A 57,671-nucleotide genomic window follows, 5' to 3' on the forward strand; every position below is an offset into this window, starting at 1 on the left:
GAAGCCATTTTATCGCCTCATAATCTCCATCGAAGGTTTTCATAAAAGCCATGCCATCAAGTGTGCACTCTCTAAGGTTATACCTCACAGGCGTTGCCGCCATGGGATAAACGAGGCTAACTACAAGGACTAAAACGACTACATATTTCCTGACATCCCCAAATTCAAGCTTCGTTGCTGGGGCTATCATCAGCGAGAGCCAAGCTACGATGTAGAACTTAAATACAGTGTTCAGTCGCGATTCAACAGCCACAAACTCTGGCAGGATGAAAGCCATAAGACCCGTGAGAACTATTGCTGAAGCAACATCCTTCTTGTAGATACCATAGACCGACGATATCGCAAGAGGTGCCGTTAAAGCTAAAACCGGAGAGATAAAATAGAGCGGAATGGACAGGGGTAAAGAGTAAAGGGTGTATCTGTTCCCGGTGAAAAGGTAGGAGAAAAACAATGGTGTGAGGGCATACATCAGGAACTCAATGGCATTAGTCTTATCCTCAACAAGAAAAATCTTTGCTGCGGGAGTGTTCATGCTTGAGTAAAGCAAGATGACGAAGGGGATTGAAAGGATTAAGGCAATGACGATTTCTTTTTTCTTCAGTGATAGAGCCGCAAGAAGGCAAGCTAAAGCAGCTAAGGGATAATCCCACGAATTTGTGGCGAAAATAGCAAAGAGCGCTAAGGCGAGTGCAAGTGTTGTTCTTCTGCCATACTCTTTACCTTCAACTTCCTCCCAGCTCCTGAGGATTAGAGAAATTATGAGGGTAAAAATGGGGATTGCGACAACGTGAGCATGCAGGTCAGCATGTATGAAGCTGAAATACGGAAACTCGTTAATTGTGTCGGCTATCACCCTCGTTGCGTTCCAATAATAACCACCATCAATGACCTTTCCCGCAAAAACTCTTCTAAGGAAATCTACGAAGGAGTAAGCGTTTCCAGAAAAGATTGAAAGAGCAATTCCACTTAATGCAACCTTCATCCCCTTCCTTCTCAAAATTCCGTAGATTATGACTGCAGTGTAGGCAGGTATTGCAGACATGGCAATGTTATAACCCACTTCTGGAGGAGAGAAGGACATCAGGGTTATGCAGGCTGAAATCACGTGGCCAAAGTAGTAGTAGAAGTCAAGCTTTCCGCCAGCAAAGAATGGATCATCCGGAGGGAAAGCTGAGGACTTCAACACTGCGTTCATGAAGGCTGAATCCATGAACTTCTCTGCATCTTGAATGTAGGGATTTAGGAAGCGAAGAAATATGAAGAAGGCAAAAACGAGAGCGAAAACAGTTTCAGTATTTTCAACCTTTACTTTGTCGGAATAGATCGTGTAAAGGGATACACCAATTGTGACTGCGAATACAATATAGAAGGAAATTTTAAAGGGAAACACAAATCCGATGGCAAAGGAGATAGCTGAGATTGTTAAAAGGGAAAGAAATCTCGCTTCACTGAACTTAAAAAACTTCAGAAATGGGATAGTTACAAGCAGAGAGGACAGGTAAAAGCAGAGGGCGTAGATCAGGGTGTACAATTCTATCCCTCCACCTCTCTGAGACTGAGATTAAGAGATGCAAGAGCCAGAATGCCAAGAACCATGGTTGAAACGTTCTTTACAGCGTGATCAACCAGAGCAATTGTGAAGGCAGCTCCAGTGCTGTAGCCAGAGGAGAGAATTGCTGTGAGAGCTGCCTCATAAGTGCCAATCCCACCGGGCGTTATCGGCAAGGCCTTAACTATGTTCCCCAATGCAACCGCGAGGGCAACAAGGACGAAATCTGGATTACCGAAACTCAAAGCAATTATGTAGCACACGAAAATATCGGAAAACCAGAGAAGGAGGGAGAGGGATACTACAACAATGCTCTCCTTTATCCCCATAGCCTTTCTGGCGTTTCTGAAAATTTTTCCAACAATATTTTCCATCCTTGAAAGAGCAAAGATTCCCGTAAATATCAAGACGGAGAAGAGGAGCGCGTAGACAGGCTCCCTAATTCCAGAACCGATGATCAATGCGGAAACCATGGCAATTATAGCCACAGAAATGAGATCAAAAAACCTCTCGGCAGCAATACCCCCGATCGAAGATGAATAGGGAACATCCCTCCGCTTAAAAACGTACGCCCTTGCCATGTCTCCTATTCTGACAGGCGTGATAACATTCACAGTCTGACTTATGCTCACGGCAGCTGTTGAGAAGGCAGTACTGCGATTATACCCAAGCTTTGATAAGATATACCTAAATCTGTAGCCTCTAAGGACGTAGGAGAGAGCGTATAAGGCTGAGGAAGCAACTATATAGTAGAGATTTATGGACAGCAAGCTTTGGTAAACGTTCTGCAATCCGGCTCTGTAGGCTATAAAAGTGAGGATCACAACTGCAATAACTGTCGTCAGAAACAAATACTTCCTGCTCCTCTTCCTCTCATTGAGCCACATTCTGAGAACTTGAGAAAACATGTAGACCACATCTTTCCCAAAATCTACCTTCGTCTCCCCTCCATGTCTCCACTCAACCGGAATTTCCTTGACTTTGTAACCTCTCTTCTGAGCCAGAACCAAAACTTCGGTGTCCCAGAACCAGTGATTGTCCTTTACATACTTTGCAATCTCAAGAATCACCTGCTTCCTGAAAGCTTTGAAACCGCACTGATGATCGTGGATTTTTGAGCCGAGAAATAGGCGAACGAGAAAATTGTATCCACGAGAGGCAATTTCTCTTTTTGCTGGTCTGTCTGTCCTGCTCTCCTTCATCAGCCTTGATCCGGTTGCAATATCGTAGCCATCAACCACTATTGCATCAACAAGCTCCTTGAGGTGCTTCAAATCTGTGGCAAGATCAACGTCCATATAAACTACCACATCGCCTGTCGCCTTGTCAAAGGCGTTCATAAGGGCTCTTCCCCGCCCAAGTCTTTCATCTGAATGCAGATGGACTATTTTTGAGTTTTCAGAGGAAAGCTCAGCCGCTATTTTGTCTGTCCCATCCGTCGAACCGTCTTCGGCTATGATGATCTCATAGTCGTATCCAGTTTTCTCAGCAGCCTCTCGAACTTTTTCAACAGTCTCTCTTAACCTCTTTGCCTCGTTGTACGCTGGCAGAACGATGCTGATCTTCATTACTCTAAGCTGAACTGGATGTAATATTTGCTTTTCCCTACAGATTGAATTCAGCGATTAAAGGTGTGTGATCTGACGGTTTTTCGGTAAGTCTTGGCTGGATGTCAACATAGCAATCTATGCATTTCTCAGCGAGAGGTGGAGAAGCATTGATTGCATCAACTCTCCAGCCTAAGCCCCTTTCTATAGCTCCCCTAACTCTGTAGTCGTAGAAAGTGTAAATTTTCTCTCCAGGATGGAATTTTCTTAGCAAGTCCACGAAACCCATATCCACTATTTTCTTGTAGGCTTTTCTTGCATCCTCATGAAAGCAGACGTGGTTTTTGAGCCTTTCAGGGCTGTGAACGTCTATTGGTTGAGAAGCAACATTCATATCCCCGCACCATGCAACATAATTCGTGAGATCAACAGTTTTTTCAAAATAATTCTTGAGCCTTTTCAGCCATTCGAGCTTGTACTGATACTTGTCGCTATCAATTCTGAACCCCTGCGGAACGTAGGTGTTTATGACATCAATACCAGCTATTTCGGCCCTTATAAGCCTGTCTTCGTCTCTCGGCTCACTGTCGAAGCCGAAGCTGACGTTTTTCGGTTCTTCAATTGACGCAATGGCGACTCCATTCCTGCCCTTGCTCCCGCTGAAGACTACATGGTAACCGATACGGTGGAAATTTGACTCCGGAAACCTTCGATTTTCAACCTTCGTCTCCTGCATGCATAGCACGTCTGGCCTGTTCTTCTCAAGCCAGGGTATAACGATGTGCAGCCTGCTTCTTATCGAGTTCACGTTGAAGGTGGCTATTTTAAACATGTCATTAGTTCTGGATACAAAATTAAATTAATTTCCAAAAGTCATCAATTTTATAAGTCATCCCGAGTTTTGCCATTTAATGTTCCCGAGGGAAACGAAAGATTACATAAACATAGACCCGCTTCAAACGGGTGGGAGGCTTACTGATAAGGCCAGAAAAGCTCTGGTTGAATGGGGGGATGGTTACAGTGTATGTGATTTCTGCATTACGGGTAGACTGGATGAGATAAAGAAGCCCGCAATATACAACTTCGTTCACGAGCAGCTCCCGAGATTCCTCGGCTGCGATGTGGCAAGGGTTACGAATGGGGCGAGAGAGGCAAAATTCGCTGTGATGCACTCTCTGGCAAAAAAGGATGGCTGGATTGTGATGGACTCAAACGCACATTATTCAAGCTATGTGGCGGCAGAGAGAGCCGGACTTAATGTGGCGATGGTGCCCAACACCGACTATCCTGATTTCAGAATCTTGCCAGAAAAATTCGCTGAAACAATCGAAGACACAAAGCGTAAGGGTGATGTCGTGCTTGCTCTGATAACATACCCGGACGGGAACTATGGAAACTTGCCAGAAGTGAAGAGAATTGCAGAAATCTGCTCTGAGTATGATGTTCCGCTCCTTGTGAATGGTGCTTACGCTGTCGGAAGGATGCAGGTAAATTTGAAAGAATTGAAGGCCGATTTTATCGTCGGTAGTGGGCATAAGTCTATGGCTGCAAGCGGTCCGGTGGGAGTTCTCGGTATGAAGGAAGATTGGGAGGAGATAATTCTCAGAAAATCAAAAAAGTACAGAAACAAGGAGATTGAAATGCTGGGATGCACCGCAAGAGGTGCTACAATTATCACGCTCATGGCTTCCTTCCCTCACGTGAAGGAGAGGGTTAAGAACTGGGACAGGGAGGTGGAAAAGGCGAGATACTTTGCCAGTAAAATGGAAGAACTTGGTATCAGGCAGCTCGGCGATAAACCACACAACCACGATCTGATGTTCTTCCATGCGGAGAACCTCTATGAGATTTCAAAAAGAGTTAAAAAGGGAAGATTTTTCCTTTATCATGAACTTAAAGGAAGAAAAATACACGGAATAAAGCCCGGACTTACGAGATACTTTAAGCTGTCAACCTACGGGCTCAGTTACGAGGAGATAGACTATGTCATCAACGCGTTCGCTGAAATTCTGGAGAAATACGCTTGAGCAAACTATTTTAATTTCCATTTCAACTATTGGGCGATGGAGACAATTGAGGAGATAACCGAAGAGATTTTGAACTGCAGGAAATGCGATTTACACAAAACGAAGACGAATTACGTTCCCGGTGTAGGCAACGAGAATGCAGAGGTCGTATTTGTGGGAGAGGCTCCGGGGAGAGAAGAAGATTTGAAAGGCGAACCTTTTGTCGGTGCTGCAGGAAAATTGCTCACAGAAATGCTCTCAAAGATTGGTTTGAGAAGAGAAGACGTTTTCATCTGCAATGTTCTCAAATGCAGACCTCCCAACAACCGTGATCCCCTGCTTGAAGAGATTGAAACTTGTGGAGAGTACTTAAAGAGGCAGCTTGACGCAATAAAGCCAAACATTATCGTCTGTCTCGGCAGATTTGCTGCTCAGTTTATCTTTGATCATTTCTGCCTTGATTTCACCTCCATATCAAGGGTTAAGGGGAAAGTGTTTGAGGTTGAGAAATGGAATAAAAAAGTCAAAATCATACCAATTTACCACCCTGCAGCAATCCTCTACCGTCCTCAGTTGAGAGAAGAATACGAGCAGCAGTTCAGAAAGATTAGCGAGTTACTGAACAGGAAACAGCCAACTCTGTTTGATTATCTATGATCGAAAAAGCAGCGTATTCCACAGCTATTTTTCTGCTAAAAACCCTTCCAATTGTTGTCATTGCAATATATCTCGTTTCCTATTCAATAAGAAAGGGATACATGGAAAGATTTGCCAAATTACTTCATCCCATGCTGAAAAAGTTTGGTGTGAGTGAAATAGCTTCTGCAAGTGTTGCAGCGTGCTTTATCAGCCCAACCGCGAGCTACTCTATACTTTCTCAGGCATGGAGAGAGGGAAGAGTTGACAAAGGAGAAGTAATCGCGATATCCTTCCTCAACTCTTTTCCCAGCGTATTCAGCCACCTCTACACCTACTTCATCCCTTTCGTTATACCAGTCCTCGGATTTGCCGGGATTGTTTACACCGCAATTCGTTTTGCGTCAGCCATTATAAAGTCGGCGTTCGGTCTGATTCTCTCAAGAAGGTGGAGAAATGGAGAGATAAAGGCTGATTTAGATATCAAGCCAATCTCTCCACAGGAAAACATAATTAGGATTGCCGTCATTATGGCGGTATCATACTTTGCCGTCTCAGTGGCGAGCGAGTATGGCTTGTTCGACTTATTGGCCGAAAGTCTGACTTTTGTGCCCTTGAATCCGAGCGTAATCACAATTGCCGGAGTTGAGTTCTTCAATATCAGGGCTGCAGTTGTTCTTGCGGCAGGATTTATTGATGGAGGATTGCACTGGAGATGGGCAGTCGTAGGCCTTATACTTGGCAACGTCGTTAGTTTTTCAACGAGGGCTGTTAAGCACTCACTACCGATGCATGTAGCCATGTTCGGGAAGTTTGGTGTAAAAATTGTGCTACTTAATTCCATCGCAACCCTGCTTCTTGATATTATTTTTCTCGCAATATTATTAATTGTGTAGTCATTCATGGTAATAATTACAATTTATCACAATATATAACGAAAAATTAAAAAAATGATTGTTAATTGTATGTTTTGGTGATAGAGTATGCAGTTTGATTTCAGTCAGGAACACAGGTTGTTTAGAGATAGCTTGAGAGAGTTTCTGGCAAAGGAGATAGAGCCGATTGTAGATGAGAAGGAGAAGAAGGGGCCATTGACAAAGGAGGAAGTATTGGACCTTTACGCCAAATTCAGAAAACTCGGAATAGGCTATGATCCGGAAAGCCTTTCAGTATACTTTGAAGACCCGTTTTACTACGGAATAGCAAGTGAGGAGATAAGCAGGGTTTGGGCAAGCCTGAATGTTGTCCTTGGAATGTCCTTCCCAGTTGTTTTTGTAAACCTTGCCTCAGAGCAAACGAAAGAAGTGATGATGCCGAAGCTGGAGAAAAATCAGCTGATAGGATGCTTAGCAGCTACCGAGCCTGAAGCAGGGAGTGATACAACTACAATGAAAACAACGGCGGAGCTTGACGGGGATGAGTGGGTTCTGAATGGGACAAAGACATGGATTAGCAACGCCACAATCGCTGATATTGCATTAGTGGTGGCAACGAACAAGGAAACGGGAATGCAGGACATGTTTCTCGTTGATAGGGTCAACTCTCCCTTCGAGACGAGTGAGCTTCACAAAATCGGCTGGAGAGCATCACCAACAGGTGAGATATATCTCAAGAACTGCAGGGTGCCGAAGGAGAACGCTCTGAGTCACATGATACAGAAAGCCTTGAGTAAGGGAGAACTGACCGAGGCGTTGCCAATTCACAGTGGAATCACTAAGCTCTACGCCTACATGTCACCTCTGAGTGCTGTGTTCTGCATGATGAGGTCGGGGATGGCATTGATGGCTACCGGAATCTCACAAGCAGCTCTTGATGCCTCTATTGCCTATGCAAAGCAGAGAAAAGCCTTTGGAAAGCCAATTGGAAAATTCCAGCTCATCCAAGATATGCTCTATAAGATGGTAGCAATTACCGAATCATCAAGGCTACTGGGATACAAGGCTCTCTACTTAGTCAGCAAGGGAGACCCTCAGGCGAGGTTGATGTCGTCCTTAGCCAAGGGTTACGCATGTGAGGGATGTGTAAAGGTCACATACTACGGTATTCAGATACATGGCGGTCTTGGACTCAGCGATGAATATCCGCTGGAGAGATACTTCAGAGATGCGAGAGTTATGACAATCCCCGACGGGACGACGGAGATTCAGAAGCTCATAGTCGGCAGAGAGTTACTTGGAAAAGGATTCTCGGCATATTCCTGACCATGAAGCCCTGGTTTAAAGCCTACCAGATACTTGGTCTCAGGGAGTCCCTTGAGCCTTACCCGGAGGTCCCCCTATATCATTTTCTTGAGGAATCTGCGAGAAACTTTCCCAATTCAACGGCAGTTACATACCTCGAAAAGAAGATGACCTACTCAGAGATGCTTGATGCTGTCAACAGACTGGCAAATGGCTTCTCAGAGCATCTAAGCAAGGGGGACAGAGTTCTGATAACCCTCAGGAACTGCCCTCAGCTTCTCATCGCCGAGCTTGCAGCGCTAAAGTGTGGAGCTTCAGCCGTGCTCGTAAGTCCACTCCAGCCGGAAAAGGAGCTGAAGGATATAGCTGAGAAAACAGATCCAAAAATTGTAGTGGGAGAAAAGAACTTTTCTGAATCTGGAATTTTTGTTGAAACCAAGCCATCTAATTTTATGGAGAGTGATGACTTCTGGAACTTGATCTCATCAAGCCAACCTGATCCACCTGATATAGAAATAAATCCAAAAGAGGATGTTGCAGTTATTCTATTCACCGGTGGAGTTACAGGCGTGCCAAAGGGGGTTATGCTCACCCACTACAATCTGACAACCAATGTTCTTCAGGTTTTGCCATGGCTTCTTGGTGGTGCAGCTGAGGCTGTCAGGGGTTCTGGCTCGGTTCTACTTGCATCTCCAATCTTCCACTCCTATGGACACTGGGGTATGCATGTGGGAATTTACTGGGCATTCAACCTGCTGATAGTCTCTGATCCGAGAAACTACGATGAAATACTTGATTACATGAAGAAATACAGTCCATGGGTTACTGTTGGTGTTCCGGGGCAGTATATGAAGCTCATACAGAGGGAAATCGAAGGGCTCTGGACCATAAGTGTGTCAGGTTCGGCACCCCTGCCAAAGAGGACTGCAAAGGAGTATGAGAAAAAGGCTGGCATTCCAATAGTTGAAGGCTACGGCTTGACAGAAACTTCTCCAGTTACGCACATCAACATCGCAAGTATTGCAAGATTTCTTGGCTTGGACGCTCCAGACAAGACAGGCTCAATAGGTGTGCCAGTCCCAGATACCGATGTTAGGGTCGTAAGAGAGGATGGTAGCGAGGCAGAAGTGGGAGAGGAGGGAGAGCTGCAGATAAAAGGTCCCCAGGTCATGAAGGGATACTGGAACGCTGAAAATCCCTTCATTGACGGCTGGTTGCCAACGGGTGATATAGCCTACATGGACGAAGACGGGTTCTTCTACATCGTTGATAGAGTTAAGGACATGATAAACGTCTCTGGATACAAGGTGTATTCGAGGGTTGTTGAGGAAGTTCTGCACCAGCATCCTGCTGTTGAACTGGCTGCTGTCGTGGGAATTCCAGATAAGGAAAAAGAGGGATCAGAAAGGGTCAAGGCCTTTGTAAAGCTCTTTGATGGAGCGTCAGCAACGCCCGAAGAAATAAGGGAGTTCTGCAGGGAAAGACTTCCTCCTTACGCCGTTCCTGTTGAGGTTGAGATAAGGGAAAGACTGCCACAGGCAGAAACGCAGAAGATTCTAAAGAGACTACTCTTACAGTAATATTTTCAAAATTGGAATTAGTAATTTTTCACATTAAGGTTAAATTTTATTGGGTAATAGTGACTGTTTGATATGTTTGATTGGAAGGTTGCAGCAGATGAGTTTCCAGCAGCTTTAGTTGTGATTGATAAGTATGGGAGAATAGTTTACACTAACAAAGTACTCTCGGAAAGGGGTAAAATAGACTTTAGCGAAGTGAGAGAAAGGCCTTTCAGATTTTTCACACCTGAAGATTTTACAAAGCTTGTAAATTTGATTTTAAAAACATTCGAGGAGAAAAAGAAAAACCCTGACCCTCCCGTAATCTTAAAGGTTAACATAAAAGGCGGAGAGGAGTTGTGGCTTGAGGCGAGAACGAGATATGCAGAGATAGTAGGAGAACCTTACTGTCTGCTTGCATTGACGGACGTTACAAAGATGATCAGACTTCAGAGAGAAGTGAAATCGCTGAACGAATACCTCAAATTTCTAAACAGTATGCTGAGGCACGATATACTGAACATTTTTACGAGAATGTTACCATACGTTGAGGTTATAGAGGAAGAGTGCAAGAGTGATGCCGTGACAAAAATAAGGGAGAATATAGAGGCTGGAGTAAACCTTATCCGCAAGGTTAGAGAGCTTGAATCCGCTACAGATCAAAACAAGAAAATTTACAGCCTCAGAGAGGTTATTGATGAAGTTTCTAAGGGGTATAATGTAAATATCACAGTGAATGGGGATGCAAAGATTCTCGCCAATGAGGGAATATTCAGCATATTTGACAACATCATAGGCAATGCTGTGAAGCACGGTGAGGCGAGTGAAGTAAGAATAACGATAACTGAAAACCAAAAAGTCGTTGTCAGAGTAGAAGATAACGGAAAAGGTATCTCTGACAGAATTTTAGAAAAAATTTTCGAGAAGGGATTTACGACAGGGATGGGGAGTGGTCTTGGACTTTACATCGTTAAGAAGCTCATTGAAAGTTATGGAGGAAATATATGGGTTGAGAAGGCTGGAAATGGAGCTGTTTTTGTAATGGAATTACCTCGAATCAAAGTTCATCAGGAAAAGTAAAGGCCTTTGCAGCAAAGCGGAAGGATTTTATAAAGACCTGCTACCATGCCTCTATGCAGTATGATAAGGTCAAACCCCCGGAGAATGGAGAAAAGATAAAATACGAAGATGGAAGACTTATAGTTCCCGATAATCCGATTATACCATATTTTGAAGGGGATGGAACGGGTAAAGATGTTGTTCCTGCTGCGATTAGGGTGCTTGATGCGGCAGCCAGCAAGATTGGAAAGGAAGTAGTCTGGTTCAAGGTCTATGCAGGCGAGGACGCATACAAGCTCTATGGAACGCATTTGCCGGAGGATACGCTCAATGCGATAAAGGAGTTCAGAGTTGCCTTAAAAGGACCTCTAACCACTCCTGTTGGTGGGGGCTACAGAAGCCTCAACGTAACAATAAGGCAGGTTCTTGATCTCTACGCCAATGTGAGACCCGTTTACTACTTAAAGGGTGTTCCGAGTCCGATTAAGCACCCTGAAAAGGTAAACTTTGTAATTTTCAGAGAGAACACCGAAGACGTTTACGCAGGCGTTGAATGGCCTATGGGCAGTGAGGAGGCGCTGAAAATAATCAGATTCCTGAGAGACGAATTTGGAGTTGAAATCAGAGAAGATTCGGGGATAGGGATCAAGCCAATAAGCGAGTTCGCAACCAAGAGGCTCGTAAGGATGGCGATAAAATATGCCATCGAGAATAGCAGAGGAAGTGTGACGCTCGTTCACAAAGGCAACATAATGAAGTACACTGAGGGGGCCTTCAGAGATTGGGGATATGAGGTCGCCAAGGAGGAGTTTGGAGACTACTGCATAACCGAGAGCGAGTTATGGGATAAATACGGTGGAGAGCAGCCTGATGGCAAAATTGTGGTCAAGGACAGAATCGCGGACAACATGTTCCAGCAGATTCTGACGAGGACGGATGAGTACGATGTTATAGCTCTGCCAAATCTCAATGGCGATTATCTCAGCGATGCTGCAGCTGCATTGATAGGTGGACTTGGGATTGCTCCGGGCAGCAACATCGGTGACGGGATTGGTGTTTTCGAGCCAGTTCACGGTTCAGCACCTAAGTACGCGGGACAGAACAAGGTAAACCCAACAGCAGAGATTCTGACCGGAGCACTGATGTTCGAATATATCGGCTGGAAAAAGGCGAGTGAAATGATCAAGAAGGCTGTAGAGATGACAATAAGCAGCGGAACCGTAACCTACGACATTCACCGCCATGTTGGGGGAAATCTTGTAGGAACAAGGGAGTTTGCTGATGCTGTTATTGAGAATCTTGAGTCTCTATGAATATCCAGATTTATGGTGCGGGGATAGCGGGAACCTACCTCTTCCATCTTTTATCCGAGAATGGTTACAAGGTTAGTATATGGGATAAAAGAAAGGAGCCCGACTGCAGATGTGCTTGGGGAATCGTTTACAAGGAGGCAAAGAGATTTTATTCTGAGATTGGCTTGAATTTTGATGACTACGTTCTCTTAAAACCCAGATATGTTGTGGCAAACGGTTTATGGCTTAAAAACAGAGACATAGTGATTTTTGACAAAAAGAGACTGCTTTCTGACCTCTGGGTTGATTTGAGCGTTTCCGATAATCCGGAACTTATTATTGACGCAACAGGAGTTTCGAGAGCTTTTCTGCCTCCAATCCACGAGGACAGAGTTTTGCCCACCTCTCAGTGCATAGAAAAGCATGATGTGGAAGAAAATATCTACATCCAGATGGAAAAGACCGGCTACGCGTGGGCATTCCCACTTGGAGAGAGAAAGTGGCACGTAGGAGCGGGAAATGTTGAAAGAGAAAAAATACCTGTTTTTATCAACAAACTGAGAGAGAAGTATGGTTTTGAAGAAAGTGAACGGGCTTGTCAGTGCTCAGCCAAAGTCAGACTGCTGCAACCCTCCAAATGCCTGCCCTTCGTGTCGGGCAACATTGTGGGGGTTGGAGAGGCGATAGGTTGCGTGAGTGGAGCGGGCGAGGGTAACGCGCCTTCTTTGGCCTCGGCAATGATTCTCTTCGACTGCATTAACAGAGGTAATCTGTCAGAGTATGAAGGCAGGATTTTGAAGGAGCTTGAGTGGGTAGAGGTTGAGCAGAGATTCGTTGATGCCATGCTCAATAACAAATATCTCTCTGCAATCAGACTTTTGCCCAAGATCATAGCGATTGAAAACGGAAGGACTGTTCAACACTCGGTTAAGGACATAAGAAAGCTGATAAACATATGAAGCGCTTTAAGTTCAGATACAAGGAGACAATTGTTACGATTCTTTCGGAAAGTGAGGAATTCTTCGAGGTTGCCGTTGAGGCAATTCTTGAGGCGAGGAGTGAGATCGAGGAGTATATACTTCTCCATCCGGAGTTTCTCACGAGCTACGAACCAATTGATTGCCATGGTGGCGAGATAGTAAGCAGGATGTGCAAGGCTGCCAAAATCGCAAAGGTTGGCCCTATGGCATCTGTTGCTGGAACCATAGCTGGATTCGCAGTTGAAAGAATGGTTGACGCTGGAGCGGAAATTGCAATCGTTGATAATGGTGGTGATATTGCGATTCACACAAATCAAGAAATTCTTGTTGGAATCTACCCCACAGAATTTGCCTTTAAAGTTCCCCCAGTTGACTTCCTCGCCATCTGCACATCGAGCGGCAAGATTGGACATTCTGTCAGCTTTGGTCACGCCGATGCTGCTACGGTTATCTCAAAGGATTCGAGTGTTGCCGATGCTCTTGCCACAGCACTTGGCAATGAGATTGGAGATTTTGGGAAAGAAGAGCTTGAGAAGACGGTTTCAGATTTCTATAACAAGTATTCTGATTACATAGAGGGTGTTTTTGTTGTGAAGAACGATTTAATAGCTTACGCAGGAAGTAATCCAAAAATTGTAATCGCAAAAGGCAACGAAGATCTTATAACTAAAGGATAACAATTTATTTTTGTGAGAGAAGTGTTAATGATAATAATAGTAATAAGTAGTAACAGTTAAATACAAAGAGGTGTGAATATTGTTGATGATGGAAATAAGAATAATTGTAATGATGAGATGAGAAAAAGAGTAAAGGGGGTGAGGCAAGATGATGAAGGCAGAATTTCTGACAGCACTGAATGGGTTTGTAGCAAGTAGTGCAAAAGCTCAAATGGCTGCTGATAATGTTATCGCTGTAGCTAACGTTGATACTTCAAAAATTAGTGAAGGGGTCTACGTGATTTTTACATGGGCGATGAAGATTGTAGGAATGCTGCTGGAGGAAATAAACAGAAATCCAGCCTTGAAAGAAAGAATGATTGAGACTGGTAGGTTGCTTTCAGATAACAGCTCTTTGATCCTTGGGGACCTTATAAAAACCGGGATGTTGTCTTCTTTACTTGAAGTGGCCAACAACCTTGGCATAGCACCATTGCTCGGAAAAATTATAGTTGCAATGGTTGGAATGTAGCTGGAATGTAGCTACCCAAATTTTTCTATGATGTCCTTCAAGTAGATTTTGTGCTGCCCCAGCTTCCCTTCGTAATTGCCCGCAGATATCCTCACAACCCCATCAATTTTGCTCACAACGTCCATGCAGACATACATGGCCTTCTCAACCGCTTCCCTTGTTATTCCGTTGATTACAATCTCCGGAATGGATTTGACCCCATCCGGAACCTTTGAGTCCGGAATTTTGCCCTTGAGTGTGGGGCAGAAGTAGTGGTTGGTTGTTGGCCCTATTTCTGGATACTTCGTTTCGGGTTTGCTGCCCGCTGAGCAGATGTCGAAGGATGTTATGACTCCATCAACTTCCTTCAGAGCCTCTACTGCAGCCTCTCCCGCCTCTAAGGCAGCTTCCTCACTCTCACAGAAATACCAGATGTTTCCACCAGCTATACCTTCAGCATAGCCAATGTATCGCTCTATTATGAACTCTCCGAACATAATCGGTATTCTGATCACCTTTCTTCCCCACATCTCTTCCTCCCATTCATACCCGTCTCCGCACCTACCAACGTTTATCTCTGCATCAAACTTATTTTCGCTGTCAGTGGCGTTGAAGACTCTGGTTGTGGGGACAACGAGAATGCCCTGCCTTATCCTCTTGCCCATCTCCCTCATCAAAACATCAAGGAATTTTTTGGACTTTTGAACCCATATCTGACAGATAGCTCCCAGCCTTCCATCTGGAGTTTCCAGTGGTGAAAGCCAGCGCTCAACTCCACCTTCAGCCTCTCCAAAAACTGTTGATGGTAGGGCTGTTGCAGAGTAGGCAGCTCTCTTTAGCAGCCACTTGTGCTTTGCGGTCACAATAATTCTCGAATAGATGCCATCAAAAGCCTCGCAGTAGGTGTCATCAACCGGCACACCATTCAGCTCAAGCATGTTAAAAGGTTTCACAAAACTATAAAAAAGATTTGTTATGACTTCATAGCTTCAAGCATAACCTCAGATATGTCCCTCACCTCCAGCTCAACCCCCTCATCCCTCACAGCATTATCAAACATCATCAGGCATGCTGGACAGGATGTAACAAGGATGTCAGCAACCTCGCCTGCCTCCCTAACTCTAACTCTTGCTGGGCTCTCTTTACCACCCAGATAATCCGTGTAAAAGTTTCCACTCCCACCTCCGCAACAGAAGGAATTTTTGCGATTCCTCGGCATCTCGTAGAGGCTTGCAATCCTTGAAAGAATTTTCCTTGGCTCCTCGTAAACTCCATTCCACCTTCCGAGGAAACAGGGATCGTGGTATGTTACTTTACCCTCCACTCTACCAAGTTTAAGCTCGCCGTTCTTTACAAGCTCCCAGAGAAGCTGTGTGTGATGTTTCACATCAACCCCATAATAGTTTTTAAAGGCGTTGAAGGAATGTGGGTCAGGAGTGAGAACTCTCTTAACCCTCCTCTCCTCAAATTTCCGTTTGTTCTCCTCCATCAGGTGCTCAAAGAGTCCAAACTCACCCATAACCATGGCCTCATTCCCTTCACACCTCTCATCGCTGAACACGCCATAATCCACACCAGCAGCATCGAGGAGCTCAACCAAAGCCTTCAGCGCAACCTTGCCCCTCTCATCGTAGGCAGCTACGCAGCCTGCATGGAGTAGAAATTCGTTTCCTTCATACTCCTTCTCCACCCACTCCAGTCTTTTCCCAGAATATCCCCAGGGATTGCCGAACTTCGCCAAATTGTTGAAGAACTCTCCAACCTTCTTCGGAACCAATCCCTTCTCAACCATGTCGCTTCTCGCAGAAATAAACACATCAACAAGTTGCTCGTTGAACTTGAAAACGCAATGCTCAACGCAATTTCTGCAGGTTGAGCAGGAATACATGATTTCTCCAAAATGTTCGCTCCATTCCAGTTCCTCATTCATCCAAGCACGAATCAGCCACATTCTACCGCCTGAGAAGTAGGTTTCAAAGCGATACACAGCATAGCTCGGACAGTTTATCGCTGAATAGTCAGAAGAGAACTTGCAGTATCCGCATCTGAAGCAGCGGTGAACAATTTCGGCATAGTTAATTTTTTCCATTATTTCACCTCCCAGTTTCCGGGATTCATTATGCCATGAGGGTCAAGCAAATCCATTACCCTTTTCATCAGAATCTTTGCCCCCTCATCCATCCTTTCAAGTATTAGTTGCTGTGCAGGCTCTTCTGCCTTCCACGGAATTCCTCCCATCTCCAGAACTGCAAGGTTAGTCTCGTGCAAAGCCTTTCTCGCCTTTTCCACATCTTCATCATCAGCCCTGTTGAAGGGATAGGCATACGCGAACATCATGCAGTGAGATCGGCCAATTATCCTGACACTGAAAGCCCAGTCCACTCCAAGCTTCTCAACAATCTCCAGACCTTTTCTGTATGCTTTATCAAACAGATCAACAGGCAGAATTGCTCCAACATACTCAAACCCCCCTCCCTTCCTGACGTCTGCAAATCTGACAAGTTGAGACATTGGCTCCTGAAGAAACGTTGCCTTCATTCCTGGCGTGAGGTAAAGAAAACCGCCCTCCTTCTGTTTTATGTAGTCTCTAAGCGCATTACGGATGATCCTTTCCTTAAACTTAAGCTCCTCCTCGCTATCAGCCGTGATGTAAATCGTAGTGTGCTGGAATCCCTCAGCCCATTCCGGTCTTGGCTGTGCCCAGACAGTAATGTCCTCAGCCATTTCAGTGTGAGCAACTCTCCAGATTACATCACTCACGTAGGATGGATTTTCGGTTACGAAAATCATGACATCTCTGTAGCGATGCTTCGGGAACAGCTTGATTCCGAGCTTTGTAACTATCCCTGTCCTTCCGAACCAGCCGATAAACAAGCCCGCGAGGTCGGGCAGGGGGGAGCGAGAGAACCAGTAGGGAGAGATGCTGCAGGAACCAACTCTGCAAATCTCACCAGTAGGGAGAACTACCTCCATCCCAGTTACCATCTCAGAGTGAAAGCCATACATCTGAGAAAGCCTTCCGGAACCATGGATCAGTGCGTTGGCAGTGACGGTGGCTATTGGTGGTGCGTCTGGAGTTGACAGGCGTAGATTCGGGTAGTTTCTTTCCAGATAAGCCTTGAGCATACCCTCGGTTACTCCAGCCTCAATCACAGCGTATCTTGCCTTCTCATTCACCTCGAGGATACTGTCCATCCTCTTCATGTCCATAACTATTCCTCCCTTCAGCGGTCTTACAAGTCCACTGAGAGCTAAAGCCCCACCCATAGGTACGATCGGAATTTTGTGTTTGTTCGCCACTACCACAATCTTCTGAACCTCCTCAGTTGTTTTCGGCATCACAACGTAGTCAGGCTCTGTTGCTGGCATCGTGCCCGGGTCAGAGGAGTAGATGTGAAGCTCCTCTGGCTCTTTTGAAACATACTCTTCTCCAACAATCGCCTTAAGCTCCTCGTAAACCATCTCAACCACGCCCCGGAAGTCTTGGCATCTCACCAACTGCGAGCCTGCATAAGTCACTGACGAGGATCGGCATCAGACCTGCTTTCGCAGACCTCTCAGCCAGAGCAACATAGCACATCGGACAGTTGAAGACTGCGAATCTTGCACCAGATTTTGCCATATCATCAACATTCTTCTTCTGAATTTCATCAGCAAACTCGTCTTCTCCCCACATTTTGAAAACAGCACCACAGCAAATCCCATTTTCGCGATCGTACTCTCTTTCAACTCTCTCAACACCTATAAGCTCGAAAATATCATCAAGCACTCTATCAGTTTCAGGACTCAGTCTGTTCGAGCAATTACGCTGATACGCGACCTTTACATTCAGCTTTCTAATGCTGTCCTCATGCTCTTTCAGCCAGTTATAGAGGTACTCGTAAAGATGCACAGTTTTGAAAGGCACCTCAAGTCCATAGGCCTTGGCGTAGGAGTTGAAAAATCCATAGCACTCATCGTGGAAGCATACAAGCTCCTCAACCCCATATTTCCTCACATTCTCTATTGTCTGCTGCGCCCTCTCCTTTATCACAGACATATTGGCGAAATGCAAATACACAAGGTTACAGAATACCTGTCTCCCCATTATCACAGGCAGACCTTCAAACAGTTTACTTCTCACATTGTCCTTCAGATCGGGGAAGAGGCAGAGAGATAGGGCTTTCTCGCCCACCCCTGTTATTGATGCGATATCCTTCTCTCTCGGAGCATACATCTTCAAAAGCTGCTTTGCAATTGGTTTGGGGGCAAGATTAATCCCATACTCCTCCTGAAGCTCGACTATGCGGTAAAAGGGATGGTTGTCGTAGGGACAGTATTCTTCACAGGAATAGCAGGTTTTGCACTCCTCAAGAACTTTGCTGTACTCTCCTTTAGCGATTTTAATTCTCTCCTCCCTCGCAGACTCAAAATCATAATTCAGATACTGACATTTCGTCAAACAGGCATAGCTGTCGCAGCTAAAACACCTGTCTGGATCAAATTTCAGGTTCATAACATCACCTCCTCATAAACTCCTCCAAACCCATCTCCCTGTAATACTCATCCATCATCCTCTCCACATCCTCCTTAGTTAGTGGTTCGCCAGTAACGTAATCCCGAAAACCGTCATCAAACCAGTCCTCAGGTGGTAAATCATCTTCCCGCGTGAAACCAGCCCTGAAGTTTGCAAGCTTTAGCATCCTCCATATCTCCCTTGCCTTATCCAAGAGCTGATTCTTGCTCATCTCGATTCCGGTGGCAGCAGAGTATAGTTCAGCGCAAATGTCAGCACTGTAGAAGCGATTGATCTGAGCCCTCGCACATATGCCGAGAGAGGCGAGGATTGTGAACCAGATGTGGGAGTGGCAGAGCAGCTTTCCGATCTTAATTCCACTGCTCAAAATTTCCCCTATTTTTTCATCTGGTATACCCATTCTGGCAAGGTGCTTTCTGAAGCTCTCTGGGGGTCTCTTGGCGAAATAAGTTGGAGAACCGCCAGCAGCAACATGAGGGCCACGAGGGTCGAGGATTTGGCCAAGCTCCATCGTGCCGAAGAGGTTCCATATCAATGGCCCTTTGGGAGTTGTGTAAGCCCTCATACCTTTAACAACGCTTTTTGGTTTGACTCCAAATTTCCTCTCCATCTCAGCAAAGCCGTTGGCGAGCAAATCTCCGGTGCCTTCTCGAGAGGCAATCTTCTTCGCCCAGAATAGCATTGAGTCAAGAGATGTGAAATCTATCTCACTATCAAGTTCAAGCTTCCCTTTCTCGCTCAGTTCCTTTGCAAAGTTGAGAATCCCCAAAAATTCGAACATGTCCATTCCGTAGTCATCGAGTTTTGCTGTAAGTCTCATCGCATCCTTGTAGTTCATGCCCATAACAGCCGGTGTCATCAAATTTACGGCCGAGGTTGTGTAAATCTCCCCTCCATCAAGCTCAAGGACATCCTTGTCCCCTATTGGACACGAAACACAGGCTATTCTCCTCTTTCTGAGCTTCAGATAAACGTCTCGCGGAATCGCTGGAAGAGATTTTAGCAGACCGAGTTCCTGCCATTCCTTGAGGTAGGGGTAGCTTTTCATTCTTTCAAGCAGCTCCTTAACGGCTTTATCGAACCTCTTCCTATCCTTAACTTCAACACTTCCGCTTCCTCTGACGAACAAAGCCTTGAGATTCTTCGATCCCATTACAGCCCCAATACCTCCTCTTCCAACAGTTGAAAGTCTGTCAATATACATCATCGAGAACCTGACGAGGTTCTCCCCAGCCTGACCTACTGCCAGAATTCCTCCCTCGCCGCATTCCTCCCATATCTTCTCGCACGTCTCGTTAATTCCCGAACCCCAGATGTCTTCAGCGTCACGGATATCAATATCATCATCCTCTATTCTGATAAAAACTGGTTTGTCCGCTTTTCCTTCAATTATCACCGCATCGTATCCTGCAAATTTAAGATTGCATGCAAAGGTAGCCCCTCCACCACCGCCCCATCCAATAGCCCCATTTGCGGGTAGCTTGGTGAAGGCGTAAATTCTCGATGTTGCAGGAGCGTTTGTTCCAACAAGTGCTCCAGCACCGATTATGAGTGGATTTAAAGGACTTAGAGGAGTCACTTCAGACTTAATAAGATCGCAGGCAAGTTTTGCACACAACCCGAACCCGCCGATGTAGTCCTTGGCTAAATCGGCATCATATTTGTTAATTTTGCGATTAGTTAAATCAACACGGAGAATTTTTCCAGCAAAGCTCATTTTACCATCTCCAGCGCCCCGTAAAAGCACTGTTCAACACACTTCCCACATTCATTACAATCTTCAGTGAATTCCGCTCTGTATTCCTTTATTTTTATCCTTGGAGTAGAAATGCTGAATTTTTTGGTGTAAGTGTAAGAACAGATGAGCACACAACGCATACAGCCCGTGCAGTTTTCAGAATGGACAGCAATCATCCACGAATCCCTCCATCAGTCTTGCTTGTGTAGAAAAGACCTTACCCGGGAGACGGTAATGACAGTCCATGAAAGAATTCGTTAATTTTCCTTAAAAATTTAACTGAGTCAACCAAGTATGGTTATCAAAATCCCGGCAGCAACTGCAGAACCTATCACACCCGCTACATTCGGCCCCATCGCATGCATAAGAATGTGGTTGTGTGGGTCCTCCTCAATTGCAAGCCTCTGGACGACCCTTGCTGACATTGGAACAGCTGAAACTCCTGCAGCACCAATCATGGGATTGATCTTCTCCTCAAGAAATAGGTTCATAAACTTGGCAAGCAGTACTCCTCCAGCAGTGGCGGTTGCAAATGCTATAACTCCCAAGACCAAAACCAAGAGAGTTTTGTAGGTCAAAAAGCTCTCAGCTCTCATAGTACTCCCTATGGTCAATCCAAGAATTATTGTCATGATATTCATAAGTTCATCACTTGCTCCCTTCGCCAATCTATCAGTCACACCGCTCTCTCTGAAGAGGTTGCCTGTCATGAGCATTCCAACAAGAGGTAGTGCTTTCGGGGCTATGAAGCCAGTTATTATCATCGTTGCTATCGGGAAAACAACCTTCTCCCTCTTGGATACTATCCTAAGCTGCCTCATTTTGATTTTTCTCTCACTTCTCGTTGTCAGAGCCTTTATTACGGGTGGCTGAATAATTGGGACAAGAGACATGTAGCTGTAGGCTGCAACTGCGGTGGCTGCGAGCAAGTGGGGCGCGAGAATCGTGGTCGTGTAGATCGTTGTTGGTCCATCTGCTCCACCGATTATGCCTATGGATGCCGCCTCTTGAGGAGTGAAGCCGAGAAACAGAGCAGATAACAGGGCAGCAAAAATTCCTATCTGCGCCGCTGCTCCGAGCAGAAAGGTTTTGGGGTTCGCCAGTAGAGGTGAAAAATCGGTTAAAGCTCCAAGGCCGAGAAAGATTAGCAGGGGAACAATTTCGGTGTGAATAAGATACTCAAGAAAGTATCCGAAAATGCTCTCCTCCTCTTCCAGCCCTCCACCGGGAATGTTCACAAGAATCGCACCAATTCCAATTGGAACAAGCAATAAAGGTTCCATTTTCCGGTATATCCCAAGATAAACAAGTAGAAGACCCACGGTGATCATTAAAAGGTTTTCAATCATTCGATCACCGCGAGCACATCCCCCGCTTCAATCCTTTGCCCCTCCTTAACAAGGATTTCCGAAACCACACCGTCCTTATGGCTGACAATTTCGTTTTCCATTTTCATGGACTCGACTATAATTATCGGATCCCCAGCCTGAACACGATCTCCGGGCTTCACAAGGATTTTCAGAACAACACCGGGAAGCATGGATGTAACAACATCCTTTAGCTCCTCTTTTACTGAACTCTCGGTGGGTGTGACAGGAACTGGTTCCTCAAAGCTTTGTCCCGCAAATTCGGTTCTCTCCTGAATATCCTCAACAACGACCTCTGCCTCCTTCTCTCCCACCTTAACCCTGTAAAGCCCCTCCCTTAGCTTCTCAATCCCTACTTTGAAATCTGTACCATCAATTCTGATTCTGTAAAACTTCATTCCAACCACCCCGTAGCATAAACTCTGGCATACCTTTTCCAGTTTTCGGGACTCCTCACTTCTGGAACTTTAACGCTTTCATGCTGAATTATAGCTGCTGCTATAGCAGATAATTCAAGTTCACTGAAGGAACTGTAATCGAGATTTTTAGAGTTATCTTTATTCTCCGATCTTCCACCTCCCAGAATCCTACCCATAACCCACATGACAAATGCCAGTAGGGATAGAACAACGAAAACACCACCCATTCCTGAGACCGTGAGCATCAGGCCAATTTCATTCATCTCATTGCGAGCCAGTTGGAGAGATTAAAAAAGTTTAGCATGCACAAATAGGTGGTCTTTGTGATAGGGTTCAAGGTTTCCGTGCTTCATAACTTTAAATCTGCTCTTTATTTTTTTCAGCACATTATCAAAAACCTCTTCTGGTTCCACTGTAGAATCAATGCTCCTTGCTTTTACCATTATAAGAATCTCCCCTCCTTTCTTCAAGAAAAACTCCGTGTTTCTCTCCAGAATATCCACTTGGTTTTTCTGAGCTATGTCCTGATAGATGAAGTCCACCTTCTCCACAATCCCGCTGTATTTCCAAGGCTTAGATGCGTCGAAGAGAAGGGGTATGATGTTGTTCCTCTCCCTTACGAGTTCAAGCAGCTTCTCGAAGGGCTTAGCCGCATATTCAACAGCATAGATGAAACCCTCATCAATGATATCGGCAAGATGGCTTAAAGTTGTGCCACTCGCTGCTCCAAGATACAGAACCTTCTCTTCTCCCTTGAAATCAATTGTGTATCCCTTCAGAATCATTGCAGCGAGCTTGCTCCTCCAAGGAATCCACTCTCTAAAGCCATCAAAAACCTTCTCGCCGTAATGGCTGCCGTATCTACTTTTGGTCACAAGCATCCCGTCTGTGAGGTAAACGTTCCTCATTACCTTCTCAAGCTTCATTTTCTTCTCAACTCCTCGTAACGCTTCCTCAAACTCTCATAAAGGCTTTCGTCAACTTCTCCCCTAAAATAGTCTATTTTTGCGGCTATAGCGATTTTTGCTGCAAGAAATCTTGCCATTTTTCCCCTCTTCGACTTCGGCAATGTTCTTATGAAGGGGTGGAGAAAGATTATGCCGTGTTTGGGAATCTTTGCTTTCTTACCCCTTTTCATTCTTGCAAACGCCTTGTAAAGGCTCTTCTCCGCTCCTATCACCTGAATCTTGCTTGCCGGTAGCTTTACAAACCGCTCCATGCTCCCAGCTCTTTCAAGAAGCTTAGCAGCAACTTTTGCCCCTGCAATTTCCGTCAGGTTGGGAGCTATTTTGGTCATTATCTCTTCAATCTCTCTTTCAATTTTCTTTCTCAGATTTTTGAGTTCTTCAATCTTGTTTTCAAAGTCTGCAGCAATTTCAGTGTCTTTAACAGTCCTGATGTCCTCAAGCTTCTCATTCAGCATGTTTATTGCTTCCTCAACCTCCTCAAGAGCTTTCACGAGTGCAACCACGTATCTGTCCTCTTTCCTCAACTCTCGTTCTACGAGTCTCTCGGCAACAGCCAAAGCGACTTTCCTTAAGGAGGCGTAGTATCCAGTCTTTCCGCCAAAAACCTCGATTCCGACCTCAGAAATGCTGAAAGGAAGTGGTTCCTCATTTTCAGCATTAAGAAAGGATTCTTCGAGATTTGAACTCTTATCAACCCTTCCATCCTCGTAAATACCGAACCAAAGATTATACTTCAATTTCAACACCTCTGTTCCTCGCCTTTGTGATGTAGATCGAGCACTCAAAACCTTTGTCGGCAAAGTAATCCTCAATGTCCCTTGCAATACCTTTTGAGTTTGTGTCTGTAACTGCATATATCGCAGGACCGGTTGAGCTCATCCCGATACAATCTGCAAGGTTAAAGCTACCCCTGATTAACTCCCCATACTGCTCGACCTCTGCCTTCTTGAACCCGAGTTCCTGAATTCTTCTTATTGCCTCCCCGAATTCATCGAGATCCGCCTCGACCACCGATGGGAGCATTTTCATCAGAACTATGTGGCAGAGTTCCCTCACGTCATCAAGCGGTACAGGACAGTACTGCTGAAACAAATTTACCTCCTTCTTACCGGAAAAGCCCTTGAGGTTTGGCACTGCGATAATAACTTCCCAGTCTGGGAAGTCGTGACGGGCAATCAGAGGTGCGGGTTTTGCTCTGCTTGCAGAAGAGGGCAGAAAGTCCTTTTTCTCTTTCCGAGAATGACCTCCATCAACAACAAACCCGCCGTGGTCAAAAACAGCAACACCTATTCCAGAAGTCCCGCCTCTGCCCATTATCTCGGCAATTTGTCTTGTTGTCAAATTCAATCCGTAAAGCTCGCTGAATGCCCTACCCACTGCAAGACTGATCTGAGTTCCACTTCCAAGTCCAACATGAGCCTCGTAGTCAGAGAGAACGTTTATCTCAGCCCCCTTACCACAAAATTCCATCATTTTACTTGCCGAATTTTTAAATCTGCTTAAATTTAATGCAGAACCCTTTATAACAACATCTTCACTTTCTTTAGCGGTGAGTTCAACGCGAGGTTCATCCAAAGCCAACCCCACACCACCATCAACTCTTCCTATACTTCCATTGAGGTCAATGAGTGTGATGTGAATTCTTGATGGCGTTCTTAACCTTAATGGCATGTTTAGTAATCCATTGTAGGTTAAAAAATGCTTTCCAACGTTTATGAAATTAGTCTAAATAATTATTGTTGTTATGAAGTAAAGATTTTAATATAGTGTAATTACTTTAAGGGCATAGGATGAAAGTTAATGCCGGGATAATTGCGATAATCCTCGTAATAATCCTATTTCCACCATTAGCTGGAGGTATAAATAATTCATTGGGAAATGAAACGCTCATGGTTGACAAACTCTATTTTCCGGGTGATGTGGTAGTTATAAAATCCAACTTTTTGCCTGATAAAGCCTACATTGCTGACCCTACCGGAAAAATGTATGACCTGCAGTTTAAGGAAGAGAATGGCACGTATGTAGCAAAATTTTACCTTGATAAGGGCATAGTGCTTGGAAACTACACAGTGGTGGCTAACAACGCAACAGCAGAGTTCGTGGTTGATAGCTGGTTGATCGCTGCTGAATACAGCAATGGAAAAGTTTCGGGGAGTGTTAGATACTTTTACGTGAAGCCGGACTTTATCGAATACACCATCAAGCCCGATGGTGTTTCGGGTAGGCTCGAGATTAAAAACGGGAGTTTTGAAATCCCTGTAGAGCTGGGAGAGTATGAGATTGTTCTGAAATGCGGAAATGCTATTAAGGAAGTTGAAGTGTCACCAGAGCTGACAATAGCTGTTGATAATGTTTTGACTGAGAATGGAACGGCTGTGATTGAGGGCAGGGTGTTGCTGGACGGTTATCCCGCAAAGGCCAATTTAACATATTGGTTGGAAGGGGGAAAGATTAGGCAGGAAGAAATAAATGGAGCCTTTAACCTGAGTTTTTCAAAGTTAACGGGAGTTTTGCATATAAGGGCTGAAGCCTTTGGGCTTGTTGCAGAGAGAACGGTGGAGGTTGAGGCATTGGAGAAAGTTGTTGAAATTAAAAAGGTCTACTTTGCAAATGATGCTATCTTCATTAATGCTAATTTCAAGCCAAAAAAAGCTTTCCTGATAAATCCAGTCGGTAAAAAGATTACACTCAAGTTTAAGGACGAGAATGGCACGTATGTAGCAAAATTTTACCTTGATAAGGGCATAGTGCTTGGAAACTACACTGTCTACGTGGACGGAATTGTTAAACAGTTTATGGTTGACTTCTGTGAAATTTCTGCAAAATTTGATGGCGACGCAATAGAGGGGCAGGCAAGATGTTACTTCACAAAGCCAGAAGCCGTGAAATATACGATAATGGGCAAGAACTTCTCCGACGAGGGGTTTGCAGAGTTGATGGCAGGGAATTTCAGCATACCACTTCACGCACCACCTGGAGATTACACAGCATTGCTTGAATGTGGGAATGCCAAGCAGAAGGTTAACTTTAGCCTTGTAAAGGCTGAGGAGAAAATTTCAGCAAAGGACTTTTACTTTTTAAATGAAACGGTGTTGATCAACTCAACCTTCATACCCTCGGAAGCATATGTGGTTACACCATCCAACAGAACGGTGGAGTTAAACTTTTCAAGACAGGGTAAGTTCTACGTTGCCAAACTTTTGGCTGAAGAGGTCGGGAGGTATGAATTGCATGTTGATGGACTTAACCTAAGCTTTTTCGTTGATGATTACAGCATTAAAGCCAGCTACAATGGATCAGCGATCGTTGGTGAAGTTAAATGGCACTTCGTTAAGCCTGAGTTTGTTTATTACACTGCCGGAAAAGAGAGAGGGAGGGTTGAAGTGGATGAGGAGGGCAGTTTCGTTATTCCTGTTAAAGCAACTGAAACAGTAATGGTTGAATGCGGAAATGCTGTCAAAAGAATTGACACAGGCAAACCTAAAACAGAAAGGAAGGAAATTATTGCCTTTGACCCCGTTAAAAAGGTAATAGTGATAAAGAAGCATCAGAAAGATGAGGAGGCAAGATTCCAGATTAAAACAGTTAAAAAACTAATAAAACAACTTATTGAAGAAGAAATACCAGCCACGGAGGAAAACCTTAAAAAATTCAACCTGTCACTCGACGTTTTAAACACAAAAATTCAGTCGAAAAGGATTAAAGAGGATCTGATCAGGGTTGAGGTTTCAAACAAGCTTGAAACATGGTATCGGTTTAGCGTTAAGATACCTGAGGGATACAGGATTAAGGAGATTGTGGGAGATGACGGAAGGAGGATTGTAAATACAGTTCACATCAACAGGACGACTGGAGAGGTTGAAGGGGATTTGAGGTGGTACATCGAGAACGGAACGCTTTACTTCTACGACGACCCCATTTACGGATACAACATATCCCTCACCCCACCACAGCCCAACAGGTCAATAGCGATAGAACTCGCATATAGTGGAGCAAATGCTGGTGCAGGGCAGATTTCGGCAATCGTTTTTCCGTATTCTGCTGGGGATAGTCCAGCAACAATAGCAACCTACGACCATGCAGGCAGAACTGGGGATGGCGGATACGGATATAATATAGACATGGATGCTGGTTCAAAAATTGCAATTAAATTCCAGAGTGGCAACAGAGCAAGACAGTTCGGCAATCCCTACAGCGGGGGTAATCTTGGTAATGCCCAAATAAACCACATATCCAGAGACGATATTCTTCTCAACACTGTTCCCGGCGGGGAGCTTGAGAGTGTTATCGTAACGGATATGCAGACCCCTGCATGGAGGAGGGTTCAGCTAAACATAACTCAAAAGGTGATAATCAGAGACAACAACCGCTGGTTCGCAACTGTGTATTATGTGGAAAACATTGGAGCAAGAACTGCCACCAACCTCAGATTCTTCCAAGGAATGGATTGGAATTTCAGGGGAAGTTACTGGAACGATGACGCCTACTACGACTCCAACAATGACACGATTTATGGATACGACTCCAATGCTCCTGCGGGAGACATCCAATATGGTGGGTTCAGCTCAAACCTGCCAAGTTCCCAGCATGACGTGGGTTGGTACTATACAATCTGGAATAGAATAGCGGCGGACAATCTGAGAAACACAAACAGTTATATTGGAGATGCTGGAACAGCCTTAGCTTGGGACTTTCCCTCTCTTGCTCCTGGAGAGAAGATCGTTATACCGATAATCTGGGGTCTCGGTTACGATCACGATGATATGATTAACCAGATCAATGACGGGAAATCAAAGCTGTTCGATGCTGGCATTCTATCCATAGATGCTCCCGCAAACAATTCCAAGTATAATCCATCCACTGCAGGTGTCGTTTACTTCAACGCAACTGCTGCGCTTTTCGGGTTAGTTGATGCCGAGAACCTTGAGGTGGTATTTAACGTTACGAGGGTTGGTGGAGGGTGGAGTTACCAGAACACAACCTATGTTAACCTCTACGTGCCTTACGCCGAGACCTCTACAGTCTCATTCCCTCTCAATCTGTCTTCCCTGCCCTACGGGAAATACAAGGCTGAGTTCAGGACGAATTTACCAAACGATCAGAACTCAACAAACGATGTAAAGTGGATATACTTTTACATAGTGGCGTTTACAGTAGAGCCTGACCAGCAAAAAACAGCCAATCCCGGATCGGAGGTTTATTACAACTTCACCTCAGCAAACTATTTCGCAGCAGGTAGGTTTGATGTCAGCATTACCTCATCAACCAAAGGGTGGGCAACGAGACTCTACAATGGATCGAACCTTATAGCAGAGGATTCGGACGGGGATGGGGTGTGGGATACAATCAATGAGGACTCCAACGGAAACGGAGTTCCGGACATTTTCCTACCCTACGGGATTGGCTACGTCAACGTTTCCAAGGTGATTCCCTCAACTGCCCCTCTTGGGGAGACAGATACCACAACACTCAACTTTTCCAGCATCTCATCACCGGACATCAACGATGATGTTAGAATGTCAACCTCCACACCACAACCGCCAACTGAACAAAAGCAGTTTTATCTACACCCAGACTCGGTCATGAACACGTCAAAGGCTGTTCAAGGGATTACGGCTGTTGAAGCCTCGACGATAGAGTCATGGTATCAATCCCCACCGTTTGCCTCAACCTTTAGGATTTATGGTAGAGTTTTCGTAAATCTGTGGATGAACTCTTCTGCAGCTGCAACGAATCAGGTTGCAGTCTCTGTGATAAAGACGGATGGTGTTAGCTCTGAGGTGATTGGAACAAACGTCTCTCAGCTTACCATGACTACCTCACCCAATCTCTACACCTTGACAATACCCCTCACTTCCCCAATCACCTTTAATCGGGGAGAGTATGTAATTCTGAGGATTGACAATCCCAGCACCAACGATATTTTCGTGTTTCAGTCCACAACTTATGACTCTAATATTACCCTCAACACCACCACCTATGTTAAAGTTGCTACTGTTTATTCTTCCGAATGTCTTTCTGGAGAACCCGTCAGGATTTACACAAACGTTACAGACCCAATAGGCTCTTACGACATATCCTCGGCAACCATCAGAATATATTTTGAGAACGGTTCTCTGGCAGAGAGTGGAGTTATGAACATGAACACAACCGACCCTTCATCTCCGTCCTTCTGGAAGCTTTTTGATTATTCAACCGTACTATCTCAGGGGAACTATACCGTGAACGTTACTGCTGTGGAGAGCAATGGGGTAAATTACACAGCAAGCCTAAAACTCTCCTGCTCTGTTCCAATAACTCCGAGAAACGTTACCGCAACCTTATCTATGAACAGCAGCATGATCAAACTCGATATTTACGCGGCGGAGGATGTTTCAGGTATCAGAGTATACTGGATAAAACCCGGCAATCTGTCCATAACATCAATGACCGGTGATTTTGACGTAAACGGCACATCGGGAAGTGTTTACTGGTGGGAGTTCAACAACATCGCCGCTGGAACAACAAAGCATGTATACATAACCGTTTCTGGAACAGGGGATTTTAGCATGCTTCAAGCCTTCAACATCGGTGTTGATCCAATCACAGCAAACCACGAAAGGAATATAACCAACTCTGGATAGTTAAAGCATGGACGTTGGAATAGTTGAGGAACTCTCAAGAATGCTTGCTGGAAGAAGAGTTGTAACTGAAGAAGAAGTTAGAAGAAAGGCAATAAGGTGTGCCTTCAAGATTCTTGGTCCCAAACTCGCTGATGTGGATGATGTTTTGATTGAAGAAGTTGCTTGCAGCCTTATTGATTGTCCAATCAGCCTCAAAAGTCTCCACTTCTCTGAGAAAGTTAAGATTGGAGACGTTTTCTTTTACCACCTGCACACAGAGAGGCCTGAAAGAGAGGATTTTGAGGAGGCTCATGAGGAATACTTAAAATCGAAAGAATTTCTTAACAACCTTAAACCAATGCAGGATACCACGGACAGGTTTTTTCAAGGTTACAGCGTAAGAGGGAATTATTTAAGAGAGTATTTTAAGGAGAACAGAAGGTACTACGTTTTCTACTCCACAATCGAGGATGTATACGAGGACGTGGAGAAACATCTGGAAATTGCCCGAAAAGCTGACGGAGAGTATGTTGTGGTGGTGCCGACGGAGAAAGAGCTGAATCCCTTCCTCAAGTTCTTCAAAAGATACTCTGAAGATGCTAAGAGGAGCGAATTGAAGGTATGGGTTGTCAATCCTGAGACAAAAACGATTGACCCGTTCATCGGATACCCAAAGGATTTCAAGCTGCTAAAGGGGTTCAAAAATCCCAAGGCCGCCGCATTGGTGAGCACCTACTGGAGGGTTGATGTCAAGGAGTTGGACTGAGATTTGGGGGATATATTTCTACACTCTTCACACCTGAAGGCAACCTTTATAATCCCATTTGAATCTCCTCCATCAAGGGGCCGGTAGCTCAGTCTGGTAGAGCGTCGCCTTGGCATGGCGAAGGCCTGGGGTTCAAATCCCCACCGGTCCATGCTTTTAAGACTTTTGCTCGATTGTCTTACTAGGTTGTTGGAAATTTTTTAGAACCTTCCAGCACAAATCCAACCCATGCTTCGCTCTGCGTCACCAAACAGGGACAAGTTAGCTGTCATTTCCTGAAGACAAACTCTGTGAAAGCTTGTCACCTTTCGAATGAGAGATTACTCAGAACTTTCGAACCCCTGACATGATCAAAAATTAGCCTTTTGGTAGCTCTCTTAAACGACGAATAAACGGATCAGAAATAACTTCTTCCCGTTCTTGTGAGTATTTCATTCATCCTGTCAACACTTTCTCTCAGATTCGATATCTCTTTCAGAATTTTGCAAGGTACCTCTCAAACATTTCAGCATCAGCTCCCTCCCCTCTTCTTGGGATAGATGCGAGATTTTCTGAGTCTCCATCCAAATTAAAAAGTCTGAAGTAGTATGTCGCCTTAACAACAAGCCCAATTCTCTTCAAACTTTTGAGAACCCTGCTCAGGGTCTTGTTCAGAGAGCTCTCGCTAAGCCCTGCAAAGCTTTTTAAGCCATCTTGCCTTCTTTGCAATCTCACCAAAGCTCATGGGCTCATCTCTTACCGCAAGCATTAATGCTATATCAAAACATCTTTCTCTGCCCTCCCCCCTTAACCTCTCTTTCAATAAATTCTCTCAGCTCACCTCTTGTAAAACAAGGCAGGCATTCAAGCAGCTCATCCCAAGCGCATACAAGTTCATCAAGCTTGTGCCTGTATCTTATGTATTCATTTCTGTGAGTGGATTTTGGCGGTTTCTCCCCAAGTTCCTTAATTTAAAGGATGAAATCATTAAAATTTTCCAGTCTCCTTTTCACATACTCGGTTCTGCTCCAGAAGATAAGGAATTACAGGCTCTCAAGACCGGAAAGGGACGAACTCAGGCATATGATAGTGATTGAAGAAGCGCAGAATGTGCTCAAGCGCGACAGCGAGGCTAGCTCGATAATCACCGCAACCTACCGCGAGATAAGGAGCCTCTGCGAGGGGGTAATTGCGATAACCCAGATGCCGAGCGAGTTCAGCAAGGATGCTCTCGCGAATACAAACACCTTCTTCGTCATGCGCCTTGTGCATGGTGAGGATAAGAGAGCTATCCGCGACATTCTGGGACTGGGCGATGAGCATCTCCGCATACTCGAGCACCTCGAGAAAGGTGTTGCGTTCATGAAAACAGATGGGCTCTGCCTGGTGAAGGTGCCGCTTGTGAAAGTGGAGCAGAAAGCTGAGCAGAAAACCGAGCACAGAGCTGAACGCAGAACCTCTCAAACACTCTCTGCACGGAGAGCAAGGGCAAGGGAGGTTGATAAACATGCAAGCGATCTGACAGAGAAAGAGTGGCTCGTGCTCAAGTGCATTGCCGAATCCACAGCATGCAACAACTCCCAGCTGCAGCGTGCCTGCAGAATTTCCAATGACGAGCTGAAAAGAATCATCGGCAGACTTATCGAGAGGGGTTTTGTCAGGTATGCCTATGCAAAGAAAAAAGGAGCAGGCAGGAGACAGAAGATCTTCTTCCTGTTTCCCTATGGAGGGGAAGCTTACAGGCAGAGGTTTGGTGAATGGCCCGATGTCGTCAGAACCAGAAAGAGAAGGAAGAGATTGAGCCACAGGGAGATGAAAAGAATGGTCATGGAAACTCTCGGAATCAGAGGAGGCAGATTCGGAAGGTTTGACATAATCGCAGAGGATGGGCCTATCGAGATCGAAACAGGGAGCAACAGAAATGATCAGATCTACGAGAACATCAAGAAGAGTGTTGAAGAATTCGGGTTTGCGAGGTTTGTAGTTGTGGATGAGATTACCTTTAACGCTGTGCTGCAGCAGGCGGCGAGGGTATAGGTTTGATAATAAGAAAAAAATTCAATGTAAAGATAAATATGTATTCAAAAGTTAGAATTTGCAATTCAGAAAAGTTTCATGAATTTTTATTCTAATTCTCATATATTTAGTTTTTCGATGATCTCTGCAAATCTTGCAAGTCTCTCTGAATGGATTGTAGATTTTAACGATAAAAGAAATTTCATAAAATTGAATTGTTTTTGTAGGCTTTTACCGATAGGCCCGAGATGATGAAATTCACATTCTTTACAAAGTTCTGCACCTTCTCGGAGTTTTATTCTGTGTAGAGGACAATAGACTAAACTTCCGATTGAATCTTTTTCAATTATTTTGCAATCTTTATGTAAGCAAAATAAATCAATAATCTCTATGCTATCTCCAAATCGTAGTTTTTGATCAAAACGTAAAATAATATCGAGAGAATCTCTAATTTTACTTCTAAGGTAGAATGGTTTAAAATATATTTCATCACCGTGGATCATAAAGAATGGGGATAGATATGCCGAGAAAAACAGGTCTACGTTCTCTAGAAATTGTGGATGTATGTCGCTGACATCTTTACAAAAACGATAAGTGATGTTTTGTAGAAAATTAAAGACTTTTTTGAAGTCTGTACGTTCCATGACTAGCAATCTTTTCCTTAACAGATAATAATTGTACAAAAAAAATGATAAGATATGCCCTAGTATGTATCCGGTGTCTACGCGTTCCATTTGAAAAATTACGTGCTCAGGTATGTGCGAGTCTTCATTACTGGAATTTACTTCTTCAAATACTAAGAACGCCACTTTATCACCTTTTTTTAATGTTTCAACTTTATTCTGAATTCTACGGTGATATTTGACGATATAGCTTCGTTTTCTGCTTTGAGAGTCTAAGTACGGTATTTTCAAAGAAACTTCTCCATCTCGAATGTTTTTTACAATACCAACACATGTTTTAAGATTTACATACTTTTTTTCGTATTCCTCGCCTATAGTGCGTATGTATATTTTTCTGAAATTTATAGGGCTAACGCGAGCAAAGATCGTTTCCCCTATTTCTTTGAAGTATGGAGCATAAAGCCATTCGTAGACTTTACTCTCTTCCACAGATATTCTTTCTGCTCGATAAGGATGAACTTCGTTAGGCAAACGTATTCTATAATTACCTTCAAATTTTAATGCACGATCTTTTCTACCAGATACTTCTAACAAAATTTTCTCTAACGTCTGTTTGGATTTCTTTGAAGGCCAAAGGACAATAGAAACGAAATTTTCTAGTTCAGGTGAAATCCCGTGATAGTGTATCCTAAAACTTAAAATTCCGACAAAAGTCTCTTCTCCTGGTGTTTCACCCTTTTCACTGAGCAATGAAACGGTTATGGGAGCGAGCTCGTCTCCAGAAATTAACCCATTCTTGTCAACATGTATACCATTTTGATTTACAATTTCTAGAACTTTCTCTAAATCTAATTTCAATGTCAGGAGAAAATTTTTGCCTCTCTTTATTTTATAAATCTGTAGTTCTTCACGATTCCAAATTTTGTCTAGGAGTTTAACAAAATCTGTCATAATTTTCCGAACCTTTTTGAATGTATAAGCAGCTTCCTAATCTCCTCGTAAGTTTTTCTAACACATTCTTCATCAGTTGAGAAATGAAACGTCTCGTGGTTTTTCCACATTTCTGGAGAGAAATTTGCTGAAGTAAAAATGACCGTCCTATTCTTTGATGAATGAGGATCAATTAATATTATTTTTGAGTGTACAATTCCAGGAAGATGATTCTTTAATTCTTCTTTGTAGGTGTACACCTTAATACCGTTCCGGGTTAACTTCTCGAGAGCTTCTTTGTGTCTTATAACCGTTGGTTCTTTTACGATGACGTTTATATCTATCTCCCGGTCTAATGATAACTTAATAGCTGAAAGAATGTCAGCCCAACTACGAGGCGGTTCATCAGGCCAATGGATTTTGTCATCAGTTATATACAGGCTTGTGATGTAAATTTTTTCCTTTGCACTTCTTAGTAATTCTTTCAATTCTAAAACCCCATCAAAACTATAAACGTCAGAAATTATTGTTTTAACGTTTTTACAATTGAAGTAGTTTATAATTTCTGTTGTAGATTCAGGTATCCTCGTTTTAAGATATGTTAATGCTAGTGCTAGTACCCTTTTGTCGATATATGGAACATCTCTTTTTCTTCTATAAGACCACAGGCAGTTTGGACATCCAGTTTCACAATCACATGAAAGAATCATTTCTGCAGCTTCTCTTAGTATTGTTCCGAATTTCTCGATAATTTGTGAAACGTAGCCTACTCCTCCATCAACATTGTCGTATAGAATAATCTCTCTTTCTTCCACTTTCACTTCGCCGTCTATCTCTCCATCTTGTGCAAAGAGTACTTTTTGAGCTGCATTTATGATCGCATTTTTCAAAGTGGTCAAGAAAACTTTCAGATCCTCTTCACGAAGTTCTGTTCCAAGTATCTTGCTAACGTTTTTTGGGATCTTTATAGAGATAACGTTAGTTGGCATCCTGTGATATAGAGCTATTTTCTTAAACTTCCCATCGCAGATTTCTTTTCCTTTTCCGCCCATTTTTCTGTGTTTAGTTTCTGACAGTTTTTCTCTCATTTTTCCGCACTTTTCGCATAACTCAATTGGTCTCTCTTCACCATTGATAACGACTTTGTCAACAATTTTTATGAGTTCAATGTTTCCATAATCTACAAGTTTAAGATTAGGGTCGAGTGAGCAATCTATTACCCTTCGTGGCTGTTCAGTAAAAAATATATTAGAAACAGCTTCCTGGTAATATCTCAACTCAAATACATTTTCAGGCACTCTCTGAACGTAGATTATGTTTGGCTCGATTGCCTCTAATTTATGTAATTCAACATTATTTTTGGTGTTGTGGCTTCCGCATAGTGGACATTTAGGTATAAGATCATCCACGTCTGTTGTAATAAATCTCTCACAACGCGGACATATGTAGAAGATTTGCTGATTTGGTTTTAAGATTTCCATGTCGATTCCTACAGACTTGTAGATCTTCTTTTTTAGAAAGATTCTCATGAGTGGAGCACATTCTGTAATTGCAATACTTCTAGAACGGCCTTCAAAACTTTCATACTCGTACAAGTCTCTTATTTCTACATATACCCCCGGAAAAGCGTAGCGTGGTAGGACATTGACGTCCATTAAATACGATATTACTGAATTTTCCTCTAAGCGCTTGATAAGCTCGTCTATTCTTTTAACTTTTTCCCAGTCTCTCTTTTGTTCAAAGTATTCTCTATAGTTTCTATAAGTTTCGATTTCACGGTTAAATCTCTCTAAAGCTTCTTTGAGCTGTTCTTTGAATTTTTCGACCATTTCTAGGATTTTCTGGTCATTGAGGTAAGGATATGGGAGATCTCCAAATACTCTACTAATTTTTTCTATTATCTCTATTTTACGACTCTCTATCTCTTTAAACATATTTTGTAGGATATCCTCGTCAAACTCGGAGATTTTATTGGGATACAAATTTTTGGAGTGTACAAAGAGTATTTCAATGATGGTTGCATTTACATGTTTTTGAAGAAGATATTGATTTGTTACGTCTATCTTGGGCGCTTCGAATTCTCCTCTGATTAGTTCTTCGGGGTGTTCATAGTAGTATCTGTCTATGGGCGAAAGGTACAAGAAAGTATTATTGAAGGCTGTTCTTTCTTTTCTACCTGCTCTACCAACCCGTTGGATATAATTAGCAGGAGAAGGTGGAGCTTTGTACAAACCTACAGAAATTAAATCGCCAATATCTATTCCTAATTCAAGAGTTGGTGTTGCAGCTATAACGTCATACTTCCTTCCTTCAACCATGTTTTTCTTAAATTCTGTTTCGACTTCATGTCTCTCGTCAAGCGGTAGTGCGCCTGTATCTTCTGCGGTGGACATTTTTACTGGTTCATCTTTTTGGTAAAGTTGGAAGTAGTAGTTCGAATTCTGCATTGCAAATTCTCTATAATCCAGGGCTTCCAAAGTGCCTTGGCAACCGTATCGGGGGCAGATATTAGATGGAGAAGCCGTGAATACGCGCTTACACTTCTTGCAACGGAGTATTCTTGTGGGAATCTTTATAATTATTTTGTTATCATTGATTACATATCCATTTGCCTCATCGCGGTAATATTTTAACTTTTCACTAATTAAAATATTCATCTGCTTTAAAAACTCAAAACTAGCTTTGAGTATCTGTTCTATCTTGCCTTTATTCGAAGTGTTGAAGGCTTTTTTGGTTAGAGATGAAGCTGTCCTCTTAGCTAATAGATCTCTTATTCTTACGCCGCCTTCTCCTTTTCTAAAACCTACTGAGTATCCGACAACATAGTCTCTAGTAGGAGGAGTTTTGTCTAGACCTTTTATCGCTCCATCATGTCGCAAAATATGTAACAAAGAAATTAAGTACTCTCTCCAGAGTGAAATATTGTCCTTCTTTGGAAGGTCTTTTTCAGAAGAGAAGATTCTCCACACAGAGGAAAACTCATCATAGTCTTCGAGTCCTAAATAAGTAACTTCTATCAAGCCTAAACTCTCTAGTGATCTCTGTGCAGCAGTAGAGCAAATCTCTTCTAGGAGTTTTGATCTAATCCAAATTTTTGTATCTCGATCCAGGCCTATATACCAGTCATAGATATTTCTATACAATGCATCTTCAAGAAGTTCAGGAAGAAATATTCGCTGCTTAAACTTTACTATTTTGTATAATAAGGTTCTTATAGTGTGATCAAAATGTGTATCTTCAAGTCTTTTTGCAAGGTATGAAGCAATTTGTCTATTGTCTGTGAATATTAGAAGTTTTTTGAATTGTTTCGGTAATACTGTATAGATTTTATCAAACACAACTGTACTTGCTGTGTCTGAGCTCATGAGTATTGGGCTTAGCGCCGAGTATGGTCCGTAGCTATTACCGCAATAAGGGCAATTAATAACTCGAGTATCCTTTTTAAGTACAATTTTCCTTTCCACTTCGTAAACTCTTGGTCTAACAAATATGTACGCTTTTCGAATATCTATAGAGCTACAGAGTGGGCATGTTGCGTCTTCAGGAGTTAGTATTGCTCCGCAATCTAAGCATCTATTTACTTGTACATAACCCTTCTTTATCTCAGGAGGCTCCTCGTACGAGATCCATAATGGAATTGAATTTGCGGAGTACTCAGATGAATACGAAAGTTTTGCAATTCTTTTAGAGATCCCATTATGCTTAGGAAGATCGAAATATTTTGATATTTTCTTCTTCAACTTATTTTTGTCTGAGTACTCGTTAAACCATTCTACAAACTCGTTTTCGGCGACGTAGATAATATAGAATTCATGACCGCAAAATCTGCAAACTCCAACTTCGTCAACTGAGGCTTTACAGATTTCACACTTATCTCTTGGTGTGATAAAGATTTTTGAGCATTTGTTGCATTTGTATACTCTTTCAATCGTCTTAAAGAAGTTATGTACAGTGACGCTAATCAAAGGAAGTGTGGGACTATTCGGGTTTGGAAGCCTACTGCCGAGTTTTAGGTAGCTCCATATCACGTTTTCTAAAGTTTCAGAATCCATATTTGCTATTAGTTCAGATAGTTCTCTCCTGCTACGAATTTTATGTAAAATTTCCTCCAAACTTTGTGGTTTTTGTAGTTCGGTAATTAAAAATTGAAATAGAGGATTTTGAAGTAGGGCCTCGCTCAAGATCTCTAATTTTGATTTACCCTCCTTTGAAGCGTATTCTGAATTGATTTTTCTTAGTATATTCCTAAAAGTAGTCTCATCAATCGATTTCTCTAAATCTACTATATCAACTTCTTCTATTGGTTCGAGGGTTTTTAGTTCTATAGGTTTAGGAAAACTGTACGGTTCGAATGTAGCTTCGACTACATCTTCAATACTAAATTGAGAGCCGAAAATACTACTCGCAAATTCTGCTATCTTCTTCTTTCTTTCTTGCTCATTTTGTATACTTGAAAGTGTGGCGCTTGTTCCTATACAAATTATGTTGTTTCCTATATTCTTTCTTTTAATCTTCTTATTAAAAAGGCAATGTCTATTCCTTTGGAACCTGTATATGTATGAATTTCATCCAAAACGACGAATTTAACAGCTTTCTTATCCAGCCAAGAACTATCCTTCTTTCTAGTTAGTATGTGCTCTAGTTGGACGTAATTAGTAATTAGAATATCTGGGGGGTTTTTCCTCATTCTATCCCTTGTTAGTATCTGATATCCAAACTTTACACTTTTGTTTAGTGGACAATACAAAACCTCATCATTAGCAGAATATCTAATTTGCTTTGTATCACAGTTTTCGGGGCAACCATAAATTCTCCTTTCCAAATCAGTTAAAAAACAATTTTCTGTAAACCTTTCTAATTTTTCGAGTTCTCGTTTATCTTTGGGGGTATCGCCAGTATATATAGCAAAAGTGATTTTCTCACTTTCTGGCAAGTCTTTATTAAGTGTCCACAGGATTTTGCGCAATCTTTCTACTTGATCTTTAGCGAGCGCATTCATGGGGTAAATTAAGATAGCTTTAACACCTGGCTCTCCTCTGTGCTCATAGCAGTATTGTAGTATAGGTATCATGAAGATCTCTGTTTTACCGCTTCCTGTAGGTACTGCTGCTATTACGTTCCTACTATCTATAATTTTGCTAATTGCTTCTTCCTGATGTACGTAAAGTCGTTGTATGTTGGAAAAAGCCTTTTTAACAGCTTGACTGATTCTTTCCCTCTCAAATTCTATGAAGAGATCTCCTTGTTTTATGGGTGGTAGAATGGAGATATAAGGTCCGCGCCAAAGATACTTTGTAGGAATTTGCTCTCTAAGAAGTTCTTGAAGCTCTTCGTTATTAGGTGCGAATGATGTTAGGAAGAATTCAAAGTACTCTCTTTGGATGTTTTCAGTAGCTTCAAGAGGATTAAACACGCTTTTTATCAACACTTGTAGACACCTCGAGGGACTTGAGTGAATCCAACCACTTTTTCATTTGACCAAGTCTCTCCCCTATTTTTCCCTTTAAACATATTACATTTATTCTTCTATTATTTGAAACTAACTCTTCCAACCATCCATCAAGTACTACAAGATAATCATTTCCCAAATTAATTAAAATATCAGAATAATTATTAGTTTTTATTATTGTCTCTAAATGTTTTGTGATTGAAGCCCTTAGTTCGCTGGCTCTTCTAGAATTCATGCGTAAGTCATACTTTTTAATTGGTTCAAAAGCTTCTATGAGACCGTATTTAGCAGAAATTATGTAAACATCCAGAAATGGTATGTTGGCGTATTTTCTTAGAAGTTTAAAGAAGGGACCATCATAAAGGTCTATCGCTGGGAGCTCGCCTTTTATGTTCTTTTTTGTTTTCGAGCAAGGAATTATAAGTAATTTCCTTTTTATTTCAAGGTAATTTGAAAATACGTTAGTGTAAAGATATTTTTTAACTTGAATAAATCTTCTTTCCCTCAATTCCTCTTTACTTTTAGTGCTTTTTTCTTCGGGGGTAGGAGGTTTATAATTTAGAATCCAGCCCTTATAATCAGCTCCAAATATTTTGTAACTTCTGAATAATTCAATCCTTTTGGGGTGGAAACAGCCCAACAAAAATAGCCAATCGTTGGGATATTTTGCTCTAATTTTTGCAACTATGTTTTTTAGAAAGTTCTCATCCCTAACTCGAACGTATCTGCTTGAATTCTCTATTTTTTTCAAAAGACCACCAATTGCTATGTACTCATATCCTAGTTTTTTCAGTTCTTTATAACACTCAAGATATTCTTTTACGTCATTTCCTTGTGCTACACCAACTAATTTAAAACGATAATCACCATCTTTATAAATTCTCATCGCTTCGTTTGCACTCTTTATTGTTTTATCTTTATTTTTGAGAACATCAATAATAACTCCAAATTCTACATCCATTTTTTCATAAGTTTCAAACAAGCTAAAGTAGTCATGTTTACAACCATCTTTTGAGAAAACGCCAGAATCCACCATTTTTATAATATTTTTCTCTTTATAATTTTTGAATTCTCTTTGGAAATTTTTCGATGTGTTTGCATGACCCATAAGACCGATTCTGAACGGTAGTTTGTTTATTTCACAGAACTTTAGAAGTTCTAGAGACATAGGCCTGTCAACAACAAAAAACGGAATGGGGTATACTGTTCTCATTCTAGGTCCCTTTTTCACAATTTAAAAATGAATTAGAGAATTTCTCAGTGTTTTTAGTCCCATTTTTGTACATAGATCCACATCTCTCTACTGATCTATCCAGAGCTCCTTCGTAACACATTAAAATTTTTGGAGTTTCTTGAATCATACAAACACCTCTCTTAGAATATAGCATCACACAAATTTAAGAATTTCACCCTATATGGCATTTTGAAGTAAATAACTATTGAAAGTTTCACGCGTTTTAATCTGCAACCCATTCTGCAAATCCATCAAAATTCCTTTTCTGGGCTTTCTGGAATTTTCTGTATTTGTATGCGATGCGCAAAGCCTGCAACTCACTCTCACAGCTACAAACCCATTAATAACATAACCATTTCTCCCATCGCTCCTCTTTTTTCCAGAACAAGAATCTTTTATCCTCTTTTTTCAATCACAATGACAAGGTCACTTAATTTTCTCTAATTCTCCATCTCCTCAAGAATTCTCTCAATCTTCTCCTTCAGTTCCGGCAAATCCCTCTCAACAATTTCCCACACGAGATCAAGATCAACTCCGAAATACTCATGGATGAGTATATCCCTCGTTCCAGCAATCTGCTTCCATGGCACATCCGGGTACCCTATCCCTGAAAGTCCTGCGGAATGTTCTTGACAGCCTCTCCTATTATCTCGAGTCTTCTCAGAACTGCATCCTGAACCTGATGATTTTCCATGAACTCCTCTCTGCTCACACCCTCTGTGTACTCCTCTATCCTCTCTATGCTCTCAAGAACGTGCAGCAAAAAAGTTTTCACATCCTTCTTCATAGAATATCAACCTTCTCCCTGAGAATTCTCTCCCTGAGAAGGGGATGGAGGGATTTGTAGGTTAAAACATCAACGTCTCTCTTCAGCTTCTCCTCGAGCTCTATCTTAAGCCCTGCAAGATCAAGCAAGCTCTTTCTTCCCTCGAATTCCACCAGCAAATCAATGTCGCTATCTTCGCTCATCTCCCCTCGCACGACAGAGCCGAATAGACTTGCTCTCTTCACTCCATACTTCCTGAGCACCGGAATCATTGCATCCCTTATTTCCTCAATGGTCTCCATCTCCAGCACCTGATTATTATTTTCCTCGATAACTTAAAAAGATTCACCTGACTATCTCAATTCTGCAGCCCTGCTTCTCACCGATAATCCTCTTCACCCTCTCAGCAACAACTTCATCGGGAACTACAAGGATGACATCCATACCTCTCCGCACGTTTTTCTCGTAATTTCTCAAAACCTGCTCGGGATGATCCGCTCTCACCTCAACCTCTATCGCAGTTTTTCTCCATCCATCATCAGTTCTTTTGAATGCAATCATATCCGGCTGCTCCTCCCTGCCTCGCTGCGGTGGGAATATGACAGCGTAGCCCTGAGCTCTCAGCATGTCAGCATAAGCCCTTGCAAGCTTTGTGTGCAACTCGCCGCCTGTCCTTGCAGCTCCACTATGCCCGCAGCAGAGCCCAAGTCCCTTCTCCGATAATTCTGCCATGATTCTCGGTCTTCCCTTCTTCTTTCTTTCAACCCTCCTCGTAACAAAACCGAGTTTCTCTGCCCTCCCAACCAGAGCTGACACATCACCAGCGCTAATTCCAGGTCTGATTTTCCTGTACTCCTCAAACAGCTCGCTCATGCTCATGCTACCTTTCAGCAGGATGTTGAGAAGCTCGTATATCTCCGGCTCTTCCTGAGCGATCTCTTCATCATCACCGATCTCAAACATCGCGCGCATTCTTTCCAGAACGTGGGAAAGAAAGGAATTCCTGTAGATTACCGGAAGGGTCGTTAGCTCGACAATCCTTGCCTCACCGCCAAACTCTCCGCGAATGCATGCAATTGCCTTTCCATCTGGGAGAGATACAAGTTTCTCAGCAAGCTCCTCCCTCCGAAACTCCTTGCAATCACCCTTGCATCATCTCCTGAGACTCTGAATGCAATCTTTATGCCTGCGTTGCCAAGTATGTCATTCAGAAGCGCCTCAGGGAGTTGCTTAGTGTGCTGGTGTGCGAGCACCGCTCCCAGACTGTACTTCCTGCCCTCCGAGATTATGTTTCCCAGGGTTTCGAGATGGGAGAACAGCTGGAACTCATCCAAAAAGAGCACGACTGGAAACCGCCCACCCCTCGAAAGAGCTGCAAACCACACCCTTGTTATCACCGCAGAACCAAGAAGTGTGCTCACAGCTTCAGATAGCTCACCTCTCGGCAGCCTGAAGATAACGAGTACTCTCTCTTTAATGAGCTCCTCGATCCTCACCGAGGACGGCTTTCTGCAGAGTATCCTGCTCAGAAACCTGTTGTTCACAAATGGCGCGAGTTTGTTGAGAACAGCATCTGTTCTTCCTCTGGGCAGCTTTTTCAGCTCCTCCTGAAACTCCCTGTCATGCATTTTACCGCTCACGAGGTTGTAGAGATCTTTCATCGTTGGGGAATCGTCTCTCTCGTACAGAACTCGAAGCCCATCCTGAAATATCCTGTTCAGCGACGGTCCCCAGTACTGCCTGCCGTAGAACTTTCTGAAAAACTCCGTGATCTCTCCGATGATTCTCTCAACAGCAATCTCCCTGTTCTCATAGCTCTCCAGTTCCAGCGGATTCAGGGAGAACCTCACCCTGAGAGGATCAAAGAGATAGACGTTTCTCAGGTCAGCAGGATTCACAGCTCTCACGACGTCGAAAGCAAGCTCTCCATGCGGATCGATCACAATGCAGCATGCTTTTTCCTCAAACGCCTGCACAGCCTCATTTGCCAGAAGTGTGCTCTTTCCAGTTCCTGTAGCACCGATGACATGCTGGTGCTGCATCAGCTCATTGCTTACGTCTATTTCTATTTTTGAGAGACCTCGAACTCCCAGTACCACGCCCATAAAAATTCAAAAATAAACAGATCTATAGAAAAATTTGAGAGAGCTCGGTGCAAATGGATTGGTGGGTTGGCTGGTGTTGAATATGAGTGGAAATAGCATAAAGTACTATGATGAGAGTGACTTAGCAAAAATAATCTCAGAGTGCTTTATAATTGAGATGGCTACCAATCTCGAAGAGTTTAGGGAATGGCTTAAAAACTTCCATAAAAAGGAGTTTGACGATGAAGTCTTTCTCGGATACAGATTCTTCATAGAAACCGCGATGAGAACGCTACTGATCTCAGTGAAAGAGGGAAATATAGGTTTCCAGCAAGATTTTGAGTTCTATAGAGCAAGTTTTAGGGGCGTTAGGATTGAAGATGTCCCAAACACTTGTGAGAAAGTTATTGTGGTGAAGAGGATATGGAATATTTGTAAAAAGCTCAGAAAAAGTAGAATTTCAACAATAACGTCAGTATTGGATCAGATAAGGCAAGAAATAGTTAAGCCATTCATGTTCGTATTCGAGAAACACGCGTCACCCGTGGTGAAGGAAATGGACAAGTTTCAGGCACTGAAGTACTCCGCAATGTTCTTTCTCAACTTATACCTAAACGACTCACATAGGGGCTTACCATATGGTTATTTTCTGTCTGTTCCCATGTTTGAAGGGAGTCTTACAGGAAAGTATCTAAAAATGGTCTACCAAGGATATGTGTATACCCTTCAGTTCGTCTGGTTCAAGTTGCTGGGGAACAAATTTGCGGAAACTAAGCTTGTTGACCTTCACAGGGCATGTGAGATTTATGCTGAGAAGGCAAAGCAATCAATCGAACTTGAACTAGGAATCCCGGTAAGTGAGGAGGAGCTGTTGGAGGAGGAGCGCGTTTTTCATGATGAGGATGCTGCGGACATTCAAGCAGAGGTTCGACCAATGACTAAAGAGGAGGTTAACCTTTTAAACAAGCATAGAGAAGAACTTGAAGAGATAATTTGCTGGTACGCACTCGATGAGTTTTTCACGGTCATTAACGAAGAGATCGTAAAACCCATGATGCGGAAATTCTCGATTAAACTTCCATTTGACAGCTCTCTCAAGCTGAAAGGCGAGATTGATAAGGGTATATTTTCTGAACTCCTCAATCCAGAAGGAGTGGATGATCCAGAGTACATGAGCAAGAATGATGAGAACTCAATAAAAAAGAGATTGGAACAATTATTCCTCTGGTACGATGTTGAAGTCCTTGATACACAGAAGATTACACTCTTCAGCGGTGTACCGGCGTTTATCACCATGCTATCAGGGTCTGTAAATCTGAAAAAGATGGAAGACGGAGACAAGGTACTTGTGAGGAGAATTAAACACCCGGCAAACGGCGGGTATGATTATAGCTATGCAATCCTAATTGGAGTTTATGGGGTCATTTATGACGCTTCTGGCTGGATAGTCTTCTTTGACTGTGCCACAGATTACTCTGGAGCTGGTAGCAGTGATCACGAAATGGCTGAAATGTTCATAGAGGAATTTAGCAGGAAGGAGCTTGTTGAAGTAAAGGAAATAATTGTTGACAAAGAAATTTTTAAGAAGTTTCTTGTGGAAAAAAGCACGTCAACAGTCTTCAATGCGAAAATATCCTGTCTACCATTTGGGAAGCTTGTACTTGATCTTGAGGAAATCACAAAAAGGATAAATGATTTTGTAGGGGATACAAAGGGAAAACTCCTCGAATTGCTAGTATATTACCATCTAACCAAGCAAAAAGACGAGCTAGGATACAGGGAAGTTGAGTGGGACAAAAGGTTGGGTGGAAAGCAAATAGACGTTCTGGCAATAACACAGGATGGCACGGCACATATTTTTGAGTGTAAGGCCAGCTTTGGCAATCCCTTGGAGAGGATCGGTGAGCTACAGGAAAAAGTAAAGGCTGTGAAGAAGCACTATAACAAAGTAGTTCCACACCTCGTCGTCTGGAAAGTGGGTGATCTCTATAGGAAGAGGGAAATTGAAAAAGCTGGAATAAAGCTCGTAATAGCAGAGAACTTGTTGAAGGAAAGGACTTTCTCCAATAAAGAGAGGGAAAAGCTCAAGAACGTCTTTGACTTCCGGTTTGGGAGGTATTTGAGCTATCTCTGACCAATGGAAAGCGCGCTATGGAAGCGAGCTCCTCAGCAGTAACGCGAAAGCTATCTTCAGGGAGAAATCTCCGCTCCAGCATCGCTCTGAGCACTGCGAATGATCCGGGAATTCTCGGAATCACAGGTTCCAGCAAAGAATGGGATGAGCTCAGAACCGTGAAGCTCTCGAGCACACGCCTGCATGCAATTGCAGCTTCTCTCCAGTCATCTGCGAAAACAGCAACAGCCACCCGCAACCTGTAAACAGGGCTTTCGCGAGCAACTCTCTCTACCACAAGCTTCTCAGGCCTGAAGAGGAACTGTATCAGCAGGTTATCGGCTGCTGAGAGAGCATGCTCCAGAGCCTCGCCCTCTCCAAGCATGTATGCCTGTCCTCTCAGCCTGAGATAGCCTGCGGAAACGTAGCAGTTCACGGGCAGCGGTATGCTCGCAGCTTCCATGCGCGGAAATGGGTAAACCGCCATCAGCCTCTTCACAAGCTCATCAAGTGACTCTCGATTCTCTGCTGAGACAAAACAGAGCGCTTCTCCCTCCTTTCGGATCTCAAGCGAGTAAACTAATCTTCGCCTCCAGAGAAGTCTGTAGACACTCTCGAGCAGATGGTGGTTTGCTGTCTCGGGAAGTTCCAGCTTCAACACTTCCTCGGTCTTTACGCTTCTCAGAAGTTCAGGTGTGAGCCTGCAGACACCGCTGAAAAACCTTTTCAGTGTCTCGAACAGTTTAACCACCCCTCCTTGCAATCAGAATGAGCGGAATGCTGAGCAGGCTGATCTCGGTTCTGTCAGTCAGTATACCTGCTATTGCGATAACTGCTGCTGCCGTGAGAAGCAAACCTGTAAAGCTCCTTGCGAGTGTTCTCGCAATGAATCCCAGCACCAGCCCTGCGAAAAATCCCAGGAGTGCCTTCATTTTCTGCTCACCTTCCTGACCATGTTTTTCGTGATCTCAAATTGGTAGAGCTGAAGGAAGAGGAGCGAGAATATCTCGTGCTGCATCGCACTTATCAGATCTCCTGCAAGTCCGTACATGACTGCGAAAATCCCGAACAACAGTGCGGCTGCAGCGAACAAAGCTGCCTTCAGGGTTAATCTTCTCAGTGCGGTGAACGGATTTGCGGTCATGTTTTTTATTGTGCAGGAGCGAGAAGAAAAATGGGAAGAGAGAGGAGGGTGCAAAGTTCTACTCAAAACACCTTTTCAATTAATATTGGATTGATGGCAACAGGATATGTTTTTGAATGCATAAAATAAGGCCGAGATGTATCAAGCCATCTTTTTCTGATTATCCATCTCTCCCCTTTTTCGTCAACAGCCTCAAAGTATTCAATCCCATATCCATTCTCAATTTTGTGTATCAGCTTGATTACTCGGGGCCAAATTTCCTGTGTCTCTAATTTATGTGATATATCGATAAGTTTGTTTATGACCTCGTTGATATCTTCTCTGGAAATCGTTGTATCTTTTTTATGCCTTATTCCTGATGAGGAGAGTTTGGGAGATATCTCATCCAATTCATTTAAAAGCCGTTGAGGTATAAGTTGACTTCTTCCGAACTCTTTTCTTAATTTATTCAGCAGGGTTCTATCTTTTTTCACAATTTTATTCAATCTCCTCAGCAAATTAATAAAATGGCCGAGACCCCATTTTTCAAATGGTTTCTCACGCAATCTAACCTTTTCTCTTATAACTTGATCAATATTGTTAAGAGTTGTATTGTACAGAAAACACAGGTAAAAATAACTCAAATTTCGAAGGACCCCTTCGGTTTCCCTGTAAAGATCAGTAACAATTGCTGATGGCGACTCTCTTCCCAATTTTTTACGACATTCATTCAGAAACTTCCTGTATTCCTCCAGACCTGTTATTACAGGTGGTAAGTTGAAACCTAGTTGAAGAAGTATGATTTTCACAATCTCATCTTTATCATCGATGAGAGACGCAGCTCTAATCTGTAGATCTTCAGCTATTTTTCGTAACTGAGGCGTTCCGAATAAATTTCTCAGAATATTTTCTGGATTTTCTTTAATGCAGTATTCTAGAAGTTTCTGGTCAAATTCTCCTTTGTATTCCTTTAATTCAGGTTCGAGGCTTCTCTCATCAAACCATCCCCTTTTTATGGCTTTTTTGATTAGATTTGCCAGTTCCTGTGAAGGATCTCTTTCTACCCTAGATATCTGTTGGAAAATTCCGTGAGGAGTAATAATCCATTCTGAAAATGAGTATGGAAATCTTTCGTAGAGGCCTCTAACTCTTGGAGGCGAAATTTTTATTCTCTTACCGTCTGGTCCTTTTACATTTCCTGCTAAGAGCTCATTTACAATGAAACATAACTCGGCATCATTAAAGTATGTGTGTATCAATTGAAGAATTTTGGCATATCTTATTGAATCGTCTTTTTCAATTTCTACCTTTCTGAATAATTCCCTTATCTTCTCGGATTCGTCTACGGGGATACCGTATTTACTAGGATTAAGACTCGCCTGTTGTAGTGTACCCAGCCACGTGCGAACTATGATCTCTTGAGAAAATGGATCAAACTTCTTTTCCACAATTTCAATTACGGTGGAATATAACTCCCATACTCCACCCTCCCTGCTGTGAAAAGATTTCAGCCATCCGAGCGGCCCAATTGTAATGTTTTTATAATGGATGAATGGTGGCAACACACCCTTCTTGTACAGTTTCGTCCAAGCAGAGATATATTCGTTTTCACTGACATGAAATGCAATTTCAAAGGCTGGTAATTTTTTATCAACCTTTCGTTTTATTTTTATTTTCTTTCCCATTAATTCTTCATAAAGTGGAGAGAATGAGGATTGCCAAGACGTTTCCGGTAAACCATAGTATAGAGCATCAGAGAGGAGAATTCTGATGTCGGCTTCAGTAACAGATTTAACACCAAGTATTGACAGTAATTTCTCACTGCTTGATTTATCGCAGATTCTTGAAAATATGGTTTCATAACCTGCACGTGAAGATAAACGTATTCCCAATTTCTCTCTTACAACATCCAGAAAATTCTTTTTATTACCGTATTTTCTTGTAATGAATTTTGCCAGTATTTTGACACTCTCCTTATCAAATCTCTCATTGATTTTTGTAGACATGTTTATAGTTTTGCAAAAAACAAGATATAATTTTTATTTTCAACAGTCTTACATACCTAATTTCAATTAACCTCTGTTTTTGGGACTTTTTCCATTTACCTTCAAAACCCTTCTCCCCCACGAATCAACTCTTTCAGTCAGAGGCAGCGGGTCAAACTTCCCTGAGTAGATATATTCCCACATCTCTTCCTCGAGAAAAACACTGCATGCTTCATCTCCATATTCTTCTATCAGGTAATCGTCAAACCTGTAAACACGGTTGTCAACTCTGAAAACTATCTTTTTACCCTCTACTGAAAGCCGCTCCAGAAAAACGTCGTAGTAATCAAAAATCTCGTTTCTGTTGAGCATGAAGTACGGCAACTCCGGAGCATCGCTGTCGTTAACGAAGAGGTAGACAAAAAATCGCAGAAAACGTTTCCCGATCCCCTGAAAACCAGCTTGTGGTGTTCGTGCTCGACAGCATGCTTCGCCAGATTTCTCACCACATCTCTCTGGCTTTCGTGCATGTAAAGAAGTGCATCGCAGTAAGCCAGCTTCAAGCCGAGCCAGTCGCTTTTGAAGGTTATGCTTTCAGGCAGGTACTGTGTTTTCCTCCAGAAAGCGAGCGAGTTTTTCTGTATCCATGAATTTGAAATATCCGCGCTGGGATAAAACTGAAAAGAACGAGTAAACTGCAATCTTCACTCTGCAATCAGCTCTCTTCTCTGTTATAACGAAAAAAGGAAATGGAAAATATCATGGAGCTGAGAGATCTGCTCAAAGAGTACATTGAAAAGATCGAGAGGATCTGGATAATCTACGACATCGATCGCGGTGAGATAGAACTCAACAATGATCGCTACGAAATCGGTGAGAAATCTTTCAGCGAAGTAGGCAATGCTGTTAAAGATGTGCTGAAAGAAGTTTTCGGAGAGTACAGAACAGTTCCGGTGACCTTTAACTCTGAAATCTACGAGAACGAGAAGTTCAGGGCAGAAGTACTGGCTCTTGGATTTGAAGGACTGCTGAGGTTCAGGGTGGAAAAGAAGTTAATTTTTTAATTTTTATTTTTATATTGCTCTATCTTGAGGTTTAAAAAAATTTAAATTTCATTATTAGTAAAAATCGTTTCATGGTCAGGATTGCTACAGCCGTTGACAAAAAGAACGTTGAGGATATTATTAGAGAGACTGAAATCAATTACTACTGTTTGCCTACCTTTCAGAGAGATTTTGTGTGGGACGAAGATGACATAAAAGAATTCATCGATTCAATAATAAAAGGTTGTCCCATAGGCAGCATAATACTTTGGAGGCCCTCTAGAGAATTTTACAAAAATGATCCATTTACAAGATCCCTTATAGGATCCCCGGAAAATGCTGAAAATAAGGACATTTACTATGTTATAGATGGGCAACAGAGACTTACAAGCTTACTACTGTTATTTAATAACTGGAAAATTAAAAGAGATGATGAAGAGATCGCCAAAAGTCCGATCTCAATTGTTGTTGGAAAGGACTCTTATAGACTGTACAAATCCGAAAAGAAGGGAACAAATTTATATGAGGCAATTAAAGCCTTTGCTAGCAATCCTGCAATGCGCGACTACGAAATCCAGCGAAAAATAGAACGACAGCTAAGTTCTGAAGCTCAAGAAATGTTATACAAAATTATCGGTAAAATCTTAAGCTACGAAATTCCAATTTATATCCTAAGAACAACACATGAGGATGAAACGACGTTCTCCGAGATGGCTGAGGCTTTTACTAGGGTAAATAAGGCTGGTGTGAGAATCGGGAATGTAGAACTTATGCTTTCATTCATAGCCGGGAGGATAAGGGGCCCACTAAAAAACGAAATAATATCAATCTACAAAAATCTAGAGGCGTTCAAAATAGACCTGCAGCCAATCATCAGATGTGTCCTTTCTCAATTTGAAATACCACAGACCGATATAACGAAAGTTAAACAATTTGATAGAGTCATTGATAGAATATTAAGTATTCCTGAAAAAGAAATACTAGCAAGACTGGCGGACGCGAGAAATTCATTACAACTGGCTGTTAACTTTTTAGGAGAACGACTGGGGATAAAGGATACGAGGATTCTACCAAGCCAAGTACCCATCATTACAATTGCTAGGTACTTTTCATCAAATGGAATAACAAATCTTAGTCAACTAGACGAGAGGAGTTTGGAGTTAATTGAGACTTGGTTCGTACTTGTGAACTTTAATGGGTATTACAGTTCTAACACAGACACGAAGCTAGAATCGGATTTAAAGATCGTAAAAGAGAGAGGAAGTTTTCCGTTTGAAGAACTATTAGAAAACATAGAGAGGAGGAGAGCTAGGGTAAAAATAGGTAGGAAAGATTTGGAAGAGGGTTTAAGAATAAATGTGTTGAGAGGGAGAGTCGGAAAATCTTATCTGTTTTTGTTATACATATTATTAATAAAAAATGAAGCAGATGATTGGACAAACAGAAAAATTAGGGAGAGAGATTTTGACGATTTGGCAAAGCACCACATATTTCCTAGAGAGTTTTTGCTAAAGAACTTGGAAATAGAGGACGAGAATCCTGACATCTACGTTAATAATATAGGCAATATAACTTTCATTGACAAATCATTGAACTCAGAAATCGGAGATTCAGATCCAATTTACCTGAGAAACCATAGTCTGTCATTAGAAAGACATTTTATTCCTAGAGAAGAAAACTTGTGGAAAATTGATACTTACGAAGCCTTTCTGAAGAGTAGAATAACTATGATCCATACCAAAGCAAAGGAAGTGTATCCACACATTTTTGAATAAGATTTAAATTTTTTAAAGTTGGGGAATTATCCGTTATTTGACTTGAGAATAAAAAACAAGCAGAGAAAGCAGAAAGCTGGGGCTCACGTAAAATAAACTTCTTATTAAGAAAAGCTGTAGATTGCACCGAACTCACTCTTAATTCTATTTTTCTCGTGTTTTCCATTCTCTCTCATGCCTGGAATATTCAGAAAATGTCCTTTTTGTGGAGAGGATGCAATACTGAAGACAATAGAACCGGATTTCAGCAAGGGCGTGTTCAGGAGAATCTTCCGCTGCAGAAATGGGCATGAGTTCGACGAAGAGAGCAGCCTTGAAGAGGAGAAGAGATGGGTAAGGGAGGTTTTCAGCGAGCTGGCAGAGGAACTCCTGAGGAGGAAACAGCTAGATTAGAGCTTTCACTTCCCTAACTTTTTTCATGAATATTTCCCTGAACTCTCTGTCGTTCCACAGGGTTTCAATCACGGCGTCGATCAGTTCTCTTTTCACTTCTTTTTCAAGAATAACTTCAGCGCCTCCATCCAGCGGGAAGAAGCATCGTCTGCAAACTTTATTTGTAGCTGGATTAATCTCGCCGCAGCGCAGGCACTTTTTCGGCATGAGTTTACCATTTTCTTCTTTTTCATCCTCAACCTCCATTCCGTAGAGCTGCAGTATAGCCCTGTCGACATCCCTTCCGCTGAGATGAACATATACAGACGCCATATCACTGTCCTGAACCCAGCCAAAGAACTCCTTCATCTGCGCTTCTGTGAGGAACTTAGCTAAATGCGTTGCCCTTGCATGCCTGAAAGCGTGCGGGTTCACTTTCTTCTTTACCCCTGCTCTCTCTGCAATATTTCTGAGGATTGTGCGGAGAGAGTTGTACGGTATCCTTTTAAAGCTGCTCAGCGAAATCCACAGCCACGCTTCCGGATCATCGCGAAAGGGATGTGAGTTGAGCCACTCAGCCAGATATGGTGTTGAGAGCACTAGCCTTATTCTCCTGTACCCTGTTTTCCCGTGAACAATAGCAACAGCCCCGTACCTGTCAAATGAGATGTTTTTGATTCTCATAGAGAGAAACTCTCCTGCCCTGCAGCCAGATTCGTAGAGAACAGCAACTATTGCTTTGTCTCTTGCGCTCTGCGCAGCATCTATCATTTTCTTTATGTCTTCTTCGTTGAGAATTTCTTCAGGAAGTTTTCTGTTCCTCGGTCCTGTGCATTTTATCCAGGAAACTAGCTCCTCTTTTCCCAGCCATTTGAAGAACTTCTTGATAGAGCGTTTGTAATCGTGCTTTGTCCACTCCGTGAAGGGGGATGTGTGAATCAGTGCAACTACTCTTTTGAGGTCATCCTCTCCTGCGCTGTCAAAATCCTTTCCAAGCCATTCAGCAACTCTCCTGAGAATGTACGCATACTTCTGAACCCTTCCCGCCTTTATTCCCTGTGCAAAGCAGTCGTTGCAGAATTTTTCTATCAGCTGTTTGTTCCTCTGAGAAATGCCTGATTCCCTGAGAAGTCTGATTGCAATCTCGTAGCGTTTTCTGTATGCGTGCACATCTTCCATATCATCAAATGTGCTTTTCACCCGCATATATTGGGGGAGGCTCTGTTAATTGCAAGTGGCGCCGCGGGCCGACAGGAATAACACCTAGCAGAGCCTCTTTCCCCACACAGAGAGTTGATTACAAATCTTTAATACATTAAAATATTTAAAATTATTCAAAATTCAAAAAATGAATTGAATTCATTCTTACGCACTTCACAGTATTGAATTCTGTCATCAATGTCAAATCTGTTTTTGAGAAGAATAAAATAGCTACAAAGAACCATTGAAAGGTTTCTTAGGGTGTAAATTAGACCTTCGTAATTCAGGAAGTCAACATCTTTCTTTAGAAGCTGTGCAATGTGCTCAGAATCGACATCCGTTGCAAAATGTACAAAATAGTTGCTTAGCACTGAGTACGTTTTTTCAAGATTGCTGACAGCATTGACAACTCTATCCTCAAGAAGAACTTTCAAGATCTTGAAGACTGTTTTCATTTCCAGTACATGAAACACTAACCCAAAAGCTTTATGCTCCTCGCAGAATTCACATTTAATGTAGTCTTTCCAGTAGTTAAAGACGGGTTCAATAACATCGCCTTCAGATGGAAATTCCTCAAACTTTATGGGTTCTATTTTTAGATGCTTCTTTTTCTCAGCACATACTTTGCAAATGGATTTATACATTAACATCAGGAAATCGGCTTCGTTCCCCTCTCTGAAAAATCTCTCCCTAAATTCCTGTAGACTTTCTTCATCTTTTTTATTTAGTTCATAAATTTTTTTCAGTTTTGCACTGATGTCATCTTCTGAAACTCGCTGACCTCTCAACAGTTTTTTCCACTCCCTAGGAAGCCAGTAAATTTCAAAAACATTAAATCTTGCAGTACCAAATCTGGAGAGAAGATCTAGACATACAGAGTAAAGTGTATATTCAACTACACGTCTCAACAGTACATTTGCTTGTTGTAAGTGACCAGTGAGAGCAAGCGTTAGTATGCTTCTGATGTCTTCCGATATGAAGCTATGAAGTACATATCCAAAAAAACTCGCATATTCGTAGTCATAATCTCTTAAAATCTCTTCCTGAGTGAAATGGTATTCTTGGTCCCACCAGCTCAGAAAATCCATAATGTAGTTTAAGGCATTTCTGGCATTGTCTGTAATATCTACCTCTCTGACACCCAGAGTTTCTGGTAGCTTTTCTAGTCTTTCTTCTGGCTCAATATCACGGCAAAAATGGATGAACTCAACTCCTGGGAACTCCCCCATATTTAATGAATAATGAGGTAGAACTTAAATTTTTAGCTAGTAGATCTTTGCAATCTACTCTTTACATCTTTAAAAATTCTTCCAAGTAAATTTTAATCATGTACTCACACGAAGATCCAGTTTTCAGGCAGAAGGAAGTTTTGTTTCCGGATTACATTCCGGATCACCTTCCTCACCGAGAAAAGGAGATCAAGGCAGTTTCATCTCTGATAAACTCTGCACTGAAGGATCCAGCAGGCATAGTTAACATCTTCATTTACGGTCCGCCAGGCACGGGTAAAACAGCTTCAATCAAATTCATCTTCAGAAAGCTGGAAGAGGAAACAGCAGCATTTCCTGTTTACATCAACTGCTTTCGTATAAACACAAGAATGGGCGTTATCTACGCGATAATCTTCGAGTTCTTCCGCAAGGTAAGACCAACCCGCAGAATACCATCGCGGAGAGGAGTTGCCTATGATGAGCTCTTCGACCTTCTCGTTTCGGAACTCAGAAAGAGCAGGATATTTCCCGTGATATGCTTCGATGAAGTCGACCATCTTCTTCCAAGAGGTGCAGAGGTGCTCTACGACCTCTCGAGGCTCAAGGAAGAATCCATACCCGTGCAGCTGATCATGATCACCAACGACCAGTTCATTTTCATGAATGTCGACCCGCGGATAAGAAGTTCCCTCCGCCCGGTCGAGGAAATTCCCTACAGAGCATACACCCTCGATGAGATGCGTGAGATAATAAAACTGCGCGTTGAGTTCGCCTTCCAGAAGGATGTTGTAGATGAGAAAGCAGTAGATTACCTTGCGGAGGTTGCCTGCGAGATGGGAGGAGATGTGAGAATTGCAAGAGAGACGCTGCTCAGAGCAGGAGAGCTGGCAAAGAAGGATGGAAAGTTCAGGGTAACGGTTGAGCACATAAAGCAGGCTTTGTCAGAATCCCAGTTCGCAAAGGCAAAAAGCATGGTAGAGCAGCTCTCATCAAAGGAAAGGAAGATAATCTCACTCATTCCGGAGAACGGAATTTTCTATCCAGAGTTCTATGAGCTGTACAGAAAGGTGTATCCTTCCGGGGTGAGGGACAGGATGTTAAGATATTACCTTGAGAGGCTAGCGAGATACGGTCTGATAACAATGGAGAGAAGAGGGATTGGAGGGAGTTATTTTATAAGGTTAAACGTGCCGAGAAAGGTTCTGAACTCTTTTTAGAGGCGGTACAAGTTTTATTAAGGATTTAAGTCAGTATTCTTTGTAGAGGTGGTACTAAATGCCAAGAATAACCAGAAGCATGCCTTTACAGACTGTGGAAAGAATTCTGCAAGAGAATGGAGTTGAAAGAATCTCTAGAAAAGCTTTAGAGGTTCTGTCTGAATTTCTGGAAGGTTTAATACGAGATATTGGGAAAGAGGCAAAGGCGCTCGCAGAGCATGCGGGCAGGAAAACTGTCAAGGAGAGGGATGTCAGATTCGTACTGGAGAGATTGAATCAATAGCGTGAATTTATTATGTAAAATTTTCCATAACGATTTGCATGTTAATAGATGCATTTAGTAAAGATTACTAATCATTTTGATTCTAGACAAAAAATTGACAAAAAATGTTATAACGAACCAAATGGATAAAAAATATCATGGAAGTTAGGCATATTACAGCTCGTTTTGCTTGGCACGATAGTGACTGGAATGGCAAGATATGTAGAAGTCCTTCAGATAATATCTACTGTCGAGGAAACCACTCTTTATTATCAGCTAGACTTCAGAGAAGAATGAATCTTGAAATTGAAAATGAATACAAAGAAAAACCTCTAGGTGAAGTTATAGGAAGTAATGGATACTCTCCACCTTGTTATTGGTTATCGATCCTCATCCATTTTCTGACCTTGAGTGGGCAAAAGAAGATTTTAAATCTGTGGAACCTTTACAAGAAGAACTCGAGGAGTTCTCTATATTCACGTGGTGCTTTAAGTTATCCTTTGCTGAAGAGGGCTCACCTGAAGGAAGATATCCAGCAAATCTTGAAGAGAGGGTCGAGAAATACCTAAATAAGATAATTCCCGGAAAATCTGTAGTATTTTTTTACGCTAATTACAGCAACCCCATTACAGGTGACGACTACAAAAGATTGCTCCTTGGTGCTGCACTTGTTAAAGAAGTGAAACCTCCTAAAAGATACAGATTTCCCAGTGATCTACTGGAAAAGATAAGAAGAGGAAAAGGTATGCAGAATTTCCCTGATATTGCGTGGCAGTTCAGAATAAAACTTGACTATGAAACAGCGTTCGTATTGCCATATAGTAGGTATCTAAAGTGGATTGACGAAGCAAAAGACGATGGGGAAAAAGGGAGGAGACAGAAGCTCTTAACCGAAGTGGCAATACCCATTGATGAGCCAACCTTACAGCCAGCTTTCAAATACGTCTCAATGCAGCTATCACACGATCAGGCACTTTACCTTGTTTACTTATTGAAAAGATCTTGGAAAAGAATGAAAGAACATGGTTTAATTCCTAGAGACATCTTGAACGACATTTCTAATAAACTTGAAAAAATTTTGAGTGAACTCTGGAAACAGAGAGGAAAATATCCTGGATTCAGGAATGCAGTAAAGGTTCTTTTAAAGCATGATTTTGGCGAAAAGTCCGAAGAGATAGCTGAAAAACTTGAGGAATTGATAATTGATAAATTTGGTGATATAACCCCATATCTTGAAAAATCTGAGAAGATTGAAGTTGACGACTACAGGATTAAAAAAGCTCTAGATAAGCTTGGGAAAGAGAAGGAAAAGCTCGCTTTCATTTCTCTCTTTGACTTCTCAGTTCTGCAAATGGAAAGGGTAATGGAAATAATTGATAGAAAAGGCTTCAGAACTGTAAAGACAAATCCATATTTGCTGGTAGAGGAATATACGCACGACCAGAAAGAAGACTGGCTTTTAGATCAGAGCGATCCCGGCATTGACGTTTATAATATTGATATGGCTCTTATTCCAGATCCCAATTTTGCTGAATGGTATTTTGAAGGATTCGATGCAACCTCTCCTTTTAGAATTAGAGCTATCATCTCAAAAATTCTCTTAGAAACTGCACTTTTTACGGGAGATACATATCTTACTAGGGGAGAAATTCTAGAGGAAATCAAGGACTATCCACTGTATTATATTGGTGAAGATCTACAAATAGAAGAGTCAAAGCTCAGGGATTATGAAGCATTACAGACATTCAAAGAAAAATTCGTCTTAGATACTGAGCCAGAAACAGGTGAAACCATCTACCAGCTTAAGTTAATCAGAAATGTCGAGGAAACCATTGAAAAATTCATTAAAACTATGCTCAAGAAGAAATATTCTATTTCCACTGATGATGAGACTTTCATCCATGAAGCGATAAAAGATGACCTCTCACGAGCACAAAT

At 42.5% G+C, this 57,671-nt stretch carries 55 protein-coding genes and 1 tRNA gene (2 of these 56 running past the window's edge); 22 read left to right on the forward strand and 34 right to left on the reverse strand.

What is annotated here, in order from left to right; all coding sequences use genetic code 11:
• The 3 genes in view from BP688_RS08940 to xth are tightly spaced (at most 37 nt apart) and all read right to left on the reverse strand, a layout consistent with a single transcriptional unit that may run on beyond the window.
• On the reverse strand, positions 1 to 1,531 hold the 5' portion of the coding sequence (locus tag BP688_RS08940) for a DUF2298 domain-containing protein (RefSeq protein ID WP_290595976.1). It extends 368 nt beyond the left edge of the window; the window shows 1,531 of its 1,899 coding nt (coding positions 1-1,531); the start codon lies at positions 1,529 to 1,531; its stop codon lies beyond the left edge, outside the window.
• Between the two features lie 2 nt (positions 1,532 to 1,533).
• Positions 1,534 to 3,117 (reverse strand): lysylphosphatidylglycerol synthase domain-containing protein, encoded by a 1,584-nt coding sequence (locus tag BP688_RS08945; protein ID WP_290595975.1) that lies wholly within the window; start codon positions 3,115 to 3,117, stop codon positions 1,534 to 1,536.
• Between the two features lie 37 nt (positions 3,118 to 3,154).
• Positions 3,155 to 3,928, reverse strand: a complete 774-nt coding sequence (gene xth, locus BP688_RS08950) for an exodeoxyribonuclease III (protein ID WP_290595974.1) — start codon at positions 3,926 to 3,928, stop codon at positions 3,155 to 3,157.
• A 79-nt stretch (positions 3,929 to 4,007) separates the two neighbouring features.
• On the opposite strand from xth, the gene pscS reads away from it, so the two are divergent.
• From pscS to BP688_RS09000, 10 genes are all read left to right on the forward strand, one after another.
• Positions 4,008 to 5,123, forward strand: a complete 1,116-nt coding sequence (gene pscS, locus BP688_RS08955) for an O-phospho-L-seryl-tRNA:Cys-tRNA synthase (protein ID WP_290595973.1) — start codon at positions 4,008 to 4,010, stop codon at positions 5,121 to 5,123.
• Positions 5,124 to 5,159: 36 nt separating this feature from the next.
• Entirely contained in the window at positions 5,160 to 5,759 is a 600-nt protein-coding gene (gene udg, locus BP688_RS08960; RefSeq protein WP_290595972.1) for a type-4 uracil-DNA glycosylase, read from the forward strand.
• Positions 5,756 to 6,634 (forward strand): nucleoside recognition domain-containing protein, encoded by an 879-nt coding sequence (locus BP688_RS08965; RefSeq protein ID WP_290595971.1) that lies wholly within the window; start codon positions 5,756 to 5,758, stop codon positions 6,632 to 6,634. The genes udg and BP688_RS08965 overlap by 4 nt, the downstream gene beginning before the upstream one ends.
• 87 nt (positions 6,635 to 6,721) lie before the next feature.
• A complete protein-coding gene (locus tag BP688_RS08970; RefSeq protein WP_290595970.1) occupies positions 6,722 to 7,939 on the forward strand; it encodes an acyl-CoA dehydrogenase family protein in 1,218 nt (405 codons plus the stop codon).
• A 2-nt stretch (positions 7,940 to 7,941) separates the two neighbouring features.
• Positions 7,942 to 9,498 carry an AMP-binding protein gene (locus BP688_RS08975; protein WP_290595969.1) on the forward strand — a complete coding sequence of 519 codons (1,557 nt, stop codon included), beginning with the start codon at positions 7,942 to 7,944 and terminating at the stop codon, positions 9,496 to 9,498.
• 72 nt (positions 9,499 to 9,570) lie between these two features.
• The gene (locus BP688_RS08980; protein ID WP_290595968.1) at positions 9,571 to 10,557 is read left to right on the forward strand and encodes a sensor histidine kinase; all 987 of its coding nucleotides are present in this window, start codon (positions 9,571 to 9,573) and stop codon (positions 10,555 to 10,557) included.
• A 53-nt stretch (positions 10,558 to 10,610) separates the two neighbouring features.
• Positions 10,611 to 11,849, forward strand: a complete 1,239-nt coding sequence (icd, locus tag BP688_RS08985; RefSeq protein WP_290595967.1) for an isocitrate dehydrogenase (NADP(+)) — start codon at positions 10,611 to 10,613, stop codon at positions 11,847 to 11,849.
• Complete coding sequence (locus BP688_RS08990) at positions 11,846 to 12,787, forward strand: NAD(P)/FAD-dependent oxidoreductase (protein WP_290595966.1); 942 nt, start codon at positions 11,846 to 11,848, stop codon at positions 12,785 to 12,787. Before icd ends, BP688_RS08990 begins: the two co-directional genes overlap by 4 nt.
• Entirely contained in the window at positions 12,784 to 13,485 is a 702-nt protein-coding gene (locus BP688_RS08995) for a UPF0280 family protein (protein ID WP_290595965.1), read from the forward strand. The genes BP688_RS08990 and BP688_RS08995 overlap by 4 nt, the downstream gene beginning before the upstream one ends.
• 148 nt (positions 13,486 to 13,633) lie before the next feature.
• Entirely contained in the window at positions 13,634 to 13,996 is a 363-nt protein-coding gene (locus BP688_RS09000; RefSeq protein ID WP_290595964.1) for a hypothetical protein, read from the forward strand.
• Between the two features lie 11 nt (positions 13,997 to 14,007).
• Here BP688_RS09000 and BP688_RS09005 read toward each other — a convergent pair whose 3' ends face one another.
• The 12 genes from BP688_RS09005 to BP688_RS09060 form a co-directional block, all read right to left on the reverse strand.
• Entirely contained in the window at positions 14,008 to 14,913 is a 906-nt protein-coding gene (locus BP688_RS09005) for a formylmethanofuran--tetrahydromethanopterin N-formyltransferase (RefSeq protein ID WP_290595963.1), read from the reverse strand.
• 35 nt (positions 14,914 to 14,948) lie between these two features.
• A complete protein-coding gene (locus tag BP688_RS09010; RefSeq protein WP_290595962.1) occupies positions 14,949 to 16,064 on the reverse strand; it encodes a (Fe-S)-binding protein in 1,116 nt (371 codons plus the stop codon).
• Positions 16,064 to 17,470 carry an FAD-binding oxidoreductase gene (locus BP688_RS09015; protein ID WP_290624618.1) on the reverse strand — a complete coding sequence of 469 codons (1,407 nt, stop codon included), beginning with the start codon at positions 17,468 to 17,470 and terminating at the stop codon, positions 16,064 to 16,066. The genes BP688_RS09010 and BP688_RS09015 overlap by 1 nt, the downstream gene beginning before the upstream one ends.
• Positions 17,439 to 18,470 carry a (Fe-S)-binding protein gene (locus tag BP688_RS09020; protein ID WP_290595960.1) on the reverse strand — a complete coding sequence of 344 codons (1,032 nt, stop codon included), beginning with the start codon at positions 18,468 to 18,470 and terminating at the stop codon, positions 17,439 to 17,441. Before BP688_RS09020 ends, BP688_RS09015 begins: the two co-directional genes overlap by 32 nt.
• Before the next feature lie 4 nt (positions 18,471 to 18,474).
• Positions 18,475 to 20,208, reverse strand: coding sequence for an aldehyde ferredoxin oxidoreductase N-terminal domain-containing protein (locus BP688_RS09025; protein ID WP_290623983.1), 1,734 nt, complete (start codon positions 20,206 to 20,208; stop codon positions 18,475 to 18,477).
• Positions 20,205 to 20,405, reverse strand: coding sequence for a 4Fe-4S binding protein (locus BP688_RS09030; RefSeq protein WP_290595958.1), 201 nt, complete (start codon positions 20,403 to 20,405; stop codon positions 20,205 to 20,207). The genes BP688_RS09025 and BP688_RS09030 overlap by 4 nt, the downstream gene beginning before the upstream one ends.
• A gap of 108 nt (positions 20,406 to 20,513) precedes the next feature.
• A complete protein-coding gene (locus tag BP688_RS09035; RefSeq protein WP_290595957.1) occupies positions 20,514 to 21,578 on the reverse strand; it encodes a sodium ion-translocating decarboxylase subunit beta in 1,065 nt (354 codons plus the stop codon).
• Positions 21,575 to 21,994: a biotin/lipoyl-containing protein gene (locus tag BP688_RS09040; RefSeq protein WP_290595956.1), complete on the reverse strand. Its 420-nt coding sequence runs from the start codon at positions 21,992 to 21,994 to the stop codon at positions 21,575 to 21,577. Before BP688_RS09040 ends, BP688_RS09035 begins: the two co-directional genes overlap by 4 nt.
• Positions 21,991 to 22,278, reverse strand: coding sequence for an OadG family protein (locus BP688_RS09045; RefSeq protein WP_290595955.1), 288 nt, complete (start codon positions 22,276 to 22,278; stop codon positions 21,991 to 21,993). The genes BP688_RS09040 and BP688_RS09045 overlap by 4 nt, the downstream gene beginning before the upstream one ends.
• Before the next feature lie 24 nt (positions 22,279 to 22,302).
• Positions 22,303 to 22,941 (reverse strand): fibrillarin-like rRNA/tRNA 2'-O-methyltransferase, encoded by a 639-nt coding sequence (locus BP688_RS09050; RefSeq protein WP_290595954.1) that lies wholly within the window; start codon positions 22,939 to 22,941, stop codon positions 22,303 to 22,305.
• Positions 22,938 to 23,729, reverse strand: coding sequence for an NOP5/NOP56 family protein (locus BP688_RS09055; RefSeq protein ID WP_290595953.1), 792 nt, complete (start codon positions 23,727 to 23,729; stop codon positions 22,938 to 22,940). Before BP688_RS09055 ends, BP688_RS09050 begins: the two co-directional genes overlap by 4 nt.
• Positions 23,710 to 24,654 (reverse strand): beta-ribofuranosylaminobenzene 5'-phosphate synthase, encoded by a 945-nt coding sequence (locus tag BP688_RS09060; RefSeq protein ID WP_290595952.1) that lies wholly within the window; start codon positions 24,652 to 24,654, stop codon positions 23,710 to 23,712. Before BP688_RS09060 ends, BP688_RS09055 begins: the two co-directional genes overlap by 20 nt.
• 119 nt (positions 24,655 to 24,773) lie before the next feature.
• Here BP688_RS09060 and BP688_RS09065 point away from each other — a divergent pair, with 119 nt between their 5' ends.
• From BP688_RS09065 to BP688_RS09075, 3 genes are all read left to right on the forward strand, one after another.
• Positions 24,774 to 29,606 carry a hypothetical protein gene (locus BP688_RS09065; RefSeq protein ID WP_290623981.1) on the forward strand — a complete coding sequence of 1,611 codons (4,833 nt, stop codon included), beginning with the start codon at positions 24,774 to 24,776 and terminating at the stop codon, positions 29,604 to 29,606.
• Positions 29,607 to 29,613: 7 nt separating this feature from the next.
• Complete coding sequence (locus BP688_RS09070; RefSeq protein WP_290595951.1) at positions 29,614 to 30,351, forward strand: DUF6834 family protein; 738 nt, start codon at positions 29,614 to 29,616, stop codon at positions 30,349 to 30,351.
• Positions 30,352 to 30,428: 77 nt separating this feature from the next.
• Positions 30,429 to 30,502 (forward strand) — tRNA-Ala (locus BP688_RS09075).
• A 323-nt stretch (positions 30,503 to 30,825) separates the two neighbouring features.
• Here BP688_RS09075 and BP688_RS09080 read toward each other — a convergent pair.
• Complete coding sequence (locus BP688_RS09080; RefSeq protein ID WP_290624604.1) at positions 30,826 to 31,065, reverse strand: hypothetical protein; 240 nt, start codon at positions 31,063 to 31,065, stop codon at positions 30,826 to 30,828.
• Positions 31,016 to 31,153 (reverse strand): hypothetical protein, encoded by a 138-nt coding sequence (locus BP688_RS09085; protein WP_290595949.1) that lies wholly within the window; start codon positions 31,151 to 31,153, stop codon positions 31,016 to 31,018. The genes BP688_RS09080 and BP688_RS09085 overlap by 50 nt, the downstream gene beginning before the upstream one ends.
• Before the next feature lie 155 nt (positions 31,154 to 31,308).
• Between BP688_RS09085 and BP688_RS09090 the strand changes: the two genes are divergently transcribed.
• On the forward strand, positions 31,309 to 32,367 hold the full coding sequence (locus BP688_RS09090) for a MarR family transcriptional regulator (RefSeq protein ID WP_290623979.1): 1,059 nt from the start codon (positions 31,309 to 31,311) through the stop codon (positions 32,365 to 32,367).
• Positions 32,368 to 32,465: 98 nt separating this feature from the next.
• On the opposite strand, the gene BP688_RS09095 is transcribed toward BP688_RS09090, so the two are convergent.
• The 10 genes from BP688_RS09095 to BP688_RS09140 form a co-directional block, all read right to left on the reverse strand.
• A complete protein-coding gene (locus BP688_RS09095; protein WP_290595947.1) occupies positions 32,466 to 33,920 on the reverse strand; it encodes a hypothetical protein in 1,455 nt (484 codons plus the stop codon).
• Positions 33,917 to 38,011, reverse strand: a complete 4,095-nt coding sequence (locus tag BP688_RS09100; protein WP_290595946.1) for a Zn-binding domain-containing protein — start codon at positions 38,009 to 38,011, stop codon at positions 33,917 to 33,919. Before BP688_RS09100 ends, BP688_RS09095 begins: the two co-directional genes overlap by 4 nt.
• A 380-nt stretch (positions 38,012 to 38,391) precedes the next feature.
• Complete coding sequence (locus BP688_RS09105; protein WP_290595945.1) at positions 38,392 to 39,327, reverse strand: DEAD/DEAH box helicase; 936 nt, start codon at positions 39,325 to 39,327, stop codon at positions 38,392 to 38,394.
• A complete protein-coding gene (locus tag BP688_RS09110; protein WP_290595944.1) occupies positions 39,305 to 40,561 on the reverse strand; it encodes a DUF6884 domain-containing protein in 1,257 nt (418 codons plus the stop codon). Before BP688_RS09110 ends, BP688_RS09105 begins: the two co-directional genes overlap by 23 nt.
• A 1-nt stretch (position 40,562) precedes the next feature.
• The gene (locus BP688_RS09115) at positions 40,563 to 40,709 is read right to left on the reverse strand and encodes a hypothetical protein (RefSeq protein WP_290595943.1); all 147 of its coding nucleotides are present in this window, start codon (positions 40,707 to 40,709) and stop codon (positions 40,563 to 40,565) included.
• Positions 40,710 to 41,022: 313 nt separating this feature from the next.
• On the reverse strand, positions 41,023 to 41,172 hold the full coding sequence (locus BP688_RS09120) for a HepT-like ribonuclease domain-containing protein (RefSeq protein ID WP_290595942.1): 150 nt from the start codon (positions 41,170 to 41,172) through the stop codon (positions 41,023 to 41,025).
• An 11-nt stretch (positions 41,173 to 41,183) separates the two neighbouring features.
• Positions 41,184 to 41,369: a HepT-like ribonuclease domain-containing protein gene (locus BP688_RS09125; RefSeq protein ID WP_290623977.1), complete on the reverse strand. Its 186-nt coding sequence runs from the start codon at positions 41,367 to 41,369 to the stop codon at positions 41,184 to 41,186.
• Positions 41,366 to 41,650 (reverse strand): nucleotidyltransferase family protein, encoded by a 285-nt coding sequence (locus BP688_RS09130; protein ID WP_290623975.1) that lies wholly within the window; start codon positions 41,648 to 41,650, stop codon positions 41,366 to 41,368. Before BP688_RS09130 ends, BP688_RS09125 begins: the two co-directional genes overlap by 4 nt.
• A 43-nt stretch (positions 41,651 to 41,693) precedes the next feature.
• A complete protein-coding gene (locus tag BP688_RS09135) occupies positions 41,694 to 42,311 on the reverse strand; it encodes a hypothetical protein (RefSeq protein ID WP_290623974.1) in 618 nt (205 codons plus the stop codon).
• A 62-nt stretch (positions 42,312 to 42,373) separates the two neighbouring features.
• Entirely contained in the window at positions 42,374 to 43,453 is a 1,080-nt protein-coding gene (locus BP688_RS09140) for a type IV secretory system conjugative DNA transfer family protein (RefSeq protein WP_290596522.1), read from the reverse strand.
• Between the two features lie 34 nt (positions 43,454 to 43,487).
• Here BP688_RS09140 and BP688_RS09145 point away from each other — a divergent pair, with 34 nt between their 5' ends.
• Complete coding sequence (locus tag BP688_RS09145) at positions 43,488 to 45,566, forward strand: hypothetical protein (protein ID WP_290623972.1); 2,079 nt, start codon at positions 43,488 to 43,490, stop codon at positions 45,564 to 45,566.
• On the opposite strand, the gene BP688_RS09150 is transcribed toward BP688_RS09145, so the two are convergent.
• The 5 genes from BP688_RS09150 to BP688_RS09170 form a co-directional block, all read right to left on the reverse strand.
• Positions 45,517 to 46,296: a hypothetical protein gene (locus BP688_RS09150; protein ID WP_290623971.1), complete on the reverse strand. Its 780-nt coding sequence runs from the start codon at positions 46,294 to 46,296 to the stop codon at positions 45,517 to 45,519. The two genes, BP688_RS09145 and BP688_RS09150, sit on opposite strands and share 50 nt — an antisense overlap.
• Entirely contained in the window at positions 46,289 to 46,477 is a 189-nt protein-coding gene (locus BP688_RS09155) for a hypothetical protein (RefSeq protein ID WP_290596523.1), read from the reverse strand. Before BP688_RS09155 ends, BP688_RS09150 begins: the two co-directional genes overlap by 8 nt.
• Positions 46,474 to 46,689 carry a hypothetical protein gene (locus BP688_RS09160; RefSeq protein WP_290596524.1) on the reverse strand — a complete coding sequence of 72 codons (216 nt, stop codon included), beginning with the start codon at positions 46,687 to 46,689 and terminating at the stop codon, positions 46,474 to 46,476. Before BP688_RS09160 ends, BP688_RS09155 begins: the two co-directional genes overlap by 4 nt.
• A gap of 62 nt (positions 46,690 to 46,751) precedes the next feature.
• On the reverse strand, positions 46,752 to 48,674 hold the full coding sequence (locus tag BP688_RS09165; RefSeq protein WP_290623969.1) for a hypothetical protein: 1,923 nt from the start codon (positions 48,672 to 48,674) through the stop codon (positions 46,752 to 46,754).
• A 66-nt stretch (positions 48,675 to 48,740) separates the two neighbouring features.
• The gene (locus BP688_RS09170; protein WP_290624607.1) at positions 48,741 to 49,025 is read right to left on the reverse strand and encodes a hypothetical protein; all 285 of its coding nucleotides are present in this window, start codon (positions 49,023 to 49,025) and stop codon (positions 48,741 to 48,743) included.
• 101 nt (positions 49,026 to 49,126) lie between these two features.
• On the opposite strand from BP688_RS09170, the gene BP688_RS09175 reads away from it, so the two are divergent.
• The 4 genes from BP688_RS09175 to BP688_RS09190 all read left to right on the forward strand — a co-directional run bounded on the left by BP688_RS09175 (position 49,127) and on the right by BP688_RS09190 (position 51,864).
• Positions 49,127 to 49,303 carry a hypothetical protein gene (locus BP688_RS09175; protein ID WP_290596526.1) on the forward strand — a complete coding sequence of 59 codons (177 nt, stop codon included), beginning with the start codon at positions 49,127 to 49,129 and terminating at the stop codon, positions 49,301 to 49,303.
• Between the two features lie 111 nt (positions 49,304 to 49,414).
• Positions 49,415 to 49,717: a hypothetical protein gene (locus tag BP688_RS09180; RefSeq protein WP_290596527.1), complete on the forward strand. Its 303-nt coding sequence runs from the start codon at positions 49,415 to 49,417 to the stop codon at positions 49,715 to 49,717.
• 71 nt (positions 49,718 to 49,788) lie between these two features.
• Positions 49,789 to 51,471, forward strand: coding sequence for a DUF262 domain-containing protein (locus tag BP688_RS09185; protein ID WP_290596528.1), 1,683 nt, complete (start codon positions 49,789 to 49,791; stop codon positions 51,469 to 51,471).
• Positions 51,472 to 51,645: 174 nt separating this feature from the next.
• Positions 51,646 to 51,864: a hypothetical protein gene (locus BP688_RS09190; RefSeq protein WP_290596529.1), complete on the forward strand. Its 219-nt coding sequence runs from the start codon at positions 51,646 to 51,648 to the stop codon at positions 51,862 to 51,864.
• Here BP688_RS09190 and BP688_RS09195 read toward each other — a convergent pair.
• Together BP688_RS09195 and BP688_RS09200 are read right to left on the reverse strand one after the other, a co-directional pair.
• The gene (locus BP688_RS09195) at positions 51,856 to 53,022 is read right to left on the reverse strand and encodes a tyrosine-type recombinase/integrase (RefSeq protein ID WP_290624609.1); all 1,167 of its coding nucleotides are present in this window, start codon (positions 53,020 to 53,022) and stop codon (positions 51,856 to 51,858) included. The genes BP688_RS09190 and BP688_RS09195 overlap by 9 nt on opposite strands.
• Positions 53,023 to 53,177: 155 nt before the next feature.
• A complete protein-coding gene (locus tag BP688_RS09200) occupies positions 53,178 to 54,272 on the reverse strand; it encodes a hypothetical protein (RefSeq protein ID WP_290596531.1) in 1,095 nt (364 codons plus the stop codon).
• 98 nt (positions 54,273 to 54,370) lie between these two features.
• Between BP688_RS09200 and BP688_RS09205 the strand changes: the two genes are divergently transcribed.
• The 3 genes from BP688_RS09205 to BP688_RS09215 all read left to right on the forward strand — a co-directional run.
• Positions 54,371 to 55,471 carry a Cdc6/Cdc18 family protein gene (locus BP688_RS09205; protein WP_290623965.1) on the forward strand — a complete coding sequence of 367 codons (1,101 nt, stop codon included), beginning with the start codon at positions 54,371 to 54,373 and terminating at the stop codon, positions 55,469 to 55,471.
• Between the two features lie 58 nt (positions 55,472 to 55,529).
• Positions 55,530 to 55,754 carry a histone family protein gene (locus tag BP688_RS09210; protein ID WP_290623963.1) on the forward strand — a complete coding sequence of 75 codons (225 nt, stop codon included), beginning with the start codon at positions 55,530 to 55,532 and terminating at the stop codon, positions 55,752 to 55,754.
• Between the two features lie 349 nt (positions 55,755 to 56,103).
• On the forward strand, positions 56,104 to 57,671 hold the start of the coding sequence (locus BP688_RS09215) for an AAA family ATPase (RefSeq protein ID WP_290623962.1). It continues 1,897 nt past the right edge of the window; the window shows 1,568 of its 3,465 coding nt (coding positions 1-1,568); its start codon is at positions 56,104 to 56,106; its stop codon lies beyond the right edge, outside the window.

Source organism: Archaeoglobus sp. UBA230 (genome assembly GCA_002507545.1).
Taxonomy (GTDB): domain Archaea; phylum Halobacteriota; class Archaeoglobi; order Archaeoglobales; family Archaeoglobaceae; genus Archaeoglobus.

Excerpts from the sequence above, each read along its gene's own strand:
- BP688_RS08945 (WP_290595975.1), bottom strand. The coding sequence starts at position 3,117 with ATGAAGATCAGCATCGTTCTGCCAGCGTACAACGAGGCAAAGAGGTTA.
- xth (WP_290595974.1), bottom strand. The coding sequence starts at position 3,928 with ATGTTTAAAATAGCCACCTTCAACGTGAACTCGATAAGAAGCAGGCTG.
- pscS (WP_290595973.1), top strand. The coding sequence starts at position 4,008 with ATGTTCCCGAGGGAAACGAAAGATTACATAAACATAGACCCGCTTCAA.
- udg (WP_290595972.1), top strand. The coding sequence starts at position 5,160 with ATGGAGACAATTGAGGAGATAACCGAAGAGATTTTGAACTGCAGGAAA.
- BP688_RS08965 (WP_290595971.1), top strand. The coding sequence starts at position 5,756 with ATGATCGAAAAAGCAGCGTATTCCACAGCTATTTTTCTGCTAAAAACC.
- BP688_RS08970 (WP_290595970.1), top strand. The coding sequence starts at position 6,722 with ATGCAGTTTGATTTCAGTCAGGAACACAGGTTGTTTAGAGATAGCTTG.
- BP688_RS08975 (WP_290595969.1), top strand. The coding sequence starts at position 7,942 with ATGAAGCCCTGGTTTAAAGCCTACCAGATACTTGGTCTCAGGGAGTCC.
- BP688_RS08980 (WP_290595968.1), top strand. The coding sequence starts at position 9,571 with ATGTTTGATTGGAAGGTTGCAGCAGATGAGTTTCCAGCAGCTTTAGTT.
- icd (WP_290595967.1), top strand. The coding sequence starts at position 10,611 with ATGCAGTATGATAAGGTCAAACCCCCGGAGAATGGAGAAAAGATAAAA.
- BP688_RS08990 (WP_290595966.1), top strand. The coding sequence starts at position 11,846 with ATGAATATCCAGATTTATGGTGCGGGGATAGCGGGAACCTACCTCTTC.
- BP688_RS08995 (WP_290595965.1), top strand. The coding sequence starts at position 12,784 with ATGAAGCGCTTTAAGTTCAGATACAAGGAGACAATTGTTACGATTCTT.
- BP688_RS09000 (WP_290595964.1), top strand. The coding sequence starts at position 13,634 with ATGATGAAGGCAGAATTTCTGACAGCACTGAATGGGTTTGTAGCAAGT.
- BP688_RS09005 (WP_290595963.1), bottom strand. The coding sequence starts at position 14,913 with ATGCTTGAGCTGAATGGTGTGCCGGTTGATGACACCTACTGCGAGGCT.
- BP688_RS09010 (WP_290595962.1), bottom strand. The coding sequence starts at position 16,064 with ATGGAAAAAATTAACTATGCCGAAATTGTTCACCGCTGCTTCAGATGC.
- BP688_RS09020 (WP_290595960.1), bottom strand. The coding sequence starts at position 18,470 with ATGAACCTGAAATTTGATCCAGACAGGTGTTTTAGCTGCGACAGCTAT.
- BP688_RS09025 (WP_290623983.1), bottom strand. The coding sequence starts at position 20,208 with ATGAGCTTTGCTGGAAAAATTCTCCGTGTTGATTTAACTAATCGCAAA.
- BP688_RS09030 (WP_290595958.1), bottom strand. The coding sequence starts at position 20,405 with ATGATTGCTGTCCATTCTGAAAACTGCACGGGCTGTATGCGTTGTGTG.
- BP688_RS09035 (WP_290595957.1), bottom strand. The coding sequence starts at position 21,578 with ATGATTGAAAACCTTTTAATGATCACCGTGGGTCTTCTACTTGTTTAT.
- BP688_RS09040 (WP_290595956.1), bottom strand. The coding sequence starts at position 21,994 with ATGAAGTTTTACAGAATCAGAATTGATGGTACAGATTTCAAAGTAGGG.
- BP688_RS09045 (WP_290595955.1), bottom strand. The coding sequence starts at position 22,278 with ATGAATGAAATTGGCCTGATGCTCACGGTCTCAGGAATGGGTGGTGTT.
- BP688_RS09050 (WP_290595954.1), bottom strand. The coding sequence starts at position 22,941 with ATGAAGCTTGAGAAGGTAATGAGGAACGTTTACCTCACAGACGGGATG.
- BP688_RS09060 (WP_290595952.1), bottom strand. The coding sequence starts at position 24,654 with ATGCCATTAAGGTTAAGAACGCCATCAAGAATTCACATCACACTCATT.
- BP688_RS09065 (WP_290623981.1), top strand. The coding sequence starts at position 24,774 with ATGAAAGTTAATGCCGGGATAATTGCGATAATCCTCGTAATAATCCTA.
- BP688_RS09070 (WP_290595951.1), top strand. The coding sequence starts at position 29,614 with ATGGACGTTGGAATAGTTGAGGAACTCTCAAGAATGCTTGCTGGAAGA.
- BP688_RS09090 (WP_290623979.1), top strand. The coding sequence starts at position 31,309 with ATGAAATCATTAAAATTTTCCAGTCTCCTTTTCACATACTCGGTTCTG.
- BP688_RS09095 (WP_290595947.1), bottom strand. The coding sequence starts at position 33,920 with ATGACAGATTTTGTTAAACTCCTAGACAAAATTTGGAATCGTGAAGAA.
- BP688_RS09110 (WP_290595944.1), bottom strand. The coding sequence starts at position 40,561 with ATGAGAACAGTATACCCCATTCCGTTTTTTGTTGTTGACAGGCCTATG.
- BP688_RS09115 (WP_290595943.1), bottom strand. The coding sequence starts at position 40,709 with ATGATTCAAGAAACTCCAAAAATTTTAATGTGTTACGAAGGAGCTCTG.
- BP688_RS09125 (WP_290623977.1), bottom strand. The coding sequence starts at position 41,369 with ATGAAGAAGGATGTGAAAACTTTTTTGCTGCACGTTCTTGAGAGCATA.
- BP688_RS09130 (WP_290623975.1), bottom strand. The coding sequence starts at position 41,650 with ATGGAGACCATTGAGGAAATAAGGGATGCAATGATTCCGGTGCTCAGG.
- BP688_RS09135 (WP_290623974.1), bottom strand. The coding sequence starts at position 42,311 with ATGTTTGAGATCGGTGATGATGAAGAGATCGCTCAGGAAGAGCCGGAG.
- BP688_RS09140 (WP_290596522.1), bottom strand. The coding sequence starts at position 43,453 with ATGGGCGTGGTACTGGGAGTTCGAGGTCTCTCAAAAATAGAAATAGAC.
- BP688_RS09155 (WP_290596523.1), bottom strand. The coding sequence starts at position 46,477 with ATGAAGGCACTCCTGGGATTTTTCGCAGGGCTGGTGCTGGGATTCATT.
- BP688_RS09160 (WP_290596524.1), bottom strand. The coding sequence starts at position 46,689 with ATGACCGCAAATCCGTTCACCGCACTGAGAAGATTAACCCTGAAGGCA.
- BP688_RS09165 (WP_290623969.1), bottom strand. The coding sequence starts at position 48,674 with ATGTCTACAAAAATCAATGAGAGATTTGATAAGGAGAGTGTCAAAATA.
- BP688_RS09170 (WP_290624607.1), bottom strand. The coding sequence starts at position 49,025 with ATGCTCAACAGAAACGAGATTTTTGATTACTACGACGTTTTTCTGGAG.
- BP688_RS09180 (WP_290596527.1), top strand. The coding sequence starts at position 49,415 with ATGGAGCTGAGAGATCTGCTCAAAGAGTACATTGAAAAGATCGAGAGG.
- BP688_RS09185 (WP_290596528.1), top strand. The coding sequence starts at position 49,789 with ATGGTCAGGATTGCTACAGCCGTTGACAAAAAGAACGTTGAGGATATT.
- BP688_RS09190 (WP_290596529.1), top strand. The coding sequence starts at position 51,646 with ATGCCTGGAATATTCAGAAAATGTCCTTTTTGTGGAGAGGATGCAATA.
- BP688_RS09195 (WP_290624609.1), bottom strand. The coding sequence starts at position 53,022 with ATGGAAGATGTGCACGCATACAGAAAACGCTACGAGATTGCAATCAGA.
- BP688_RS09200 (WP_290596531.1), bottom strand. The coding sequence starts at position 54,272 with ATGGGGGAGTTCCCAGGAGTTGAGTTCATCCATTTTTGCCGTGATATT.
- BP688_RS09205 (WP_290623965.1), top strand. The coding sequence starts at position 54,371 with ATGTACTCACACGAAGATCCAGTTTTCAGGCAGAAGGAAGTTTTGTTT.
- BP688_RS09210 (WP_290623963.1), top strand. The coding sequence starts at position 55,530 with ATGCCAAGAATAACCAGAAGCATGCCTTTACAGACTGTGGAAAGAATT.